Source organism: Mycobacterium venezuelense (assembly GCF_054919535.1).
Map to the genome: position 1 here is coordinate 1 of NZ_JBONDW010000026.1, position 56,505 is coordinate 56,505.

At 65.6% G+C, this 56,505-nt stretch carries 55 protein-coding genes and 1 pseudogene (1 of these 56 only partly in view); 38 read left to right on the plus strand and 18 right to left on the minus strand.

Annotated features, from left to right (window positions below; all coding sequences use genetic code 11):
* Positions 1-211 precede the first annotated feature (211 nt).
* The 6 genes from ACRCUN_RS30240 to ACRCUN_RS30265 all read left to right on the plus strand — a co-directional run bounded on the left by ACRCUN_RS30240 (position 212) and on the right by ACRCUN_RS30265 (position 6,885).
* Positions 212-1,105 carry a hypothetical protein gene (locus tag ACRCUN_RS30240; protein WP_462145309.1) on the plus strand — a complete coding sequence of 298 codons (894 nt, stop codon included), beginning with the start codon at positions 212-214 and terminating at the stop codon, positions 1,103-1,105.
* A gap of 95 nt (positions 1,106-1,200) precedes the next feature.
* On the plus strand, positions 1,201-2,019 hold the full coding sequence (locus ACRCUN_RS30245; protein ID WP_462145310.1) for a cutinase family protein: 819 nt from the start codon (positions 1,201-1,203) through the stop codon (positions 2,017-2,019).
* A gap of 67 nt (positions 2,020-2,086) precedes the next feature.
* A complete protein-coding gene (locus ACRCUN_RS30250; protein ID WP_462145311.1) occupies positions 2,087-2,932 on the plus strand; it encodes an SHOCT domain-containing protein in 846 nt (281 codons plus the stop codon).
* Positions 2,933-3,188: 256 nt separating this feature from the next.
* On the plus strand, positions 3,189-4,709 hold the full coding sequence (locus ACRCUN_RS30255) for a basic amino acid/polyamine antiporter (RefSeq protein WP_462145312.1): 1,521 nt from the start codon (positions 3,189-3,191) through the stop codon (positions 4,707-4,709).
* 14 nt (positions 4,710-4,723) lie between these two features.
* A complete protein-coding gene (locus ACRCUN_RS30260) occupies positions 4,724-5,971 on the plus strand; it encodes an arginine deiminase (protein WP_462145313.1) in 1,248 nt (415 codons plus the stop codon).
* 62 nt (positions 5,972-6,033) lie between these two features.
* Positions 6,034-6,885, plus strand: a complete 852-nt coding sequence (locus ACRCUN_RS30265; RefSeq protein ID WP_462145314.1) for a mycofactocin-coupled SDR family oxidoreductase — start codon at positions 6,034-6,036, stop codon at positions 6,883-6,885.
* A 17-nt stretch (positions 6,886-6,902) separates the two neighbouring features.
* Here the strand turns inward: ACRCUN_RS30265 and ACRCUN_RS30270 are convergent, their stop codons facing one another.
* Genes ACRCUN_RS30270 through ddaH form a run of 4 tightly spaced genes read right to left on the minus strand, consistent with a single transcriptional unit; the run spans position 6,903 to position 11,427 of the window.
* Complete coding sequence (locus tag ACRCUN_RS30270) at positions 6,903-7,784, minus strand: universal stress protein (protein ID WP_462145315.1); 882 nt, start codon at positions 7,782-7,784, stop codon at positions 6,903-6,905.
* On the minus strand, positions 7,781-9,286 hold the full coding sequence (locus tag ACRCUN_RS30275) for an amino acid permease (RefSeq protein ID WP_462145316.1): 1,506 nt from the start codon (positions 9,284-9,286) through the stop codon (positions 7,781-7,783). The genes ACRCUN_RS30270 and ACRCUN_RS30275 overlap by 4 nt, the downstream gene beginning before the upstream one ends.
* A gap of 27 nt (positions 9,287-9,313) precedes the next feature.
* Positions 9,314-10,564, minus strand: coding sequence for an ornithine--oxo-acid transaminase (rocD, locus tag ACRCUN_RS30280; protein WP_462145317.1), 1,251 nt, complete (start codon positions 10,562-10,564; stop codon positions 9,314-9,316).
* Positions 10,561-11,427, minus strand: a complete 867-nt coding sequence (gene ddaH / locus ACRCUN_RS30285) for a dimethylargininase (protein ID WP_462145318.1) — start codon at positions 11,425-11,427, stop codon at positions 10,561-10,563. Before ddaH ends, rocD begins: the two co-directional genes overlap by 4 nt.
* A 112-nt stretch (positions 11,428-11,539) precedes the next feature.
* On the opposite strand from ddaH, the gene ACRCUN_RS30290 reads away from it, so the two are divergent.
* Entirely contained in the window at positions 11,540-11,986 is a 447-nt protein-coding gene (locus tag ACRCUN_RS30290) for an Rv2324 family transcriptional regulator (RefSeq protein WP_462145319.1), read from the plus strand.
* A gap of 70 nt (positions 11,987-12,056) precedes the next feature.
* The gene (locus ACRCUN_RS30295; protein ID WP_462145320.1) at positions 12,057-13,241 is read left to right on the plus strand and encodes an FAD-dependent oxidoreductase; all 1,185 of its coding nucleotides are present in this window, start codon (positions 12,057-12,059) and stop codon (positions 13,239-13,241) included.
* Positions 13,242-13,294: 53 nt separating this feature from the next.
* On the opposite strand, the gene ACRCUN_RS30300 is transcribed toward ACRCUN_RS30295, so the two are convergent.
* The 3 genes from ACRCUN_RS30300 to ACRCUN_RS30310 all read right to left on the minus strand — a co-directional run bounded on the left by ACRCUN_RS30300 (position 13,295) and on the right by ACRCUN_RS30310 (position 16,471).
* The gene (locus ACRCUN_RS30300; protein WP_462145321.1) at positions 13,295-14,602 is read right to left on the minus strand and encodes a VOC family protein; all 1,308 of its coding nucleotides are present in this window, start codon (positions 14,600-14,602) and stop codon (positions 13,295-13,297) included.
* Positions 14,599-15,114: an RNA polymerase sigma factor gene (locus ACRCUN_RS30305; RefSeq protein ID WP_462145322.1), complete on the minus strand. Its 516-nt coding sequence runs from the start codon at positions 15,112-15,114 to the stop codon at positions 14,599-14,601. Before ACRCUN_RS30305 ends, ACRCUN_RS30300 begins: the two co-directional genes overlap by 4 nt.
* A gap of 70 nt (positions 15,115-15,184) precedes the next feature.
* A complete protein-coding gene (locus tag ACRCUN_RS30310) occupies positions 15,185-16,471 on the minus strand; it encodes an MFS transporter (RefSeq protein ID WP_462145375.1) in 1,287 nt (428 codons plus the stop codon).
* A 145-nt stretch (positions 16,472-16,616) separates the two neighbouring features.
* On the opposite strand from ACRCUN_RS30310, the gene ACRCUN_RS30315 reads away from it, so the two are divergent.
* On the plus strand, positions 16,617-17,330 hold the full coding sequence (locus tag ACRCUN_RS30315) for a phytanoyl-CoA dioxygenase family protein (protein WP_462145323.1): 714 nt from the start codon (positions 16,617-16,619) through the stop codon (positions 17,328-17,330).
* Here the strand turns inward: ACRCUN_RS30315 and ACRCUN_RS30320 are convergent, their stop codons facing one another.
* Positions 17,331-18,374, minus strand: a complete 1,044-nt coding sequence (locus tag ACRCUN_RS30320; protein ID WP_462145324.1) for a DUF2332 domain-containing protein — start codon at positions 18,372-18,374, stop codon at positions 17,331-17,333.
* The gene (mftR, locus tag ACRCUN_RS30325; RefSeq protein ID WP_462145376.1) at positions 18,371-18,973 is read right to left on the minus strand and encodes a mycofactocin system transcriptional regulator MftR; all 603 of its coding nucleotides are present in this window, start codon (positions 18,971-18,973) and stop codon (positions 18,371-18,373) included. The genes ACRCUN_RS30320 and mftR overlap by 4 nt, the downstream gene beginning before the upstream one ends.
* Positions 18,974-19,065: 92 nt before the next feature.
* On the opposite strand from mftR, the gene mftA reads away from it, so the two are divergent.
* The 7 genes from mftA to mftG all read left to right on the plus strand — a co-directional run bounded on the left by mftA (position 19,066) and on the right by mftG (position 25,568).
* A complete protein-coding gene (gene mftA / locus ACRCUN_RS30330; protein WP_084356358.1) occupies positions 19,066-19,161 on the plus strand; it encodes a mycofactocin precursor MftA in 96 nt (31 codons plus the stop codon).
* Positions 19,162-19,163: 2 nt separating this feature from the next.
* The gene (mftB, locus tag ACRCUN_RS30335) at positions 19,164-19,478 is read left to right on the plus strand and encodes a mycofactocin biosynthesis chaperone MftB (protein WP_462145325.1); all 315 of its coding nucleotides are present in this window, start codon (positions 19,164-19,166) and stop codon (positions 19,476-19,478) included.
* The gene (gene mftC, locus ACRCUN_RS30340) at positions 19,475-20,665 is read left to right on the plus strand and encodes a mycofactocin radical SAM maturase (RefSeq protein ID WP_462145326.1); all 1,191 of its coding nucleotides are present in this window, start codon (positions 19,475-19,477) and stop codon (positions 20,663-20,665) included. The genes mftB and mftC overlap by 4 nt, the downstream gene beginning before the upstream one ends.
* Before the next feature lie 4 nt (positions 20,666-20,669).
* Positions 20,670-21,863 (plus strand): pre-mycofactocin synthase MftD, encoded by a 1,194-nt coding sequence (gene mftD, locus ACRCUN_RS30345; protein WP_462145327.1) that lies wholly within the window; start codon positions 20,670-20,672, stop codon positions 21,861-21,863.
* A 134-nt stretch (positions 21,864-21,997) separates the two neighbouring features.
* Positions 21,998-22,732 carry a mycofactocin biosynthesis peptidyl-dipeptidase MftE gene (gene mftE, locus ACRCUN_RS30350; RefSeq protein ID WP_462145328.1) on the plus strand — a complete coding sequence of 245 codons (735 nt, stop codon included), beginning with the start codon at positions 21,998-22,000 and terminating at the stop codon, positions 22,730-22,732.
* A complete protein-coding gene (gene mftF / locus ACRCUN_RS30355) occupies positions 22,729-24,141 on the plus strand; it encodes a mycofactocin biosynthesis glycosyltransferase MftF (protein ID WP_462145329.1) in 1,413 nt (470 codons plus the stop codon). The genes mftE and mftF overlap by 4 nt, the downstream gene beginning before the upstream one ends.
* Positions 24,141-25,568 carry a mycofactocin dehydrogenase MftG gene (gene mftG / locus ACRCUN_RS30360; protein WP_462145330.1) on the plus strand — a complete coding sequence of 476 codons (1,428 nt, stop codon included), beginning with the start codon at positions 24,141-24,143 and terminating at the stop codon, positions 25,566-25,568. The genes mftF and mftG overlap by 1 nt, the downstream gene beginning before the upstream one ends.
* Here the strand turns inward: mftG and ACRCUN_RS30365 are convergent.
* Positions 25,555-27,129, minus strand: coding sequence for an MFS transporter (locus tag ACRCUN_RS30365; protein WP_462145331.1), 1,575 nt, complete (start codon positions 27,127-27,129; stop codon positions 25,555-25,557). The genes mftG and ACRCUN_RS30365 overlap by 14 nt on opposite strands.
* A gap of 91 nt (positions 27,130-27,220) precedes the next feature.
* On the opposite strand from ACRCUN_RS30365, the gene ACRCUN_RS30370 reads away from it, so the two are divergent.
* A complete protein-coding gene (locus ACRCUN_RS30370) occupies positions 27,221-27,883 on the plus strand; it encodes a TetR/AcrR family transcriptional regulator (RefSeq protein ID WP_462145332.1) in 663 nt (220 codons plus the stop codon).
* Here the strand turns inward: ACRCUN_RS30370 and ACRCUN_RS30375 are convergent.
* Positions 27,849-29,099, minus strand: coding sequence for a cytochrome P450 (locus tag ACRCUN_RS30375; RefSeq protein WP_462145333.1), 1,251 nt, complete (start codon positions 29,097-29,099; stop codon positions 27,849-27,851). The two genes, ACRCUN_RS30370 and ACRCUN_RS30375, sit on opposite strands and share 35 nt — an antisense overlap.
* Before the next feature lie 116 nt (positions 29,100-29,215).
* Between ACRCUN_RS30375 and ACRCUN_RS30380 the strand changes: the two genes are divergently transcribed.
* Positions 29,216-30,808: a carboxylesterase/lipase family protein gene (locus tag ACRCUN_RS30380; protein ID WP_462145334.1), complete on the plus strand. Its 1,593-nt coding sequence runs from the start codon at positions 29,216-29,218 to the stop codon at positions 30,806-30,808.
* A gap of 4 nt (positions 30,809-30,812) precedes the next feature.
* Positions 30,813-31,166: a nuclear transport factor 2 family protein gene (locus tag ACRCUN_RS30385; protein ID WP_462145335.1), complete on the plus strand. Its 354-nt coding sequence runs from the start codon at positions 30,813-30,815 to the stop codon at positions 31,164-31,166.
* Here the strand turns inward: ACRCUN_RS30385 and ACRCUN_RS30390 are convergent.
* A complete protein-coding gene (locus tag ACRCUN_RS30390) occupies positions 31,163-31,636 on the minus strand; it encodes a hotdog fold domain-containing protein (RefSeq protein WP_462145336.1) in 474 nt (157 codons plus the stop codon). The two genes, ACRCUN_RS30385 and ACRCUN_RS30390, sit on opposite strands and share 4 nt — an antisense overlap.
* Positions 31,637-32,070: 434 nt before the next feature.
* Between ACRCUN_RS30390 and rpsJ the strand changes: the two genes are divergently transcribed.
* From rpsJ to ACRCUN_RS30455, 13 genes and pseudogenes are all read left to right on the plus strand, one after another.
* Positions 32,071-32,376 (plus strand): 30S ribosomal protein S10, encoded by a 306-nt coding sequence (gene rpsJ, locus ACRCUN_RS30395; protein WP_003883485.1) that lies wholly within the window; start codon positions 32,071-32,073, stop codon positions 32,374-32,376.
* A 14-nt stretch (positions 32,377-32,390) separates the two neighbouring features.
* On the plus strand, positions 32,391-33,044 hold the full coding sequence (gene rplC / locus ACRCUN_RS30400) for a 50S ribosomal protein L3 (RefSeq protein ID WP_462145337.1): 654 nt from the start codon (positions 32,391-32,393) through the stop codon (positions 33,042-33,044).
* Complete coding sequence (gene rplD, locus ACRCUN_RS30405) at positions 33,044-33,691, plus strand: 50S ribosomal protein L4 (protein ID WP_462145338.1); 648 nt, start codon at positions 33,044-33,046, stop codon at positions 33,689-33,691. Before rplC ends, rplD begins: the two co-directional genes overlap by 1 nt.
* The gene (gene rplW, locus ACRCUN_RS30410; protein WP_462145339.1) at positions 33,691-33,993 is read left to right on the plus strand and encodes a 50S ribosomal protein L23; all 303 of its coding nucleotides are present in this window, start codon (positions 33,691-33,693) and stop codon (positions 33,991-33,993) included. The genes rplD and rplW overlap by 1 nt, the downstream gene beginning before the upstream one ends.
* Positions 33,994-34,016: 23 nt before the next feature.
* Complete coding sequence (rplB, locus tag ACRCUN_RS30415) at positions 34,017-34,853, plus strand: 50S ribosomal protein L2 (RefSeq protein WP_067842155.1); 837 nt, start codon at positions 34,017-34,019, stop codon at positions 34,851-34,853.
* A 12-nt stretch (positions 34,854-34,865) separates the two neighbouring features.
* Positions 34,866-35,147, plus strand: coding sequence for a 30S ribosomal protein S19 (gene rpsS / locus ACRCUN_RS30420; RefSeq protein ID WP_003892827.1), 282 nt, complete (start codon positions 34,866-34,868; stop codon positions 35,145-35,147).
* Positions 35,144-35,593, plus strand: a pseudogene (gene rplV / locus ACRCUN_RS30425) (50S ribosomal protein L22); the annotation flags it as partial. The gene rpsS and the pseudogene rplV, both read left to right, overlap by 4 nt.
* 14 nt (positions 35,594-35,607) lie before the next feature.
* Entirely contained in the window at positions 35,608-36,471 is an 864-nt protein-coding gene (gene rpsC / locus ACRCUN_RS30430) for a 30S ribosomal protein S3 (protein WP_462145340.1), read from the plus strand.
* A 2-nt stretch (positions 36,472-36,473) separates the two neighbouring features.
* A complete protein-coding gene (rplP, locus tag ACRCUN_RS30435) occupies positions 36,474-36,890 on the plus strand; it encodes a 50S ribosomal protein L16 (RefSeq protein ID WP_067842164.1) in 417 nt (138 codons plus the stop codon).
* A complete protein-coding gene (gene rpmC / locus ACRCUN_RS30440) occupies positions 36,890-37,123 on the plus strand; it encodes a 50S ribosomal protein L29 (RefSeq protein ID WP_067842167.1) in 234 nt (77 codons plus the stop codon). The genes rplP and rpmC overlap by 1 nt, the downstream gene beginning before the upstream one ends.
* A 2-nt stretch (positions 37,124-37,125) precedes the next feature.
* Positions 37,126-37,434 carry a 30S ribosomal protein S17 gene (gene rpsQ, locus ACRCUN_RS30445; RefSeq protein ID WP_462145341.1) on the plus strand — a complete coding sequence of 103 codons (309 nt, stop codon included), beginning with the start codon at positions 37,126-37,128 and terminating at the stop codon, positions 37,432-37,434.
* Between the two features lie 86 nt (positions 37,435-37,520).
* Positions 37,521-38,030 (plus strand): NUDIX hydrolase, encoded by a 510-nt coding sequence (locus ACRCUN_RS30450; protein WP_462145342.1) that lies wholly within the window; start codon positions 37,521-37,523, stop codon positions 38,028-38,030.
* Positions 38,031-38,294: 264 nt separating this feature from the next.
* Entirely contained in the window at positions 38,295-39,803 is a 1,509-nt protein-coding gene (locus ACRCUN_RS30455; protein WP_462145343.1) for a phosphatidylglycerol lysyltransferase domain-containing protein, read from the plus strand.
* A 1-nt stretch (position 39,804) separates the two neighbouring features.
* Here ACRCUN_RS30455 and ACRCUN_RS30460 read toward each other — a convergent pair whose 3' ends face one another.
* From ACRCUN_RS30460 to ACRCUN_RS30475, 4 genes are read right to left on the minus strand one after another with little or no spacing between them, the layout of a single operon-like run.
* Entirely contained in the window at positions 39,805-41,259 is a 1,455-nt protein-coding gene (locus ACRCUN_RS30460) for an anion permease (RefSeq protein WP_462145344.1), read from the minus strand.
* 20 nt (positions 41,260-41,279) lie between these two features.
* Positions 41,280-42,029: a succinate dehydrogenase/fumarate reductase iron-sulfur subunit gene (locus tag ACRCUN_RS30465; protein WP_462145345.1), complete on the minus strand. Its 750-nt coding sequence runs from the start codon at positions 42,027-42,029 to the stop codon at positions 41,280-41,282.
* The gene (locus tag ACRCUN_RS30470; protein ID WP_462145346.1) at positions 42,026-43,978 is read right to left on the minus strand and encodes a fumarate reductase/succinate dehydrogenase flavoprotein subunit; all 1,953 of its coding nucleotides are present in this window, start codon (positions 43,976-43,978) and stop codon (positions 42,026-42,028) included. The genes ACRCUN_RS30465 and ACRCUN_RS30470 overlap by 4 nt, the downstream gene beginning before the upstream one ends.
* Positions 43,975-44,748 carry a succinate dehydrogenase cytochrome b subunit gene (locus tag ACRCUN_RS30475; RefSeq protein ID WP_462145347.1) on the minus strand — a complete coding sequence of 258 codons (774 nt, stop codon included), beginning with the start codon at positions 44,746-44,748 and terminating at the stop codon, positions 43,975-43,977. Before ACRCUN_RS30475 ends, ACRCUN_RS30470 begins: the two co-directional genes overlap by 4 nt.
* Before the next feature lie 238 nt (positions 44,749-44,986).
* Here ACRCUN_RS30475 and ACRCUN_RS30480 point away from each other — a divergent pair, with 238 nt between their 5' ends.
* The 5 genes from ACRCUN_RS30480 to ACRCUN_RS30500 all read left to right on the plus strand — a co-directional run bounded on the left by ACRCUN_RS30480 (position 44,987) and on the right by ACRCUN_RS30500 (position 53,803).
* Positions 44,987-46,909: a hypothetical protein gene (locus ACRCUN_RS30480; protein ID WP_462145348.1), complete on the plus strand. Its 1,923-nt coding sequence runs from the start codon at positions 44,987-44,989 to the stop codon at positions 46,907-46,909.
* A gap of 2 nt (positions 46,910-46,911) precedes the next feature.
* Entirely contained in the window at positions 46,912-48,438 is a 1,527-nt protein-coding gene (locus ACRCUN_RS30485; protein WP_462145349.1) for a hypothetical protein, read from the plus strand.
* On the plus strand, positions 48,435-49,925 hold the full coding sequence (locus tag ACRCUN_RS30490; RefSeq protein WP_462145350.1) for a glycosyltransferase: 1,491 nt from the start codon (positions 48,435-48,437) through the stop codon (positions 49,923-49,925). The genes ACRCUN_RS30485 and ACRCUN_RS30490 overlap by 4 nt, the downstream gene beginning before the upstream one ends.
* Positions 49,925-51,604: an ArnT family glycosyltransferase gene (locus ACRCUN_RS30495; RefSeq protein ID WP_462145351.1), complete on the plus strand. Its 1,680-nt coding sequence runs from the start codon at positions 49,925-49,927 to the stop codon at positions 51,602-51,604. The genes ACRCUN_RS30490 and ACRCUN_RS30495 overlap by 1 nt, the downstream gene beginning before the upstream one ends.
* 99 nt (positions 51,605-51,703) lie before the next feature.
* Positions 51,704-53,803 carry an alkyl/aryl-sulfatase gene (locus ACRCUN_RS30500; RefSeq protein ID WP_462145352.1) on the plus strand — a complete coding sequence of 700 codons (2,100 nt, stop codon included), beginning with the start codon at positions 51,704-51,706 and terminating at the stop codon, positions 53,801-53,803.
* A gap of 103 nt (positions 53,804-53,906) precedes the next feature.
* Here ACRCUN_RS30500 and ACRCUN_RS30505 read toward each other — a convergent pair whose 3' ends face one another.
* Positions 53,907-54,434 (minus strand): fasciclin domain-containing protein, encoded by a 528-nt coding sequence (locus tag ACRCUN_RS30505; protein WP_462145377.1) that lies wholly within the window; start codon positions 54,432-54,434, stop codon positions 53,907-53,909.
* Between the two features lie 248 nt (positions 54,435-54,682).
* Here ACRCUN_RS30505 and ACRCUN_RS30510 point away from each other — a divergent pair, with 248 nt between their 5' ends.
* Complete coding sequence (locus tag ACRCUN_RS30510) at positions 54,683-56,416, plus strand: cytochrome c biogenesis protein DipZ (RefSeq protein WP_462145353.1); 1,734 nt, start codon at positions 54,683-54,685, stop codon at positions 56,414-56,416.
* A 4-nt stretch (positions 56,417-56,420) separates the two neighbouring features.
* On the opposite strand, the gene ACRCUN_RS30515 is transcribed toward ACRCUN_RS30510, so the two are convergent.
* Positions 56,421-56,505: the end of a TetR/AcrR family transcriptional regulator gene (locus ACRCUN_RS30515; RefSeq protein ID WP_462145354.1), read on the minus strand. Its footprint extends 617 nt past the window's final position; only the last 85 of its 702 coding nucleotides appear in the window; the start codon falls outside the window, past its right edge; it ends in the stop codon at positions 56,421-56,423.

The following is a 56,505-nucleotide window of genomic DNA, read 5'->3' on the forward strand; positions in this document are numbered from 1 at the left end:
CCCCATCCCGCCCCCCCCCCGAAGGGGTGGGCGCCGCTTTGTTTTTGGCGATGTAGGTGATTCGCCTCACCTTCAGCCGAGCGACATGGGAATTTTGCGTGCGCAACGACCGCGGAGCCGCCAATTTCGCGTGGCGCGGTGATAGTTTGCCGAGGGAGCGTTGTCGAAAAGTAGTAGCCCGCACAGTTGATCGCTACGAGTCGAGGTATCAGTGGACGTCGATGTAACCGAACCGATCCCGGAGGTGACCACGCTCGCCGAGCGGTTCCAGGGGCAGCTCAGCCCGTCGCGCATCATCGCGGGCATCTCGACAACCGTTGCCGTCGTCGCGGTCGGCGCGCTCATCTGGGTGACCGGACAGCAGCCGGACACCGCGCCAACCGAGAGCCCGAGCCCGGCCGTCGCGTCCGGGCCCGCCGCGCAGGCACAACCGGTGGCCGCACACCCAGCGGCACCGCAAGCCGCGCCGCCCGCACCACCGGCTCCGCCGGCACCGGCGCCAACCCCGTCGGCGGCGCCGGCCACCAGCTCGACGGGCGGAGTCGCCGATCTGTTCAAGCCGCCGGCGGCAGCCGCGCCAGGCTCTCCCTCGACGGCCGAGGCATCCGGCGATTCGCAGGCACCCGCGATCTCCTGGCCTTCGTTCGACACCGGATTCCGCCCACCGGACGCCTCGTGGGCGCCCAATCTGGTCGCGGCGAATGCGGCCCCCAGCGCGGACGCGGTCATCGCCGCTGTGTCGGGCACAGCGGGATGGGTCGGCGGCGGCGCGCTCGACGTGTTGGGCGACATCATCATCGCGTCGAGCAACAGCCGTCAGAATCCCGGCGCGCCCGCACCGACCAGCCTTGCCGCGCTGATGTTGGGGCCTGCCGCGACCGCGGGCACCGGTCTGCCGAGCCTGCCACCGCCACCTGCGGTGGACTGGTCGAAACTGCCTCCGCCGAACGTGGACTGGTCCAAGATCCCGCCGCCGCAGATGCCGCAGGTGGATTGGTCGAAGATCCCGCCGCCTCAGATGCCGCCGCCCCCGCAGATGCCGCGGATCGAGGATCCGTTCGCCAAGCTGCCGAGCATCACGCGCGCGGTCGGCCTGCCGTTCTGACCGGCCGGCGCCTCCGGCCGGCTGCGTGTCCATGTAACGCATGTGACCGTTGAGGCGATGAACCACCCGTACACCACGGGTAGGGGGTTCGGCTGATGTTTCGACGGTTTAGTGCGGTGGTCAGCGCCGCGGCAGTCGCTGGTGCGGCGTTGATCGGTCTGACGACGGCGACGGCATCAGCGGTTCCCGAATGCCCGGACGTGCACTGGATCGGCGTCGCCGGCTCCGGCGAGCGCACCGATCCGGCGGTCAACGGGGGCATGGGCCGCGTGGTCTACCAATCCCTGCAGGACTTCTCGCGCCTGGTGCAGCAAGACGGCCGCACCATGACAGCTGAGGCGGTCGTCTATCCGGCGACCGAGGTGCCCGCCGACGGCGACTTGCTCGGCTGGGGCGGCTTCATGGGCAGCGTGGACACCGGTGTGGCAGCGCTGGGCAGTCAGTACGCGGCATTCACCCAGCGGTGCCCGGCGACATCGGTGGTGCTGGCCGGTTACTCGCAAGGCGCGATGGTGGTTCACCGCAACCTGCATGCCCTGGCAGCAAGCCCCAATCTGGCCGCCGCACTGTTGGTTGCCGACGGCGACCGGTTGCCGACGGACCCCACCATCAACCTGGGCACCGTCACTGGCGTTCCCGGTGCGGGTAAGGGTGTCGCGCAGGACTGGCCGATTCTGGCTCACGCCCCGGCAGCCTTGCCGGTGTCGGTCGGAAGCCGCACGATCAGTGTGTGCAATCTCGGTGACGCCGTGTGCGACTACGACCCGGAGGCCGAAGAGGTGACGGCAGCCGCGATCGCCGTGCATACCAACTATGCCACCGCAGGCGGCGGGCAGCTGCCCTGGACCTGGACGCTGTACCAGCTGGCCTCGCGCTCGGCGATGGGCAGCCAAACGGTGCCGGCCGGCACCTGATACATCCCGCCTGACCGGGCGCTCGACGCTACGCTGATTGCGTCGAGCGCGACGACAGGAGCAGGCGATGTCCACATTGTGGCGGTATGTCCGTATCCAGGCATTCGTTCTGCTGTGCGGGATCGTCGGGCCCATATTCCTGACGATCTACTTCGTGAGCGGCGCTCAGCCCATGATGAAGTGGATGTTCTGGGCGGGGCTGCTGATCACCGCCGTCGATGTGCTGATCGCCCTGGGGATCACGGCCTACGGGTCGAAGGCCGCGGCCAAGAACCAGCAGCTCGAGCAACAGGGCGTGCTCGCGCTCGCGCAGGTCACCGGCATTCAGGAGACCAACACCCGGATCAACGAACAGCCACTGGTGAAGCTCGATCTGCAGATCTCCGGGCCGGGCATTGCGCCGTTCGCAACCCAGGACCGAGTGATCGCATCCGTTACGCGATTGCCGATGATCACCAACCGCCGACTCGTCGCCATCGTCGATCCGACCACGCACGAGTATCGGATCGACTGGGAGAGAAGCAGTTTGATCAGCGGTCTGATGCCCGCGACGTTCACGGTGGCCGAGGACAACGCCACCTATGATCTGACCGGCCAAACCGAGCCCCTGATGGAGATCCTGCAGATTCTCAAGGCGCACAACATCGGAATGAACAACATGATCGATCTGCGCGCCAATCCCGCGGCGCGCGAACAAGTGCAGGCAGTGGTGAGACGCGCGGCCGCCCAGAAGACCGCTGCGCAACCCGCACCGCAGGCCGCGCAGGCCGCTCCGGCGGCCGCGCCCTTCATGGTCCCGCCGGAACCGTCGACCGCGCAACGCCTGCAGGAACTCGAGACGTTGCGTGCCACGGGCGCCGTCACCGAAGCCGAATACACCGCCAAGCGGCAACAGATAATCGCCGATCTGTAGCCGCCGTGCCATCTGGCGGTGGTAACGTCGCCGCGTGTGCGGCTGAATTCAACGCAGGCACACGATAAATGATCGCAACGCCGGCGTCCCGAGCGGTTCCCCCATCGTTGCTGGCTGGTGCACTCGGTCCGGCCGTCAACAGCACTCCGTGGCCAAACACCCTTGTCAACATCGCTTCTGCGCTGCGTGACGTGGTCTACCGTTACACCGGGATCAAGATCGTCAAGCTGCCTACTCACAGAGTTGGAGACGAGCCATGACCGCGACCGAGGAACAGACCGAGAAGGCTGACGGGAAAGTCAGTCTGCCCACGCTGACGGCGATGGTGGTCGGATCGATGATCGGGTCGGGTGTCTTCCTGCTGCCGCGCCGATTCGGAGCCGAGTCCGGTGTCGCGGGCGCGTTGATCGCGTGGACGATCGCCGGTACCGGAATGTTGATGCTTGCCTTCGTCTTTCAGCGACTGGCCAATCGTAAGCCCGATCTGGACGCGGGTGTTTACGCCTACGCCAAGGCCGGCTTCGGTGACTACGTCGGTTTCAACTCGGCGTTCGGATTCTGGGCCTCGGCCTGCGCCGGTAACACGTCGTACTGGGTGCTGATCATGGCGACGGCCAGCGCATTGTTTCCGGCGCTCGGATCCGGGGACACGGTGGTGGCCGTGCTCATCTCGTCGGTCGGGGTGTGGCTGTTCTGCTTTCTGATCCTGCGGGGTGTCAAAGAGGCGGCGATCATCAACCGGATCGCCACGTTCGCCAAAGTCGTCCCCATTCTGGTGTTCATCGTCATCACGGTCATCGCCTTCCAGGCCGATGTGTTCACTGCGAACTTCTGGGGCGGCGACGGGAACTACTCGTGGAACGCGTTGTTCGAACAAGCCAAAGGCACGATGCTCATCACGGTCTTCGTGTTCTTGGGCATTGAGGGCGCCAGCGTTTACTCGCGATTCGCGCGCAAGCGCGAGCACGTCGGGCGCGCGACTGTCATCGGATTCTTGTCTGTGCTCGCGGTGTTCATGCTGGTGACGCTGTGTTCCTACGGCGTGATGCCGCAGGAGGAACTCGGTCAGGTCGACGACCCGCCGATGGCCGCCGTACTGGAATCGGTGGTGGGTCCGTGGGGTTCGGTCTTCATTCGGGTCGGAGTGCTGTTGTCGGTACTTGGCGCGTACCTGGCCTGGACACTGATGGCGGCCGAGATTCTCTATCTCCCGGCGAAGAACGACGACATGCCGAAGTTTCTGACCCGCACCAACTCTCACGGTGCACCCGTCGCGGCCCTGATCATGGCGACCGGTTTGGTTCAACTGCTGCTCGTCCTCGTGCTCTTCACCGCCAATGCACTGGACTTCATGCTGGATCTGACCGCGGCGCTGGCGTTGATTCCCTACCTGCTGGCCGCCGCGTACGCGCTCAAGCTCACGATCACGCGGGAGACGTACGCTGATCGCCGGTCGTTGGTACCGGACATGATCGTGGCGGCGGTGGCCACGGCGTACACGTTGTTCCTGCTCTACGCGGCAGGCCTGGATCATCTGCTGCTGTCGTGTCTGCTCTATGCGCCGGGAGCAGTGCTCTACGCGATAGCGCGGCGGGAGCGCGGACTCCGCATTTTCCGGCCCGCCGAGGCGTTGCTCTGCGGCGCAATCGTGATCGGTGCGATTGTCGCCGTGGTGAGCCTGGCGACTGGCGCGATCACACTCGATCTGCCGAATCCGGTGGAGCCGACAGGACTTGTGCATCTGCCGGACCCGGCAGAGACGACCGGCGTCAAGTGATCGAAAGGACTGAGATGACTAATCCTTCAGATAGCTACGGCGTGCACTCCGAAGTGGGCAAGCTGCGCAAGGTGTTGGTGTGCTCACCCGGGCTGGCCCATGAACGGCTGACGCCCACCAACTGCGACGACCTGTTGTTCGATGATGTGCTGTGGGTGCAGAACGCGCGCCGCGACCACTTCGACTTCATGGACAAGATGCGCGACCGCGACGTCGAGGTGGTCGAGCTGCACAACCTGCTCACCGAGACCATGGATATCCCGGAAGCCAGGGCGTGGTTGCTCGATCGCAAGATCGTCGCGAACGAGGTCGGCCTCGGTCTGGTCGACGACACCCGCGGCTTCCTGAACTCGCTGACGTCACGCCGGCTGTCCGAACTCCTGATCGGTGGCATGTCGATCCGCGATCTGCCGGCCGAGATGCAGTCGGGCTACCGCGCTTTGGCGCGCGAGGCCACTGGTGTCACCGAGTACCTCATGCCTCCGCTGCCCAACACGCTCTACACGCGGGACACCACGTGCTGGATCTACGGCGGGCTGACGCTCAACCCGTTGTTCTGGCCGGCCCGGCACGACGAGACCCTGTTGATGAAGGCGATCTACGAATTTCATCCGGACTACGTCGGTTCGACGGTGTGGTGGGGCGATCCGGAAGAAAGCTGGGGTCTGTCGACGATCGAGGGCGGCGACGTCATGGTGCCCGGCAACGGCGTCGTACTGATCGGCATGAGCGAGCGCACCTCGCGTCAGGCGATCACGCAGGTTGCGGCTGAGCTGTTCGCGGCGGAGGCGGCGGAGAAGGTGATCGTCGCGGGCATGCCGAAACTGCGCTCGGCCATGCACCTCGACACGGTGTTCACATTCGCCGACCGCGATGTCGTGACGATCTATCCGGGCATCGTCGATTCGATCGAGCCGTTCATCCTGCATCCCAGCGACAGCGACCCGGGCGTGGAGGTCGAGGAGGCCACCAAGCCCTTCGTCGAGACCGTCGCCGATTCGCTGGGGTTGGGCAGTCTGCGCGTCGTCGAAACAGGTGGCACCGCCTACGACTCGGAGCGCCAGCAGTGGGACAGCGGTAACAACCTCGTCGCCGTCGAACCGGGGGTCGTCTTCGCCTATGACCGCAACACCCACACCAACTCGCTGTTGCGCAAGGCCGGGGTCGAGGTGATCACCATCGTCGGTGCCGAGCTCGGCCGTGGACGCGGCGGCGGGCACTGCATGACCTGCCCGATCATCCGCGATCCACTCGATTGGTAGGGATCTGGAACACGTTCTACTTTGGCTGTTAGCCTGGGCCGGGGATCACGAAAGGACCGGTGATGGCGGCAGACAGTGGATCGCTCGAAGGGCGCGTGGCATTCATAACCGGGGCTGCCCGGGGGCAGGGTCGTGCGCATGCGATCAGGCTGGCCAACGAGGGTGCCGACATCATCGCGATCGACGTGTGCGCCGCGGTCGACGACACCATCACCTACCCGCCTGCGACGTCGCAGGAGCTCGCCGAGACGGTCAGCGCGGTCGAGGCGACGGGCCGTAAAGTGCTGGCGCGCGAGGTCGACATCCGCGACCTGGCGGCCCAACAGCAGGTGGTGGCCGACGGTATCGAGCAGTTCGGCCGGCTCGACATCGTGGTGGCCAATGCCGGTGTCCTCAGCTGGGGCAGGCTGTTCGAGATGTCTCCCGAGCAGTTCGACACCGTCATCGACGTGAATCTCAACGGCACCTGGCGGACCATCCGGGCCGCGGTGCCCGCGATGATCGAAGCGGGCAACGGCGGATCCATCATCATCGTGAGCTCGTCAGCCGGTCTCAAGGCGACCCCGGGCAACGGTCACTACGCAGCGTCCAAGCACGGGTTGGTCGCGTTGACCAACGCATTGGCGTTGGAGGTGGGGGAGTACGGCATCCGGGTCAACTCCATCCACCCGTACTCGATCAACACCCCGATGATCGAGCCCGAGGCGATGGCCCAGGTGTTCGCGAAGTACCCGAGCTACCTGCACAGCTTCGCCCCGATGCCGTTGCAGCCGGTAGGGCAGTCCGACGGGGGACGCGCGACCTTCATGACTCCGGAAGAGGTGTCGGACGTGGTCGCGTGGTTGGCCGGTGACGGCTCGGCGACACTGTCGGGCAGTCAGATCGCCGTCGACCGCGGCGTGATGAAGTACTGATTTCCTAGGCTCGCAGCCTAACCGGGCAGCACGAGCACCGGAACGGGGCTGTGCCGCAGGATCTTCGATGCGCGCTCACCGAGGAACACCCGGGCCACCACACCGGCGGGCGTGGTGCCGATGGCCAAAATCTCACCCTCGAGCCAGTCGACGGCGTCGAGTGCCTCGTCCCAGCCGTCGCCGGTGACGACCTCCAGTTCGACGTCGTCGGGGACGATCTTGTCGGTTTTCAACTGCTGCAACGATTCCCGCGCCTGACCGGCCCACTCCTGGAGCAGGGTGTCTTCGGTTTGCAGCCCCACGAGCGGCGGATACATGCTGCGACCGCGAACGGCGAACGTCACCACCCGCATCGAGGTGTCCAACCGTTCGGTGAGGGATGCGATTCGCCGCACCACACCGACGGACTCGCGGGTTCCCGGGTATGCACACGTTATCCGGGACAGCGCACCGCTTTTCGGCCTGCGGTATCCGCGCGGGCTGATCGCCAGCGGAACCGGGCAGGAGTGCAGCAGCCGATCGGCGGTCGAACCGACCACCACCTGCCCGAGCTTGCCGTCCGCAGCCGAACCCAGCACCAACGCGTCCGCGTCCAGCGACGCGACGGCCTCCAGCAGACCGTCCGAAACCGACCGGTGCGCGAACTTGTGGAAGCTGACCTCCAATTTGTCGTCGAGGGCGGTGATGCGCTCGCGAGCCTGTTCCGCCGACGAGGCCGCCAGTTGTGCTGCGTACTGGGCGAATTCGGCGTCGATGCGCGCCGGCGACGGCGTCATCCACGGCCGCGGTACGACGGTTGCCACGGCCAACGACGTTTCGAGAGTCCGGGCCGCGCCGACGGCCAGGTGCAGGGCCGATGACCCGCCCTTGCCCGCCAGATAGCCGACCAGAACCGTCATGCGCGATCCTCGGGCCGCGTCGTCATCACATCGTCCTCGCCGGCGGCCGCGCCGGGGATGTAACCGTCGCCGCCGTCGTTCAGCGCGCTGTGGTGACGGCTCCACACCAGGTAGAACACCAACACCGCGCTGACCCACAAGCCGAACCACAGCCACGTGATAGCGGGCAGTCCGTACAACACGAACAGACAGGCCGCGACCGACAGGATCGGCGTCACGGGATATCCGGGAACCTCGAACGAGCGGGGCAGGTCCGGTTCGCGGATTCGCAGGATGATCACGCCGAGCGACACCACGATGAACGCGATCAGTGTGCCGATCGACACCAGGTCCCACAGGTAGTCGAGAGGCACGAACCCCGCCAGCGTGCCGGTGACAACGGCCACGATGATGGTGTTGTTCACCGGGGTCATACTGCGGGGATTCACTTTCGCGAAAAGCGGTGGCAGCAGGCCGTCGCGGCCCATGGCGAACAGGATGCGCGTCTGGCCGTACATCACCACGAGGGTCACCGAGAAAATCGAGATGACCGCTCCCGCAGCCAGAATCGTGCTGGCCCAGGTCTGGCCGTGCAAGATGTTCGTCAGCATCACCGACAAACCGGCTTCGGCTTGTTCGTCAGATCCGAACTCATCGGCGGACTGGGTGCCCAGGCCGGCGAATGCCACAAGCACGTAGACGCTCGTGACGACGATCAATGCCCCGATGATCGCTCGCGGCATGGTTCTCTGTGGGTCCTTCACCTCGTCGCCTGCCGTTGACACGGCGTCGAGGCCGATGAAGGTGAAGAAGATCGTGCTGGCGGCCGCGGTGATGCCGACGAATCCCTTGTCCCAGAAGCCCGCGAAGTGATCGGTCGTGAAAGCGGTGAACGCCACCGCGATGAACAGGCCGAGCACAGCGAGTTTGAGGATCACCATGATGGTGTTGACCAGTGCCGATTCGCTTGCCCCACGGATCAGCAGCAGCGCGCACATGAAGATCAGAAGCGTGGCGGGCAGGTTCATGATGCCCGGCGCCTCACCCCATGGCGCGGCGGTCAGCGCGTGCGGCAGCCGGAATCCGAACAGGTTGTCGAGCAGCTGGTTCAGGTACCCGCCCCAGCCGATCGCGGTCGCCGACATCGAAACGCCGTATTCCAGTAGTAGACAGGCCGCAACGCCCATGGCCACGAATTCGCCCATCGTGGTGTACGCGTACGAATAGGTGGAGCCGGAAACCGGTACGGCGGAGGCCATTTCCGCGTAGCAGATGGCCGATAGGCCGGCCGCGACACCGGCGAGCACGAACGACACGATGACGGCCGGGCCTGCCTCGGGGACGGCCTGCTGCAGCACGATGAATATGCCGGTGCCGACGGTCGCGCCGACTCCGAACAGGGTCAGCTGGAATGTGCCGAGACTTCGTTTCAGGTGGTCGGAGGCGCCGTGGGCGACCGGGGCCCCGATGACGGGCCTTCGGCGCAGCATCTGTCCCGTCAGGCTGGTGGCTGGGGCTGACATCGTGCCTCCTAGGTGCCGGTCAGGCGATTATGGGCGCGCCTGCCTCAGCGTGTCGGCAAATTGGTCAACGGCCCAGTCGATTTCCTCGGCCGTGACGACCAGCGGCGGAGCGAACCGCAGCGTGGAGCCGTGGGTGTCCTTGACCAGCACGCCTCGATCGGCCAGGCCCATACTGAGCTGCTTGCCGGTGCCGAGCGCGGGGTCGATGTCGACACCCGCCCACAGTCCGAGCCCGCGCACCGCGAGCACACCGTGACCGATGAGCCCGCTGAGTCGCTCGTGCAGACGCGCGCCCAGTTCGGCTGACTTGACCTGAAATTCGCCGCGTTGCAGCATCGCGACCACGGTGCTGCCGATCGCCGCCGCCAACGGATTGCCGCCGAACGTCGACCCGTGCTCGCCGGGATGCAGCACGCCGAGCACGTCACGGTCGGCGACAACCGCCGACAACGGCACGACACCGCCGCCGAGCGCCTTGCCGAGCAGATACACGTCGGGCACCACACCCCAGTGGTCACAGGCGAAGGTGCGGCCGGTGCGGGCCAGCCCGGACTGGATCTCGTCGGCGATCATCAAAACGGTGCGCTGCGTGCAGATTTTGCGCACACGGGGCAGGAAGTCGTCGGGCGGAACGATGATGCCCGCTTCGCCTTGGATCGGTTCGATCAGAACGGCGACGGTGTTCTCGTCGATCGCGTCGGCCAGTGCGGCCGGATCGCCGAACGGCACCGAGCGGAATCCCGGTGTGTACGGGCCGAAGCCGCGACGTGCGGACTCGTCGTCGGAGAAGCTGATGATCGTGGTGGTGCGGCCGTGGAAGTTGTTGCGGGCCACCACGATATTGCTCTGTCCGGCTGGAACGTTCTTGACGTCGGTGCCCCATTTGCGGGCGACCTTGATGCCGCTCTCGACGGCTTCGGCGCCGCTGTTCATCGGCAGCACCATGTCCTTGCCGCACATCTCGGCCAGCGCTTCGGCGAACGGGCCCAGCCGGTCCGAGTGGAATGCGCGACTCACCAACGTCAGTCGATCCAACTGTGCGTGTGCGGTCGCGATGATCTCCGGATTACGGTGGCCGAAGTTCACCGCCGAATACGCGGCCAGGCAGTCGAGATACCGTCGACCGGTGACATCGGTGATCCAGGCCCCTTCGGCGCTCGCGGCCACCACCGGCAGTGGCGAGTAGTTGTGCGCGACATGGCGATCGTCGAGTTCGATCGCCGCCGCTGTGGCGGTGGCTGAGGTGGCCTCGTTGCCCACGCTGTCCAGGATGGTCATGAATGAAGCTCCAAGGTGCAGCATTTGACGGATCCGCCGCCTTTGAGAAGTTCGGTCAGGTCGACACCGATCGGCTCGAACCCGGCCTGGCGAAGTTGGTCGGCGAATCCCGTGGCCGCGGCGGGTAGTACGACATGCCTTCCGTCGGACACGACATTGAGGCCGAGCACATAGGCGTCGGCGGTCGCGACTTCGATCGCATCACTGAACAGTTGCCGCAGGCGTTCGCGGGAGGCGTCGCTGAAGGCAGGCGGGTAGTAGGCGACAGTCGTGTCGTCGAGCACGGCGAGGGCGGTGTCGAGGTGGTAGAAGCGCGGATCGACGAGCTCGAGGCTCTCGACCGGCAGCCCGGTCAGTGCGGCGATCTCGTCGTGGGCTCGACGGTCGGTCCGAAATCCCCAGCCAGCCAACACGGTTGACCCGACGAGCAACAGGTCGCCCTGGCCTTCGTTGATGTGCTGGGTGGTCAGCGGCTCGAACCCGCGCTGGGTCATCCACTCCGCATAGGCGTCGGCCTCGGCTGCGCGTTGCGGATAGGCGAATCGCGCGACGACGGCGGTGCGCCCGACGAGAAATCCGCCGTTCGCCGCATAGACCATGTCCGGTAGGCCCGCGCGCGGCGTCACGAGGTCGACGCTGTGGCCGAGGTCGGCGTAGATGCCGCGCAACTCGTGCCACTGCGCCAGCGCGCGTTCGGTGTCGACGGGTGTGGACGTGTCCATCCACGGGTTGATGGCGTATTCGACGGTGAAGTGCTCGGGTGCCGTCATGGCGTAGTGACGGGTGCTGGATTTGCGTGCATGGGGCGGTGCGGCGACGTCAGTGGGCATGACAGCGGGCATGACATCGTCGGAAATCGTCATGAATCGACGATATGAAGCCATGATCACGCAATCAATCACTGCTTGTTGCTTATGATCCATCAATACGTTGCATAAATCTGAGGATCGCGGCAATTTGTTGCGTGGAGGCGACATGGACCGGTTGGACGAGACCGACGAGCGGATTCTGGCCGAGCTCGCCGAGCACGCGAGAGCCACGTACGCCGAGATCGGCCAGCGGGTGAACCTCTCGGCGCCTGCGGTCAAACGACGCGTGGACCGCATGGTGACCGACGGCGTGATCCGCGGCTTCACCACCGTGGTCGACCGCAACGTGCTCGGCTGGCGCACCGAGGCCTACGTACAGGTGTTCTGCCACGGCACAATTGCGCCCGATCAGCTGCGCGCGGCGTGGGTGGACATACCCGAGATCGTGAGCGCGGCGACCGTGACCGGCACCGCCGACGCCATCCTGCATGTGCTGGCACGGGACATGCGACACCTCGAGGAGGCGCTCGAACGCATCCGCTCGTCGGCCGACATCGAGCGCAGCGAGAGCATCGTGGTGCTGTCGAACATCATCGAACGGGCGCATGGGTGAAGCAGCTCATTGACCGGCGCAAATGTAGGGTGGCGCACAACGCTCCTGGCCCATCGTGTAAAAACCCCACGTGACTTCATCTTCGCAATCCGGGGGCGTTGTGATCGTCGGCGGCGGTCTGGCAGCGGCCCGGACTGCCGAGCAACTGCGCCGTTCGGAGTACGCCGGGGCCATCACGATCGTCAGCGACGAGGACCATCTGCCGTACGACCGGCCGCCGCTGTCGAAAGAGGTGCTGCGCGCCGAGACCGACGACGTCACGCTCAAGCCGGCCGAGTTCTACGCCGAGAACGACATCACGCTGCGGCTGGGTTCGGCGGCGCAGTCGGTGGACACCACCGCCAAGACCGTGAAGCTGGCCGACGGTAGCGAATTGGGCTACGACGAGCTCGTCATCGCGACCGGCCTCGTGCCGAAGCGGATTCGCTCATTCCCGGACCTGCCCGGCATCCGGGTATTGCGCTCCTACGACGAGAGCTTGGCCTTGCGCCAGGACGCCGGTAAGGCTCGGCGCGCGGTGGTGGTGGGTGCCGGGTTCATCGGCTGTGAGGTGGCGGCGAGCCTGCGCAAGCTCGGTGTCGACGTGGTTCTGGTGGAACCGCAGCCGACGCCGTTGGCTTCGGTGCTCGGCGAGACGATCGGGGCCCTGGTGACGCGGCTGCACGAGGCTGAGGGCGTGGACGTGCGGTGCGGTGTCGGAGTGACCGAGGTGCGCGGCTCGGAGCAGGTGGAGCAGGTGGTGCTTGGCGACGGCACCGAACTCGACGCCGATCTGGTGGTCGTGGGCATCGGCTCGCATCCGGCTGTCGACTGGCTCGAAGGCAGCGGTATCGAACTCGACAACGGCGTGGTGTGCGACGAAGTCGGGAGGGCCAGTGCGCCGCACGTGTGGGCGATCGGCGATGTCGCGTCATGGCGCGACCACGTGGGAGATCAAGCGCGGGTTGAACATTGGAGCAACGTCGCCGACCAGGCGCGGGCGCTCGTGCCTGCGCTGCTCGGCCGGGAATCCTCAGCCGTGGTGTCGGTGCCGTACTTCTGGAGCGACCAGTACGACGTCAAGATCCAATGCCTTGGCGAGCCTGAGGCCGACGATGTCGTACATGTCGTCGAGGATGACGGCCGCAAGTTCCTCGCTTACTACGAGCGCGGTGGCGTGCTGGTCGGCGTCGTCGGCGGTGGTATGCCCGGCAAGGTCATGAAGGCCCGCGGCAAGATCGCTGCCGGCGCGCCCATCTCCGACGTTATTTCCTAGCGATTTGTGCACGTTCAGCGGCGGTGAGCGCCGCTGAACGTGCACAAATCGCTTCAGAACTGGCCTAGATAGAACCGGCTGCCCTGGTCGTCGGCGCACATGGCCGTGAATCCGTACGGTTGCTGGGCGGGTTCCTGCAGCACGGTGCCCCCGGCCTCACGTACCCGATCCACCGCGGCTTCGACGTCGGCGACGGTCCACATCGGCACGGTCGTCGCAGCGGCGCTGCCGCCGGCCATGCCCGACATCGGCTGGCTGCCCTGCACGCCCCAGCCGTCGTCGACACGACCGGGTTCGAACGTCCAGAACAGCACACGGCTGTAGAACGCCTTGAACGCCGTCGAGTCGGGGACTTCGTAGGTGATGTACGAAAGTTCGCCTGGCCCTGCACCGTTCATCTCGGGCCTAGGGGTGCCCGGAGCCGGCGCGAACACCGCGAACGGTGTCCCGGCCGGATCGGTGGCGTCCAGCACGGTGCCGAAGCCGAACTCCCGAACCTGGCCGGGTTGACCGCCGCCTGCGGTGATCGCCTGGCGCGCGCCGTCCAGGTCGGTCACGGCGTAGCAGCAGAACATCGTGGGCCTCCCCGCGACGCTGAAGATGCCGATGTGCTGCTTGGTGTTGGTGACCTGACCGGTGGCGGCGTCGTACGTCCAGCCGAGCACGTGTCCGTAGAACGCGGCAGCGCGGGCGGCGTCCGGTACCCACACCGACACATAGCCGACGTCGCCATGCTGGATCGGCGTGGCCGACCCCGTCGTGGGCCCCGACAGCATCCAGCGATGACCGGACGGATCGATGATCGCCGCGCTGCGGGCGCCGTAGTTCTCATACGGTTCGCGCTGCACGTGCGCACCCAGGGTGCGAGCCCGTTCCAGCGCGGCATCGGTGTCCGGTACATGCAGCATGAGGCTCACCGAGTTGGCTTGTGGCGCAGGAGCTCTGAGCCCGATCTCGGGGTATTCGTCGGCCAGGTACAGTACCCCACCGCCGAGCGAGAGCTCGGCGTGGCCGATGCGGCCGTCGTCCATCACGATGGGTTCACCGACTTGGACCGCGCCCAAAGCCTCGATATACCAGGCGATTGCGGCGCGGGCGTCGGGCACGGTGAGGTACGGAACCGCGGCGGGCGGCGTGGTGGATGTGGCGGCGGGCCGCGGCGGCGCTGAGGCGGTGGTCGTGGGCTCGTTGAGCTCAGCGATGGCGGTGTCGGTGCCGGTCATGACTACTCCTTCGGTTCGATTGGGCAGCGTGAGCGCCGATTCCAAACGCCCGCGCAACCGGGCGGCGAACTCTGGATCCGGGGCAACCGGAAGCTCGCCGTCACTCAGCACGGTCAGCGGATCGTGGCTGTTTCTCATGACGTCCCTCCCTCCGGTTGCGGGTATTGCGCTCGGAATGCTCGGCGGGCCCGCACCAGTAGGGCCTCGGTGGCGTGCACGGTGCGGCCGATCAACTCAGCGCATTCGGGCACCGTGCAGTCGTCCATGTAGCGCAGTGCCAGCACGGTGCGATGTTGTTCGGGCAGTCTTGCCAGAACACTTTCGGCCACGATGCGATCGAGTTCGGCATCCCAGTCGTCGGCCGGATCCACCGGTTCGGGCAGTTCGGCCACCGGGATGTTGAACCGGTCGTGTCGCCGCCGGTAGTGATCGGCGAGCTTGTGGCGTGCCACGCCGATCAGCCAGGGCACCGATAGCGGCGGCGGTGACGGCTTGCGGGCGGCATCCATCGCCGCCAGGAAGGTCTCCGACGTCAGATCCTCGGCAGTTCCGCGGTCACCGCAACGCCGGATGAAGTACCCGTACACGACCGGCAGGGCTTCGTCGTAAAGCGTCAGCAGTGCTCGCGGAGCGTCAGTCTCGGCGCTCACATCCCTATCGTCGCCGCGGGCGCCCAAACTCCGACGGGTTCGGCCGAAGTTTTTTCGTGACTTCGAGGAGTCAGCCGGCTGGCACCGTATCGAGCGTGACGGCTTTCGTTTCGCGCATCGCGAGTTGCGCGACGACCGTGAGGATCAGCATCGCGATCAGGTACATGCCGACATGGGCGACGCCGTAGTGGGCGGTCAACCAGGTGGCCACGAACGGTGCCACCGCCGCGCCGAGAATGCCTGCCAGGTTGAACGACACTCCCGAACCCGTATAGCGCACGTTGGTCGGGAACAGTTCGGGCAGTACGGCGCCCAGTGGGCCGTAAGCCAGCCCGGTCAGCGTCATCCCGATCACCAGGAACGCCAAAACGCTTATGCGCGTGGCGTGCCCGGGACTCAGGAACAGTGCGAAGGTCGCCCCGTAGACGATGATGGCCAACGATGTCAGCAGCAGGACGGGCCGACGACCGAAACGGTCGATGAGACGGCCGGCAAGCGGAATCGTCGCGGCGAAGAACAACACCGCGATCAGTTGCAGCTGCAGGAAATCGACGTAGCCGAAACCCAGGCCGGCACCCTTGGGGGCGACTGGAGCGGTGCCGTAGCTCAGCGTCCAGGTGGTGACGACGTAGAACAACGAGAAGATGCCGACGACCGCGAACGTGCCGACCGCGACTTCCCGCCAGTTGTGTCGAAAGAGCTGAGCCAGTGGAGCTTTCACGCGCTCTCCGCGGTCGGCGGCTCGTGCGAACACGGGTGTCTCGGTGAGTCGCAACCGCACGTAGAGGCCGAAGGCCACCATGACGGCGCTGAGCAGGAACGGGATGCGCCAACCCCACGTGTAGAACGCACCTCCCGGCCCGCCGAGCGTCGACAGGAGCACCAGGAAAATGCCGTTCGCGAGCAAAAATCCGATCGGTGCACCCAACTGCGGCCACATGGCCGCCCAACCGCGACGGCTTGACTGCGCGGATTCCGTGGCCAGCAGGGCCGCGCCGCTCCATTCCCCGCCGAGTGCCAGGCCCTGGGTGAACCGCATCAGCGCCAGCAGTGCCGGTGCCAGCAGCCCGACCTGATGGTAGGTGGGCAGGACACCGATCGCGAAGGTCGCGAAGCCCATCACCAACAGCGAGGCCACCAACGTGGTCTTGCGCCCGAGCCGATCGCCGAAGTGGCCGAACAGGATTGAGCCGAGGGGGCGGGCCGCGAATGCCAGGCCGAATGTTGCCAGCGAGGCGAGCAGCGCCGTGGTGGCATTGCCCTTCGGGAAGAACAGTTGCGGAAAGACCAGAACGGCAGCGGTCGCGTAGCTGTAGAAGTCGTAGAACTCGATCGTGGTGCCGATCATCGATGCCATGGCGATTCGGGCCCGGCTTGTTGGTGCCTCCGGCTGAAGCGTTGTCACGTCCCGAACGTATCAACGTCAGCTGTGAACTAGATATTAGCGAGACGCTGCGGAAAATCGTTCGCTTGCCCAACCTGGATAGGCCAATGTGGTGAAAGTGATCGACGTCAACGAATTCACCCGCGACGGATTTGTCAAGGTCGAGCAGGCAGCTCCGGCCGAGACCGCCGACGCGGCAAGAGATCTCCTGTGGAAGCAGATCGGGTTGTCGCCGGATGAACCCGCAGCCTGGACCCAGCCTGTGGTGTGGGCGGCCGATCTGACCGGTCAGGGGCCCTTCGGTCGGCTCGCCGGCAGCCCGGTGCTAACGGCTGCTCTCGATCGAATTTGCGGGCCGGGCGGCTGGGTGCCACGGCGTGCGCTCGGCAACATCCCGATCCGGTTCCCGGTCTCGCCGCCTGCCGAAGACCGGGGCTGGCACATCGACCTCAACACACCGGTTACTCCCGAGCATTGGGTCATCAGCGGCAGGCCGCACACGATGCTGCTGTTGACGCTGTTGTCGGAGGTGGGACCCGACGACGCGCCGACGCGCGTCAGGGTGGGTTCGCACCGAGACGTCGCCGCTGTACTCGGCGAGGAGCGGGTCGAGTTCGCCGACTCCGGCAAGTTGGTGGACGACGCGAGTGCCGCCCGGCCGGTCGCCCTTGTCACGGGCCGCCCTGGCGACATGTATCTCGTGCACCCGTTCACGGTGCACGCGGCCGACGAGCACCGCGGTGACACACCACGTTTCATGGCGCAGGCGCCGATCATGCTGACCGAGCCGCTGAGTCCGACGACTCCGTCGGCGCTGGCTTGTGCGTGGTAGTCATTCCCAATGCACGGGCGGGCCGTGCGGTGCGCAGGCACCCAGGATCCTCTCGGTGCCGTCCGGCCAGTACCGCGCGCGGATCAAGAACTCGTGCGCTGCTCCCGGTGCTCGGCGCTGCGGTTCGAGCGTGAGCCTCGCGAACGGGGTGTCTGCCGTGGCGGCCGACCCGAGGACGTTCAGGCGAGTTTCGACGGCTTGCTGTTCGGCTGCGCTGAGGTATTGCCAGGTGACGGAGTGCCACAGCACGGTCAATGTCCCGCGAGCCGGCCGTAGCCGCGAGACCGCCTGCACCGCGGGCATGCGGTCGATGCCGGCCGGAACCCTTCGGGCGATGTCGATGGCGCCGATGAGCCGATGCAGCCTCGCGGTCATATCCGGCCAGACGTAGCTGAGCAGGGTGATTCTGCCGTCCTCGGTGCGTGCGTCGACGGGTGCGATATCGAAGCCGTGGCGTTGCGTGATCAGCAGCGGTGCCGGTGGCGGCAGGGCACCGCGCCACGCATCGTCGATGACGACCCGCGAATCGGCGGGGCCCCATTGGCCGCCGGGGTAGCGGTAGAAGAAGTGATCGGCGCGCAGGTTGAGGCCCGCGCTCGAGCCGATCTCGAAAAGCCGTACCGGAAGCGGGAATCGGTCCACGAGGTGCAGCAGCCCGCCGATCAGCGCGGCCGATCTGCCGACATCGTTGGTCTGGGGCGGCTGGTCGAGCATCGTGCGCAGATATCGGGTGTGGCGCCGCGTCGTCGCGAGGATCTCGGGCCACGCTGCGGTGGCGTCCCAAGTGCCCCCGACGCTGGGGTACCACGCCGCGAGTGTGGGCGCGCGTCCGTCGAGCACCAGATGGTGCAGCCCGCCGAGCAGGCGTAGGGCCAGGCCCGACGGTCCGGGGTCGTCCTCGTGTCCGGCCAGCACCTCGGCGAAGATCCCTGACGATCGGATGTCGTCGAGCACGAGCTCCAGCAACTCGGCGTACATCGGTGAACCCAGGGCTGCGCACGCGCGTGCCTGCACGTCGAACGAACTGATCAGTCGATCGCTCACGGATTGTCCAGCGCATCCAGGCCCGGCCGCGCGATCTCGAAGGCTTGCGCGATGGCGTCGGTCAACGAGACCGAATCGTCGGCGAGCCACTGTTCGTAGGCCGACAAGGCGACTCCGAGCATCAGCCACGCAACGGTCTGCGGCAGAAGATCGCTGCCTTCGGCACCGATGCGATGCGCCACGTAGCTGGCGATCACAGCGCGCCAGCCGGCATACATCGTCATCGAATAGGCTTGCAGTGCTTCGGTTTCCAGGATTACTCGCATGCGCTGGCGGTGTTCTGCCATCTCGTGCTCGGCGTAGGTGTTGAATGCGAGCAGGGCTTCGCGCAGTGCCTCGCCCAGTGATATCTGCGGGCTCAGGGTGGCCAGTAGTTCGCGCAGGTGTTGCAGATGGGCGTCGAAGTCGCCCCACGGTATGGCGCTCTTGGAGGCGTAGTACCGGAACAGCGTGCGCCGCGATATGCCCGCCGCGGTCGCCACGTCGTCGACGCTGACGTCGTCGAACCCGCGTGCCGCGAACAGTTCGATGGCCACGCCGGCGATGTGGTCCTGAGTCGTGGAGCGGCGCCGTCCCACTCGGGGCCCGGATCCCTGCATCAGATCCACCTCTTCCATTCTGGCACTCGATGCCATATCCTTGCGATCTCGATCACAATTGTCGAGACCCTACGCGACGAAAGGGAGCGTTTATGGAAACGAATCAGCACGCCGAGACCGAGACCGAGCTCGTCACCGAGACTCTCGTCGAAGAGGTTTCGATCGACGGTATGTGCGGGGTTTACTGACCGTGGCTGCACAGGTCGTCGACACGGCTGATCAAACGGGCGTCGTGTTCGACCCGGATGCCAGCTGGCGGTTGCACCCCCAGGTGGCGGTGCGGCCCGAGCCGTTCGGCGCCCTGCTGTACCACTTCGGAACTCGCAAGCTGTCGTTCCTGAAGAACCGGACGGTCGTCGAGGTGGTCAATTCGCTTGCCGACCACCCCGACGCCCGCTCGGCCTGCCGGGCCGCCGGAATCGACGATGCCAACCAAGCCCCCTACCTGCACGCGCTGAGCGTGCTGGTCTCCTCGAAGATGCTCATACCCGGGAAAAGCCAATGACTTCTGTTCAGCCCGTGCCGCGGCTCGTAGAGCAGTTCGAGCGTGGTCTCGACGCGCCGATCTGCCTGACGTGGGAACTCACCTATGCATGCAACCTCGCTTGCGTGCACTGCCTGTCCTCGTCTGGAAAGCGCGACCCGCGTGAACTTTCGACGCAGCAGTGCAAGGACATCATCGACGAACTCGAACGCATGCAGGTGTTCTACGTGAACATCGGCGGCGGGGAACCCACTGTGCGCCCGGACTTCTGGGAGCTCGTCGACTACGCCACCGCACACCATGTCGGGGTCAAGTTCTCCACCAACGGCGTCCGTATCACCCCCGAGGTAGCCGCGAAGCTGGCCGCGAGTGACTACGTCGACGTCCAGATCTCGCTCGACGGCGCGAACGCAGAAGTCAACGACGCCGTTCGCGGCAAAGGCTCGTTCGACATGGCGGTACGCGCGCTGGAGAACCTGAGCAACGCGGGGTTCAAGGACGCCAAGATTTCGGTGGTCGTCACGCGCCACAACGTCGACCAACTCGACGAATTCGCCGCGCTGGCAGCGCGTTACGGTGCCACGCTGCGCATCACGCGGCTGCGGCCGTCCGGCCGTGGCGCCGATACCTGGGACGAACTTCACCCGACCGCCGATCAGCAGCGTCAGCTGTATGACTGGCTGGTCGCCAAAGGCGACGGGGTGCTCACGGGCGACTCGTTCTTCCATCTGTCGGGCCTGGGTGCGCCGGGCGCACTCGCCGGGCTGAACCTGTGTGGTGCCGGGCGCGTGGTCTGTCTCATCGACCCCGTCGGTGATGTCTATGCGTGCCCGTTCGCCATCCACGACAAGTTCCTCGCCGGAAACATACTGCAGGACAGTGGCTTCGGCTCCGGGTTCGCGAGTGTATGGAAGTACTCGCCACTGTTCCGCGAACTCCGTGAGCCGCAGTCGGCCGGTGCCTGCAGTAGCTGCGCGCACTACGACAGCTGCCGTGGCGGGTGCATGGCGGCCAAGTTCTTCACCGGTTTGCCACTGGACGGCCCCGACCCCGAGTGCGTCGAGGGCTGGGGTGCGCCTGCGCTCGCACAGGAGCGGGTGAAGCCCAAGCCCAGCGGCGACCATTCCCGGGGTACCAAACAGGGTCCGGTGGCGCTGAAGCTGCTGACCAAACCCCCGGCCCGATTCTGTAACGAAAGTCCGGTGTAGACCCATGGCACGAGATACCTGGTTCGAGACCGTCGCGATCGCGCAGCAACGCGCACGCAAGCGGTTGCCCAAGTCGGCCTACTCCGCGCTGCTCGCGGCCAGTGAGAAGGGCATCACGGTCTCCGACAATGTCGAGTCGTTCGCCGAACTCGGCTTCGCGCCGCACGTCATCGGTGCTCCGGAGAAGCGGGACATGGCCACCACCGTGATGGGCCAACAGATTTCGATGCCGGTGATCATCTCGCCGACGGGCGTGCAGGCCGTGCATCCCGACGGCGAGGTCGCGGTTGCCAGGGCGGCCGCGGCCCGCGGCACGGCGATGGGTCTTTCATCGTTTGCCAGCAAGCCGATCGAAGACGTCGTGGCAGTCAACGACAAGATCTTCTTCCAGATCTACTGGCTCGGAGATCGCGACGCGATCGCGGCCCGCGCCGAGCGGGCGCGCGCCGCGGGAGCGGTCGGGCTGATCGTTACGACCGACTGGAGCTTCTCGCACGGCCGGGACTGGGGCAGCCCGAAGATCCCCGAGAAGATGGATCTGCCGACCATGATCAAGATGATGCCCGAGGCGGTGACCAAGCCGCGGTGGCTCTGGCAATGGGGCAAGACCTTGCGTCCGCCGAATCTGCGGGTGCCCAACCAGGCCGCGCGCGGTGAGGCGGGTCCGCCGTTCTTCAACGCCTACGGCGAGTGGATGGGCACCCCGCCGCCCACCTGGGAAGATATCGCCTGGCTGCGCGAGCTGTGGGGCGGGCAGTTCATGCTCAAGGGCGTGATGCGCGTCGACGATGCCAAACGTGCTGTTGACGCTGGTGTTTCGGCGATCTCCGTATCGAACCACGGCGGTAACAACCTCGACGGCACCCCGGCATCGATCCGTGCTCTGCCCGCGATCGCCGACGCGGTCGGCGACCAGATCGAGGTGTTGCTCGACGGCGGTATCCGGCGCGGCAGTGACGTGGTCAAGGCCGTGGCGCTGGGTGCGAGGGCGGTCATGATCGGCCGGGCGTACCTGTGGGGCCTGGCCGCCGAGGGGCAGGCCGGGGTTGAGAATGTGCTCGACATCCTGCGCGGCGGGATCGACTCGGCACTCATGGGCCTGGGCCGTTCGTCGATCCATGATCTGGTGGCCGAGGACATCCTCGTGCCGGAGGGATTCACCCGTACGCTGGGTGTGCCACCCGCGTCGGGCTCCTGATCGGAACCGCCCGGCACATTTCGCCCCGCGTGACAGGGGTGGCGGAAGGGACACACGTGGTGGTGCCGGGCGGTCCCAGGAGAAATTCCGGAAAATCAATTGCTGCCCATGCTCCAACAATTGGCGCACACCAGATGAATTCGTCTTACCATCGGCACGTGGCTTTCCCCAGCGGACTCGGGAACTCGACGTCGAGGCAGCTACGAAGCCTGTCGCCAATGTTGGTCATCCCGGTTGGTTCTACCGAACAGCACGGTCCGCACTTGCCGCTGGACACCGACACACGGATCGCCACCGCGGTCAGCAGCGGCGTCGTCGAGCGGCTTGCCGGTGGCGAATGGATCGTGGCACCTGCGGTCAGTTACGGGGCCAGCGGCGAGCACCAGGGTTTTCCCGGCACGGTGTCCATCGGAACCGCTGCACTCCGGCTTTTGCTGGTGGAGTACGGCCGGTCGGCGTCGAACTGGGCGTCGCGGCTGGTCTTCCTCAACGGTCACGGCGGAAACGTGGAGGCATTGGCGGCTGCGGTCGCCCTGCTTCGATACGAGGGGCGCGACGTCGGCTGGACGTCGTGCAGCGCGCTCGACGCCGATGCACATGCGGGGCATACCGAAACATCTGTATTGCTACATATTTCACCCGGTGATGTATGGACCGATGAGCTCGTCCAGGGGAACACCGCTCCATTGCCCGAGCTCATGCCGCGTCTCCGCAGCGGCGGAATCGCGGCCGTCAGCGAACTCGGCGTGCTGGGCGATCCGACGACTGCCACGGCGGCCGAGGGGGAGCGTATCTTCGCTGAGATGGTCAACGGCTGCGCCGACCGGATCATGCGGTGGCAGCCCGACCGGAACGGGATGCTGATATGACCGGACCGAGACTGCCCGACGGTTTTGCCGTGCAGGTGGATCGCCGAGTCAAGGTGCTCGGGGAGGGCGCGGCGTTGCTCGGAGGGTCCCCGACGCGCTTGCTGAGGCTCGCGCCGACGGCGCAGAACATGCTCAACGGCGGTCGCCTCGAAGTGCACGACGCGCTCAGCGCACAGCTCGCGCGGACCTTGCTCGACGCCACCGTCGCCCACCCCCGGCCGGCCAGTGGACCGTCGCACCGCGACGTCACGGTTGTTATCCCGGTGCGCGACAACGTATCCGGGCTGCACCGATTGATCGGAGCCTTGCGCGGGTTGCGTGTGATCGTGGTCGACGACGGGTCGGCGATACCGGTGTCACCCGCCGACTTCACCGGTATGCACTGCGACGTGCAGGTGCTGCGACACAGCCGCAGCAACGGGCCCGCGGCCGCCCGCAACACCGGCCTGGCGGCATGCGAGACCGATTTCGTGGCATTTCTCGACTCCGACGTGGTGCCGAAACGAGGGTGGCTCGAGGCGCTGCTCGGTCACTTCTGCGACCCTGCCGTGGCGCTCGTCGCGCCCCGCATCGTCGGCCTGCACAACGCCGACAACCTGGTCGCCCGGTACGAGGCCGTGCGCTCCTCCTTGGACCTGGGCATGCGCGAGGCGCCCGTGGTGCCGTACGGGACCGTGTCGTATGTGCCGAGCGCGGCCATCATCTGCCGTAGGTCTGCCCTCGTGGCGGTCGGCGGGTTCGACGAGACGATGCACTCGGGTGAGGACGTGGACCTGTGCTGGCGATTCGTCGAATCGGGCGCCCGTCTGCGATACGAACCGATCGCTCTCGTCGCCCACGACCACCGAACCGATCTGCGAAAGTGGTTCACCCGCAAGGCATTTTACGGTTCGTCGGCGGCTCCGCTGACGGTGCGCCACCCGGGTAAGACGGCACCTTTGGTGATCTCCAGCTGGACACTGATGGTGTGGCTGCTGCTGGCCATGGGGTCCTGCGTGGGCTACTTCGCGTCCCTCGTGGTGGCCGTCGTCACCGGCAGGCGCATCGCCCGCTCGCTCAGCGCGATCGAAACCGAGCCGAAGGAAGTCGCGGTGGTCGCCGCTCATGGGCTGTGGTCGTCGGCGCTCCAGCTGTGTTCGGCGATCTGCAGGCACTACTGGCCGATCGCCCTGATCGCCGCACTGATCTTCCGGCGGGCCCGCCACGCGGTGCTGCTGGCGGCAGTGATCGATGGAGTGGTGGACTGGGCCACCCGGCGCGGCAACGCAGACGACGACACCAAACCGGTCGGCCTGCTCACCCACGTTCTGCTCAAGCGGCTCGACGACATCGCATACGGGACCGGCCTGTGGACCGGGGTGGTACGCGAACGCCATCTCGGCGCGCTCAAACCGCAACTGCGGAGCTAATGCCCCCGTTGCCGAGTGACATATTGATCGTCGGCGCCGGAAGCGCCGGATCGGTTTTGGCCGAACGCCTTTCGGCGGATCCAGGCTGCCGTGTCACCGTCGTCGAAGCCGGTCCGGCGCCGGCGGACCCGCGGGTGGCAGCTCAGATCAGCGACGGGGTGCGGCTTCCGATCGGTGCCGCGAGTTCGGTGGTACGACACTATCCCTCCATACTGACCGAGCAGCCACGTCGGCACACCGAACTGATCCGCGGGTCGGTCGTCGGCGGCTCGGGAGCGGTCAACGGCGGCTACTTCTGCCGCGGGTTACCGACCGACTTCGATGCGTGGGCTGTCGCCGGGTGGAGTTGGGACGATGTGCTGCCGCATTTCCGCGCGATCGAAACGGACTTGGACTTCGACACGGCCCTGCACGGTACCGAGGGGCCGATCAAGGTTCGCCGGGTGCGTGAGTTCGACGGTTGCACAGCATCTTTCGTTGATGCTGCCGCGGCCGCGGGGTTTGAGTGGATCGATGACCTCAACGGTTCGGACGCGGCGGCGACGCTGCCAGCGGGGGTAGGTGCGGTACCGCTCAACATCAACGGCGGTACGCGACTGGGCCCGGGTGGGGCGTATCTGCAGCCGGCGCTGCATCGCTCCAACCTCGTGCTGCTGACCGATACGCGGGTGCACCGGGTGCTGATCGCAGGCGGACAGGCGGTCGGTGTCGAATGCGCTGACGGCGAGATTCTGAGTGCCGGGCGAATTGTGTTGTGCGCCGGCGCGATCGGATCGGCACAGTTATTGATGTTGTCGGGCGTCGGCCCGCCTGGCGAAATCGAGCAGCTCGGCATACCCGTCGTCGCCGGGTTGCCAGTCGGTATGGCGACCGTGGACCATCCGGAGTGGGTGCTGCCGGTCGCCTGGACGCCTACGCATGACCTCCCGCCGTTGGAGGCCGTGCTCACGACGGCAGATGGTGTGGAGATCAGGCCCTACACCGCGGGATTTTCGGCGCTGGTACACGGCCCGGAGCATGACCCCGCCGAGGTGCCACACCTCGGGGTCGCCCTCATGCGGCCGTCTTCGCGCGGCCGGGTCCGGCTGGCCTCGGCCGACCCGATGGCGCTGCCCATCATCGAGCACCGCTATGACACGGCGCCCGAAGATGTGGCCGCGCTGGGGGCCGGATCGGAGCTGGCTCGCGAATTGGTGAGCCACACAGTGGAAGTCGGTCGGATGTCGTGGTCGACTTCGCAGCACCTGGCCGGCACGGCCCCGATGGGCACCGGGCCAGGTGCCGTGGTCGACCCGACGTGTCGCGTGCACGGGATCGACGGGCTGTGGGTGGTTGACGGGTCGATCATGCCGTCCATCACGAGCCGGGGTCCGCATGCCACGATCGCGATGATCGGTCACCGGGCGGCTGAGTTCATCGCGAGCTGATCCGGCGAAGCCATCGCAGTTGTCGCCCGTCGCGGCCGGGGGCCCAGATGCCGACGAGGGTTGCCGCGACGACCAGCACCACTGCCATGACCAACAGCGCAGAGTTCGTCGCGTCCAGGAACGCGGCGCGTGCCAGATCGGCAAGGTGTACGCCCTGCGCGCCCAGGTGCTCGGACACCGTGAGGGCTTCGGCGAGTGAGTTCAGCGCGGGGCCGCGCACGGCTTCGGGCGCTGACGTCAGCGCGGGCCTCAGTACGTGCTGGTATTGCGCGGCCAAAATAGACCCGGCGACGGCGATGCCCAACGCCGCGCCGACCTCACGGGTGGTGTCGTTGACTGCGGAAGCCACTCCCTGTTTCTCGTCGGGTACCGCGCCCATGATCGCCGAAGTCGTTGGTGCGGTGCACAATCCGATGCCGGTACTGACGATCAGCAGCGGCCACGCGAAATCGAAGTAGGACGAGTCGAGTTCGAGCAGCCGCATGCACAGCAGACCCACCGCGATCAGCAGCAACCCCACCGAAGCCGTCAGCCGCAGCCCAAGCAGCGGAAGGTACAGGTGTGTGGTGGCGCCCAGAACCAGAACCGGAACTGCCAAGGGGCACAACGCAAAAGCCGTTTGAAGCGGGCTGTAACCCATCACGAGCTGGATGTACTGCATGCTCACGAAGAAGAAGCCGAAACTGGCGAAGAACAGGAACGTCACCCCTGCCGAACCGGTCGCGAAATCCGGCTTGCCGAACAGGCGCACATCCAACAGTGGATGCTCATGCCGTAACTGGACGATCGTGAAGACAGCGGCCAGCGCTATCCCGCAGGCCATGCACCCCCACACCATCGGGTGGGCCCAGCCTCGCGCCGGAGCCTCGACCACACCGAAGACAAAGATCGCGACCGCTGCTCCGATGAGCAGGGCGCCCATCCAGTCCAGGGGCGCGGCGCCGTCGTCACGTGAAGAGGGCACCGTGCACGTGAGGACGAACATCGCCACGCCCACGATCGTGAATGTCACGAAGATGGATTGCCACGCCCAGACGTGCAGCAGACCGCCGGTGGCGAGGAATCCGACGATCGCGCCCGACCCGACGACCCCGGCCCAGATGCCAACCGCCTTGTTGCGCTCGGATTTTGGGAACGCCGCGGTGAGCAGCGACAGGGTTGCGGGCATGATGAAGGCGGCACCCGCGCCGGCGATCGCGCGGGCCACGATCAATTGGACGGGGCTGTCGAGGATCAGCGGTGCCGCAGATGCGAGGGTAAAGACCACGAGCCCGGTCAGCAGCGCGCCGCGGCGGCCGTAGCGGTCGCCTATCGCACCGGCCGGTAGCAGCAGACACGCGAGCGCGAGGGTGTAACCGTCGATCACCCATGTGAGTTGTGCCTGTGTGGCTGACGTCTGGCGCGCGATGTCGGGAAGCGCGGCATTGAGCGCCACCATCGAGGAGATGACGATCGAGACATCCATGCAGGCAACGGCCAGCAACCAGTACCGCTGTCGTACCGACAGTTCGGCCATGCCCGGATCTATATCCTGGGCTGACTCGACGAGAGCGTCGGCCATGCTGTGCGCTCCTTCGTCAGGCGATAGTTTTGAGACTAACAGTCTCTTTCCGAGACGGTAAGTCTTGTTTCTTTGGCGGAGGTGGTGGACGATGACCCCGGGCAGCACTGACCCACGTCCGGCCCGCTCGCGGGCGCGGCTGTTGGAAGCGGCGACAGCCCTGTTGCGGTCGGGCGGCCCCAGTGCGGTCACCGTCGATGCGGTCACCCGGGCGGCCAACGTGGCCAGAGCCACCCTGTATCGGCACTTTCCGAGTGGAAATGACTTGCTGGCGGCGGCATTTCGATCGCTCATCCCCGCGGCGCCGATGCCTCCGGAGGACGGCACGCTGCGCGATCGGCTGATCGCGATGGTTCAGGCGCAGGCCGAGCTGATCGCCGAGGCGCCCATCACCATCACCGCGATGTCCTGGCTCGCGCTGGGCGGCGACATGGAGCAGTTGCCGTGGCGCGCGTCCGACAGCCAAGAGGTGCGGACGTTGCGCGAGCGGGTCGCCGAGCAGTACGCGGTGCCGTTCGAGGCGATATTCGACAGCCCGGACGCGCAAGCCGAACTGGGGCCGGTGGACCGCACGCAGGCCGCCGCCCTATTGCTCGGCCCCATCGTGCTCGGCAAGCTCAGCACGCTGCCGGAGTTCGACTACTCCGCGTGTGTGCGGTCGGCGGTGGATGGTTTCCTGGCTACCCACCGCCGGGCCGAGCCGCCGGAAGCGCAAGCGGTCAGCGAAGCGAATAACGAATCGGCAGGTGTTTGAGTCCGCCGACGAACGTTGTCGCCGAAAGCTCAGGGGTGCCGGCCAATTCGATACTCTCCAACCGCGACAGCAATTCGGTGAACAGACTGTTCATCTCCATGCGGGCCAGTGCCGCACCGAGGCAGAAATGCACGCCGTATCCGAACGCGAGGTGCTTGTTGGGGTCGCGGCCGACATCGAACCGGAACGGATCTGTGAAGACCTCTTCGTCGCGGTTGCCGGAAACGTAAGCGAGGTAGACGGATTCACCCTCGGCGATCGGCACGCCGCGCACGGTGGTGTCGGCGGTGGCGGTCCGCATGAACTCCTTGACCGGAGTGGTCCACCGGATCATCTCCTCCACGGCGGTGCCCATCAACTCCGGTTGAGAGCGGAGCTGCGCCAGCTCGCCGGGGTTCTCGATGAGGGCGTGCAACCCGCCGGAGATCGCATCCTTGGTGGTGTCGTGGCCGGCGCTGGCGACGATGACGTAGTACGACGCGGTATCGACGTCGGACAACGGCTCGCCGTCGATACGGCCGTTGGCGATCGCCGAGGCCAGATCGTCGGTCGGGTTGGCCCGGCGCGACGCGGTGAGCGTCGAGAAGTAGGCAAAGAAGTCGAGCAGCACCGCCAGCCCGTCCTCAAGTGACTTGCCCCGTTGGTATTCCTCGTCGTCGCCGCCGAACATCTCCTGGGTCAGCATGTGCATGCGGGCGTAGTCCTCCTCGGGCAGGCCCAGCAGCGACATGATCACGTAAAGCGGAAAGTGGACGGCGATCTCGGTGACGAAGTCGCATTCCGGTCCGATCTCGCGCATGCGGTCGACGTACCGCTTGGCGAGTTCGTCGACCCGGATCTTGAGATCACGCATGGCCTTGGGGCGGAACCAGTCCGCGCCGATCGCGCGGACCTTGCGATGGTGCGGGTCATCCATGTGGATCAGCGTCCGCAGGCCCATGCCGGCTTCCAACTGCTCTTTGGCCATGTCGTCGGCGGCCGCGGTCGCCAAAAGGGGGCGGGGCTCGCTGACGAACAGATTGTTGTCCCGCTCGATGGCCATGATGTCGGCGTGTTTCGTGATCGCCCAGAACGGCCGGTAGGGCGGGTTGTCGACCCACGCGACCGGATTGTCGGCGCGAAGCTGGGTCAACGCCGCATGTAGTCGCACGTCATCGGCGTACGCCTTCGGGTCGGCCAGGACTTTTGCGGCGTCCACCATCGTTCGCGCGCTCATCGGACTCCTCCCGCTGCGGGGCTGTTTACTTGACGGGTGTCAAAAATTCACCCTATGTGACGGCCGCCACTTGCGAAAGGGGAATGCCTGATCTGTTGCCAGTAGGCTCATGCCTCATGCGCACGGGGCGTTGGATCATCGCGTGGCTGGCAACGCTGACGCTGATCCTGGCCGGCTGTGGCACCGGCGGGGGCGAGACCGTGTCGGCGCCCCCGGTGAGCGAGGACCCGGCGATCGTTCACACCGCGGCGGGAATCTTGCGCGGAACCGTGGCCGCAGATCACCGACTGTTCGCCGGAATCCCGTACGCCGCACCACCCGTCGGACCGCGCCGGTTCGTCGCGCCTGCCCCGGCCCCCGGCTGGCCCGGGGAGCGCGACGCCACCAGGATCGGTCCGCGGTGCATCCAGGACCCGGGCGGCGATCCCGAACAGGGAAAGAACTCCGACGAGGATTGCCTCACGCTCAACGTGTGGACGCCGCCGGCATCCGCTGAGCGGCGCCCGGTCATGGTGTGGATCCACGGCGGCGCATTCGTCAACGGCAGCAGCGGGATATACGACGCGCGGTGGCTGGCCGCGCGCGGTGACATCATCGTCGTCACGGTCAACTACCGTCTCGGCACCCTGGGCTTTCTGGCTCATCCCGCGCTCGGCCCGAACGGGGATGTCGGCAATTACGGTCTGGCCGACCAGCAGGCGGCGCTGCGGTGGGTGCGCGACAACATCGCCGCATTCGGCGGTGACCCGGAGAAAGTGACTCTGGCAGGCGAATCCGCGGGCGGCATGTCGGTATGCGATCACCTGGTGGCGCCCGGTTCGGCCGGCCTGTTCCGAGCCGCGATCCTGATGAGCGCACCGTGCCAGGCTCAAGCGGATCTCGCCACAGCGACGCGCCGCAGCATCGACTACGCGGCCGAGGCCGGATGCCCCGATCCGGCGGCCGCGGCGGCCTGCTTGCGTGCGCTGCCGGTGGACAGGCTGCGAAAACCGGTGTGGTACTTCAATATCGGAAGTGACGAGCTGACCGGTCCGGTCACCGGAACCGCAGTGCTGCCGTCGGCCCCGCTCGGCGCGTTCGCAGACGGGCGGGCCGCGCGGGTACCCATCCTCATCGGCACCAACCGCGACGAGTTCACGCTCTTCGTGGCATTGCGGTACCTGCGCGAGGGGCAGCGGTTCACGCCCGAGGAGTACCCGGGGCTGCTGGCCGAGACTTTCGGGCCCGCGGCGGGCGCCGTCGGCGTGCACTATCCGGCGGATCGCTACGGCGGTGTGGCCGAGGCGTATTCGGCGGCCGTCACCGACGGCGAGTTCTCGTGCGTGGCCGACCGGATGGCCGACGAGCTGACCCGCTCGGGCACCGTCTACGCATACGAATTCAACGACCGCGGGGCCCCTGCCCCGGAAGCCATGCGCAACTTGCCGTTCCCCGTCGGCGCAAGCCACTCGCTTGAGTTGCGCTATCTGTTCGACGTCGGTGGGGCACCGCCGCTCGACCCGGCCCAGCGGGTTCTTTCGCAGCAGATGATCGACTACTGGGCTGCTTTCGTGCGCAACACCAATCCGGCGGTCGACGGGCAACCGGCGTGGCCCGCCGTCGACGGCGCAGGCGCGCGGATGTCGCTGCGCCCCGACGGCAGTCAGGTGATGGACGGATTCGAAGCCGAGCACCAATGCCCGTTCTGGGCCGGACTGAAGGAGAGGTGAGCTGATGCCGACACCGGAGCCGTCGACGTTCGCCGACGACTGGGTGCGTGCGTGGAATGCCCACGATGTCGATGCCGTCCTCGCGCACTTCCACGACGACGTGCTGTTCAGCTCACCGGTGGCGGCCCGGGTGCTCCCGGACAGCGGCGGGGTCGTACGGGGCAAGGACGCGCTGCGGCATTACTGGACCACTGCGCTCGCCGGTATGCCCGATCTGCACTTCGAGGTGCTCGACGTCTACCGCGGCGAATCGGTTCTGGTGATCCACTACCGCAACCAGCGTGGCGGACTGGTCAACGAGGTCCTGATCTTCGACGGGGGCCTCGTGCGCGAGGGTCACGGAACCTATCTGGGCTAGGCAGGAGTGACCCAGGTGGTGATGTCGGCATGCACCACTTCGACTCCGTGGCTGTCGGTGATGCTGACGGGTACGACGATGTCGGTGCCTTCGGTGATCGAGCTGAAGTCGGGCGCGGTCAAGGTGGCGGTGGCCCGCAGCGACGTGGTGGCCTTGGCGAGATAGGAGACGCTCATCGCCTTGGGGATCCAGCGGTGGGTCGTGGGCACCGTGGCCTCCATGAGCATCCCCATCGCCATCTCGGCGGCATTGCACGACGCGATCGCGTGCACGGTGTGCAGATGGTTGTAGATGAAGAACCACTTGGGCACCTTCACCTCGGCAAGCCCGGGTTCCATGCGGACCACGTGCGGCACGATCGAGGCGAAATAGGGCACGCGGGCCATGGCCGCTGCCGAGAACACGCGGGTACCCAGTGGCTTGCCGGACAACCGCTGCCAGGCGCGGTAAGTGCTGCTCTGCTGCGTCACGGCCCCGACCTTACTCGTCAGTAAGATAAGCGCGAACGCCGAGCGTGGGGACTCTGTACGCTGGACAGCGGTTTTGCGTGCACAGTGCCCATGTTCGGCCCGTTCGTCGAGGCTCGATCAGGGATTTGGAGCACGCCAGGATCTAGGGCATACTATTCGGGTTGCCTTGCGCCGGGTGCACACCTGGCTGGGCATACGACCGGCGCCCAAACGGGCGCATCCGGTTCCAACACCGATCGTGACGGATTTTCCGACGCGGACGAGTGTGCGTGAGGGCGACACGCCCGACCGCGGGGATCGGTGGACCACAGACAGGTAAACAGCGGCGGCAATTCTCGGCGCAAACCGCGCCGGGCACCAGGCCCGAATGGGTTTCCCATGGGAATCCGTGCAAGGCCGGCCGATGTACGAAGCAGGAGCGAGGTAGGAGAAGCGTGGCGGGACAGAAGATCCGCATCAGGCTCAAGGCCTACGACCATGAGGCCATTGACGCCTCGGCGCGCAAGATCGTCGAAACGGTCACCCGTACCGGTGCCAGTGTGGTGGGCCCTGTGCCGCTGCCGACCGAGAAGAACGTGTACTGCGTTATCCGGTCCCCGCACAAGTACAAGGATTCGCGGGAGCACTTCGAGATGCGCACCCACAAGCGGCTGATCGACATCCTCGACCCGACGCCCAAGACCGTTGACGCTCTCATGCGCATCGATCTGCCGGCCAGTGTCGACGTCAACATCCAGTAGGAGACCCGAGAAAAATGGCTAGAAAAGGCATTTTGGGCACCAAGCTGGGCATGACGCAGGTGTTCGACGAGAACAACAAAGTCGTCCCGGTGACGGTCGTCAAGGCCGGCCCCAACGTGGTGACCCGTATCCGTACCACCGAGCGCGACGGCTACAGCGCCGTGCAGCTCGCCTATGGCGAGATCAGCCCGCGCAAGGTCAACAAGCCCGTCGCCGGCCAGTACGCCGCCGCGGGCGTCAACCCCCGCAGGCACCTCGCCGAGCTGCGGCTTGCCGACGAAGCAGAAGCGGCCGACTACGAAATCGGCCAGGAGCTGACCGCCGAGATCTTCGCCGACGGTGCCTACGTCGACGTGACCGGCACCAGCAAGGGCAAGGGCTTCGCCGGCACCATGAAGCGTCACGGCTTCCGTGGCCAGGGTGCTGCGCACGGTGCCCAGGCCGTGCACCGCCGTCCCGGCTCGATCGGTGGCTGTGCCACTCCGGGCCGCGTGTTCAAGGGCACCCGCATGTCGGGCCGTATGGGCAACGACAAGGTGACCACGCAGAACCTGAAGGTGCACAAGGTCGATGCCGAGAACGGCGTGCTGTTGATCAAGGGCGCCATCCCCGGACGCAACGGTGGTCTGGTGGTTGTCCGCAGCGCAATCAAGCGAGGCGAGAAGTAATGACTCTCAAAATTGACGTGAAGACGCCGGCCGGCAAGAAGGACGGCTCTGTCGAGCTGCCCGCCGAGCTGTTCGACGTCGAACCCAACATCGCGCTGATGCACCAGGTCGTCACCGCGCAGCTGGCCGCCAAGCGGCAGGGCACGCATGCGACCAAGACCCGCGGTGAGGTTTCCGGCGGCGGCAAGAAGCCGTACCGGCAGAAGGGCACCGGCCGCGCCCGCCAGGGCTCGACCCGCGCGCCGCAGTTCACCGGTGGTGGCACCGTGCACGGGCCGCAGCCGCGCGACTACAGCCAGCGGACCCCGAAGAAGATGATCGCCGCCGCACTGCGCGGTGCGCTCTCGGACCGGGCCCGCAACGAGCGGATCCACGCGGTCACCGAGCTGATCGAGGGGCAGACCCCGTCGACCAAGAGCGCGAAGACGTTCCTTGGCAGCTTGACCGACAACAAGAAGGTCCTCGTGGTCATCGGTCGCACCGACGAGGTGGGCGCCAAGAGCGTGCGCAACCTGCCCGGCGTGCACGTGATCTCGCCGGATCAACTGAACACGTACGACGTGCTCAACGCCGACGACGTGGTGTTCTCGGTCGAGGCCCTGAACGCCTACATCAGCGCGAATACGAAAGAAGGAGCGTCGGTCTGATGGCAACGGTTACAGACCCCCGCGACATCATCCTGGCTCCGGTCATCTCGGAGAAGTCGTACGGGCTGATCGAAGACAACGTGTACACGTTCGTGGTGCACCCGGACTCGAACAAGACGCAGATCAAGATCGCGATCGAGAAGATCTTCGGCGTCAAGGTCGATTCGGTGAACACCGCCAACCGTCAGGGCAAGCGCAAGCGCACCCGCTCCGGCTTCGGCACGCGCAAGAGCACCAAGCGCGCGATCGTCACGCTGGCCGCAGGCAGCAAGCCCATCGACCTGTTCGGAGCGCCGGCCTAGCCGGCAGAGAGACCTAGAGAATCATGGCAATTCGCAAGTACAAGCCGACGACCCCGGGTCGTCGCGGTGCCAGCGTCTCCGATTTCGCCGAGATCACTCGTTCGACTCCGGAGAAGTCGCTGGTTCGCCCGCTGCACGGCAAGGGCGGTCGTAACGCTCACGGCCGCATCACCACTCGCCACAAGGGTGGTGGCCACAAGCGCGCCTACCGCGTCATCGACTTCCGTCGCCACGACAAGGACGGCGTCAACGCCAAGGTCGCGCACATCGAGTACGACCCCAACCGCACGGCCAACATCGCGCTGCTGCACTACCTGGACGGCGAGAAGCGCTACATCATCGCGCCGCAGGGCCTCAAGCAGGGCGACGTGATCGAGCAGGGCGCCAACGCCGACATCAAGCCCGGCAACAACCTGCCGCTGCGCAACATCCCCGCGGGCACCGTGATCCACGCCGTGGAGTTGCGTCCCGGCGGCGGTGCCAAGCTGGCCCGTTCGGCCGGTGTGAGCATCCAGTTGCTGGGTAAGGAAGGCACCTACGCCTCGCTGCGTATGCCGTCGGGTGAGATCCGCCGCGTCGACGTGCGCTGCCGCGCCACCGTCGGCGAGGTCGGCAACGCCGAGCAGGCCAACATCAACTGGGGCAAGGCCGGCCGCATGCGGTGGAAGGGCAAGCGCCCCACCGTGCGTGGTGTCGTGATGAACCCGGTCGACCACCCGCACGGCGGTGGTGAGGGTAAGACCTCCGGTGGTCGTCATCCGGTGAGCCCGTGGGGCAAGCCCGAGGGCCGCACCCGCAAGCCCAAGAAGCCGAGCGACAAGCTCATCGTCCGTCGCCGGCGCACCGGCAAGAAGCGCTAGGAGTAGATAGCGATGCCACGCAGCCTGAAGAAGGGTCCGTTCGTCGACGACCATCTGCTCAAGAAGGTCGACGTACAGAACGAGAAGAACACCAAGCAGGTCATCAAGACCTGGTCGCGTCGGTCCACCATCATCCCGGACTTCATCGGGCACACCTTTGCGGTGCATGACGGCCGCAAGCATGTCCCGGTGTTCGTCACCGAGGCGATGGTCGGGCACAAGCTGGGCGAGTTCGCCCCGACGCGCACGTTCAAGGGTCACATCAAGGACGACCGGAAGAGCAAGCGGCGATGACAACCACGATTGAATATCCGTCAGCGACGGCGAAGGCGCGCTTCGTGCGCATCTCGGCCAGCAAGGCCCGCCGCGTCATCGACCTGGTCCGCGGCAAGAGCGTCGAGGAAGCCCTCGACATCCTGCGGTGGGCGCCGCAGGCCGCCAGCGAGCCGGTCGCCAAGGTGATCGCGAGCGCTGCCGCCAACGCGCAGAACAACGAGGGCCTGGATCCGTCCACCCTGGTGGTTGCCACCGTCTACGCCGATGAGGGCCCGACCGCCAAGCGCATCCGTCCGCGCGCCCAGGGGCGTGCGTTCCGGATCCGCAAGCGCACGAGCCACATCACCGTGATCGTGGAGAGCCGGCCGCCCAAACAGAAGGGTGCGTCAGCCCAGTCGGCTCGCAGCCGTCGTGCTCAGGGCAGCAAGGCAGCCGCGAAGAAGACCACCACGCCCGAGACGAAGGGAGGCTCGGAGTAGTGGGCCAGAAGATCAATCCCCACGGCTTCCGGCTCGGTATCACCACCGACTGGAAGTCCCGGTGGTACGCCGACAAGCAGTACAAGGACTACGTCAAGGAAGACGTCGCCATCCGTCGCCTCCTGGCCACCGGCCTGGAGCGGGCCGGCATCGCCGATGTGGAGATCGAGCGGACCCGTGACCGGGTTCGCGTTGACATCCACACCGCGCGTCCCGGCATCGTCATCGGCCGCCGTGGCACGGAGGCCGACCGGATCCGCGCCGACCTGGAGAAGCTGACCGGCAAGCAGGTGCAGCTCAACATCCTCGAGGTGAAGAACCCTGAGTCGCAGGCTCAGCTGGTCGCCCAGGGTGTTGCCGAGCAGCTGTCCAACCGTGTCGCGTTCCGTCGCGCCATGCGCAAGGCGATCCAGTCGGCCATGCGCCAGCCCAACGTGAAGGGCATCCGGGTGCAGTGCTCGGGCCGCCTCGGCGGTGCTGAGATGAGCCGCTCGGAGTTCTACCGCGAGGGTCGGGTTCCGCTGCACACGCTGCGTGCGGACATCGACTACGGCCTCTACGAGGCGAAGACCACCTTCGGCCGGATCGGCGTGAAGGTGTGGATCTACAAGGGCGACATCGTCGGTGGCAAGCGCGAGCTCGCCGCTGTCGCGCCGGCAGCCGATCGTCCGCGTCGTGAGCGTCCGTCGGGCACCCGTCCGCGCCGCAGCGGTTCGTCGGGTACCACCGCGACGAGCACCGAGGCCGGGCGTGCCGCCACCGAAGAGGCGCCGGCAGCACCTGCCATCGCAGAAGCGACGGGTGGGACCGAAGCAGCAGCCGGAACTGCTGCCGAGACCACCACAGAAAATTCGGAGAGCTAGTCATGCTGATTCCCCGCAAGGTCAAGCACCGCAAACAGCATCACCCCCAGCAGCGTGGCATCGCCAGCGGCGGCACGCAGGTGAGCTTCGGTGACTACGGCATCCAGGCCCTTGGCCATGCCTACATCACCAACCGGCAGATCGAGTCCGCTCGTATCGCCATCAACCGGCACATCAAGCGTGGCGGCAAGGTGTGGATCAACATCTTCCCGGACCGCCCGCTGACCAAGAAGCCCGCCGAGACCCGTATGGGTTCCGGTAAGGGTTCGCCGGAGTGGTGGGTCGCGAACGTGAAGCCCGGACGCATCCTGTTCGAGCTGAGCTACCCCGACGAGAAGATCGCCAGGGACGCACTGACCCGCGCGATCCACAAGTTGCCGATCAAGGCACGCATCGTGACCCGAGAGGAGCAGTTCTGATGGCAGTGGGAACTACGCCTGGCGAACTGCGCGAACTGACCGACGACGAGTTGAAGGACAAGCTGCGCGAGTCCAAGGAAGAGCTGTTCAACCTGCGCTTCCAGATGGCGACCGGCCAGCTTTCCAACAATCGTCGGCTGCGCACTGTGCGCCAGGAGATTGCACGGGTTTACACCGTGCTGCGTGAACGTGAGTTGGGTCTGGCATCCGGGCCCGTTGGTGAGGAAGCGTAAAAATGGCAGAGAAGACTGCTAAAGAGGCAGGCCCCAAGCACACTCCGCGGACGGAGAAGCCGCGCGGTCGCCGCAAGACCGCCATCGGCTACGTCGTCAGCGACAAGATGCAGAAGACGATCGTCGTCGAGCTGGAGGATCGTAAGAGCCATCCGCTGTACGGCAAGATCATCCGCACCACCAAGAAGGTGAAGGCGCACGACGAGAACGGCGATGCCGGCATCGGCGATCGCGTCTCGCTCATGGAGACCCGTCCGCTGTCCGCCACCAAGCGGTGGCGCCTGGTCGAGGTGCTCGAGCGCGCGAAGTAACCTTCGCGCCCACATGTGCAAACCCCCACCCGCCGTACGGCGGTGTCGGGGGTTTGTGCTTTTCCGGGGCGGGCGATGATGTGGTGATGGACGAGACGGTCGCGGTGTATGACGCAGGCGGCAATGTGGTTGGTGCGGCGCCGCGTTCGCGGGTCTATGCCGACGGGTTGTGGCATGCGAGCGCCGGGGTGCTGGTCCGCTCGTCCGATGGCCGGCGGCTCCATGTGCATCGGCGTTCGGACACCAAGACGGTGTTCGCGGGCATGCATGACTGTCTGGCGGGCGGCGTCGTCGACCCCGGGGAGACCCCGCTGCAGGCCGCGACCCGCGAACTCGCCGAGGAACTGGGCATCACCGGGCTGAATCCCGTCCCGCTCGCCTCGGCTGCCTGGGACGGGGAGTGGGCGGGAAGTCCGATGCGCTGTCATCTGTTCGCGTACCAGGTGACCTACGACGGGCCGATCCGTCATCAGGAGTCCGAGATCGCCGACGGTTGGTGGTGGACCGACGATGAACTCGCCGGCCGGCTTGCCGATCCGGACTGGCCGTTCGTGCCCGACACTCGCGTTCTCATCGCGAATTTATTGCGCCGATAGCCGATTTTCGCCATCGCGGCGGCTGACGGGAACAACCCGACCGCAAGCTGCGAATCGCCGGTAACGTGCCTTTGCTGAATCCGACGGGCCTGCGCCGAATCTCGCATCGGCAACGATTCCTGATTTGCTCCTCGCCTGCGTTCCCATAACATCGCGCACATGAGGGTGGGGATATGGCGTGGAATTCGCGCGGATTGTGGGTCGTCGCATCCGAGCCGAATATTAACTGTGGTGTCAACACCGAGTACTCGCGCCTGACTTGAGATGACTGCGACGTCCACGCCGGCCCGGTCACGATCCGCGGCGTTCCTGGCGTGGTACTACGAGCTGCACCCCACCTATCGCCTGGTGATCCGGTGGGCACTCATCGCAGGCTCGACGGCGTTCGCCTTCCGGGACAGCTTCGCCAGCCTGGTGACGACGACGCGCGAGGGCGGCATCGGCGGATACGTGTGGACCGTGCCGTTGGTCGCCGCGCTGGTCGCGATCGGCGTGGCCAGGCGCAACCGCGCCGAACTCCCGATCCACGATCGCCAGACCGACATCATCGTCGGCACCATGGGTCTGGGCCTGGCATTGATGATCCAGGCTGCGCTGCTGGATCGGTACGCGTTGTACTTTCATCTGCTGCGCCTCGACCTGGTCGCCGCATGGTTGTTCGTAGTCTGCTGCTCCATCATTCTTTTCGGTCTTCGGCCGGTGATTCGCTTCGCTTGGGTGTGGGCCCTGTTCTCGCTCGCGTTCTCGCTGCCCTACTACCTCACAGTGGTTCTGCTGGGCGGTGGAAAGTTCGCCGCCGGGGCGGCGACCCTCCTCATCGCCGCGATCGGTACCGGTACCGCCGTCGGCCGGACGTTCCGGCGCGGCGTGCTGGGTTCGTTGGGGTCGTGGGTGGTCGGGTTCACTGTGCTCATCGCGATCGGGGTGTTCTTCCCCGATACCCCGTTGCTGGTTTACCAGCAGGTGCCGGCACTGGCCGCGATCTGCGTCGTCGGCATCACGATGTATCTGACGTCCCGTCGGGGCGTGCCGAAGCGGATACTGGACCGCAAAGTCGAACCGCTTGCGGCCAAACAGGTTTGGGCGGGCGTGCCGCTGGTGGTCGCAGCGGCGGTGGCACTGTCGCTGTGCGCCCTGCCCACGCAGACGACCACCGCCCCGATCAGCAGGCCCAGTCCCGTTGCGCTGTCGCTGGACCAGCCGTTGGTCACACCGGCCGGATGGTCGACCACTGAGCGCGAGGACTTTCGGCAGGTCCATCGTTTCTACGGCGATGACGCCGTGCTGGTGCGGCAGTACATGCGAGCCGATGATGGAAATCCGAGCTGGGACAAGTTGTCTCGGCCTAGAACGGTTGTCGTCGACAGCATCGTCAGTCAGCGCCCGTTCACGTTCGGTGTCTATCCCGCGCGTGTGCTCTACGGGCTCACCGGTGCGCGGCTGAGCGCACAGCGTCCGGTCGACCTCGGCATGGGTGTACACGGCTTGATGTTGTCAGTCGTGGACGACGATCTGCTGGTGACCTGGAACTCACTCCAATTCGCCTGGGGAGATAGCGATCTCGCGCAACGTGTGACCATCTTCGCCGTCGACAACCACGAACCGGACGCGCCGTTTCCCAGCCCGTCCGGCAGCGTGGTGTCGAATCTCCGCACGCTGATCACCTTGCTGTTCCGGGGCAACGCCGTGCTCGACGAGCGCACACCGGTGTTCAAGGACGCAGAATTGCTCACCCTATTCGGGCGTGCTCTGGTAGCCGCACAGTTTCCGTGATTCACCAGATTCCGATGAGTTTCATCCAGGCGCCGCCGATGATCGTCCAGATCAGGATGATCACGACGCTCATGATGAAGCCGATCCGGAAGAACTCCGCGGTCTTGATGTAGCCGGAGCCGTAGATGACGCCGGCGGGGCCTGACGAGTAGTGCGCCAGGCCGCCGAACAGGTTGCCGATGAACCCGAACACCAGGGCCGAGAATAACGCGGGCGCGCCGGTGGCAATCGCCGCGCCGACGAACACCGCGTACATCGCCACGATATGGGCGGTGTTGGAGGCGAACAGGTAATGCGAATAGAAGTAGACCAGGGTCAGGATCGCGAACGCCATGACCCACGGCAGTGAATTCACCGATCCGGCAACAGAATCGCCGATCCAGTCGATCACCCCGAGCTCGTTCAGTTCGTTGGCCATGCCGACCAGCACGCCGAAGAACACCAGCGTGCTCCATGCGGATGTGTTCTCGGCGAGGTTCTTCCACGACAACACCCCGGTGATCAACAGGATTGCGATTCCTGTGAACGCCGCGGTCGTGGCGTCAACGCCCAGCACGTCACTGAGACACCACAGCACCAGCAGCAGGACGAACGTGCCCGCCATGACCCACTCCTTGCGCGACATCGGGCCGGCTTCGCGCAATTGGTCGCGGGCATGCTGTGGAGCTTCAGGCGTTTTGGTGACCGTGGGCGGGTAGACCTTCGACATCACCCACGGCACCGCGACGAGACTCACGAGACCGGGTACGACCGCGGCGACCGCCCACTTCGCCCAAGAAACCTCCACGCCGAGCTTGCCTGCGGCCTCCTGAGCGACGGGATTGCCTGCCATGGCGGTGATGAACATCGCCGAGGTGACTACGTTGACCTGTAATGCGGTGAGAGTCAGGTAGGCACCCAACCGCTTTCGCGATTCCTCTGGCTCTGGATACGAGTCTTCGAGGTGGCTGAGGGAGGCCACGATCGGGAATACGACACCGCCGCAGCGCGCGGTGTTCGACGGTGTCGCCGGCGCGAGGATCAGGTCGGTGAGAGCCATTCCGTACGACAGCCCCAATGTCGAACGGCCGAGCCGCGTCACGAACACCAACGCGATCCGCCGGCCCAATCCGGTGAGCAAGAAACCCTCGGCGATGAAGAACGCCGCCACGATCAGCCACACCGTGGTGTTGGCGAAGCCGGACAGCGCGCGCGCCGCGGTTTCGGTCTTGGTGAGCATGGCGGCGGTCATGCCGATCAGCGCCACGGCGCCCGTCGGCAAGGGTTGCAGGATCAGCGCGAGGATGGTTCCGAGGAAGATGCCGAGCATTCGCATGCCTGTCGGCTCTACGCCGCCGGGCACCGGAAGGAAATAGACCACCGCCGCGACCAGGATCGGGATACCGGCTTTCCAGAGATAGGGCACCCACGGCGGGGTACGGCGCTCCGTGGTCTCGGCGGGTGTGGCTGCCGCCATGTGCCATCCCTTCGTAGGGGTCAGTTCTTCGGCCCGCGCAGTCGGGCCCGCACCACCTCGCGATTGACCGCGGCGACCGCAGTCAGCGGAATGCTCTCGGGACACACCTCTGAGCATTCGCCGTAGCTGGAACACGGCCCGAAGTCCCGCTCCATCTGATCGACCAGACTTCGCGCGCGTCGTGACCGTTCCTGCCTGCCGCGGGGAACGGTGGCCAGGTGCAGCAGCTTGGCGCCGGCGAACAAGTGCCCGGCGCCGTTCGGGCACGCCGCCACACAGGCGCCGCATCCGATGCATGCCGCGAAATCCAGTGCGTACTCCGCGTCGTCGTGGGGGAGCGGTTCGGCGTCGGCATCGGCCGCCGTGCCGGCATCGACGGTGATGTGCCCGCCGGCCGAGATCATCCGGTCGAGTGCGGACCGATCCACCACAAGATCCCGCACCACCGGGTACGCCGCCGACCGGAACGGTTCGATGCGCACGCGTGCACCGTCGTCGAAGGAGCGTACGTGTTGCCGGCACGACGGAGTGTTCGGCGCGGGACCGTGTGGGCGGCCGTCGACGGTGATCCCGCACGAGCCACAAATACCTTCGCGGCAATCGGAGTCGAACGCCACCGGATCCCGTCCTTCGGAGACCAGCATGTCGTTGAGCCGGTCGAGCAACTCGAGCAGCGACATCTCCGGTGTGGCGTCATCGACGACGTAGTCCTCATAGCGGCCCGAATCGCGGTTGTCGGTTTGGCGCCAGATCTGCAACGTGAGCCTCATACGTAGTTCCTCGTCTGCAGCGGTACGGCAGAGAACGTCAGCGCCTCGCTGTGGCGGATCGGCGGGCCGTCGGAGCGGTGTTCCCACGCCGAGACGAAACACCAGTTGTCGTCGTCTCGCCGAGCCTCACCATCGGGCGTCTGGTGCTCGACCCGGAAGTGGGCACCGCAGGACTCGTCGCGGTCGAGTGCGTCGATACACATCAGCCGCGCAAGGCCGAGGAAATCGGCTATTCGGCCGGCCTTTTCGAGCTCCTGGTTGAACTGCGCGCCCGTGCCCGCAACGCGCAAGTCCGACCAGAATTCGGCGGTCAACTCGTCGATCGCGGTGATCGTGTCGGTCAGGCCTTGCGCTGACCGGGAGACGCCACACCCCGCGTAGAGCAGGTCGCCGAGCTTGCGGTGAAACCGGTCCGGCCCTTGGCTGCCACCGACGGAGAGCAAGGTATCGATGCGTCCGGTGACGTCGGTCAGGGTGCCGGCCACCGCTGGATCATCTTCTGCTGGTGGATCGGTCCCGAGCAGGCCGGCCAGATAGTTCGGTACTGCGTAAGGCAGGGTGAACCACCCGTCGACACATGCCGACAGTAGGGAGTTCGCGCCGAGCCGATTGGCGCCGTGGTAGCCCCAGCCGGCCTCGCCTGCGACGAAAAGCCCCGGTACGGAGGTCATCTGGTCGAAATCGCTCCACAGGCCGCCCATCGAGAAATGCGCACCTGGCGCGATCCGCATCGGGGTTCGGTAGGGGTCTTCCCCGGTGGCGTCGTGGTACATCGAGAACAGGTTGCCGTAGCGCTCGGCTACCTTGTCCTTTCCCAGCCGGGACAAGGCGTCCCGGAAGTCAAGGTAGACGCTGTTTTTCAGCGGTCCCACGCCGCGACCGGAATCGATTTGCGATTTCGCGGCCCGCGAGGAGACATCGCGCGGAGAGAGATTTCCGTACGACGGATACATGCGCTCGAGGTAGTAGTCGCGATCATTCTCGGGGATGTCATTGGGATCGCGATCATCGCCACTGCGCTTGGGAACCCAGATTCTGCCGTCGTTGCGTAACGATTCGCTCATCAGAATGGTTTTGGATTGCCAGTCGGAATTCACCGGCAGCGCTGTCGGATGGAACTGGATGAATGCCGGCGAGGCGAACAAGGCGCCGCGCAGGTGTGCCCGCCACGTCGCCGTGGCGTTCGAATTGCGCGCCAGCGTCGAACGGAAGAAGACGTTGCCGTAACCGCCCGTCGCGAGTACCACCGCATGTCCGGTCGTCGCGGTGATCACACCGGTGACCAGATTGCGGGTGACGATGCCGCAAGCTCGGCCGTCGGCCACGATGACGTCGAGCATCTCACTGCGGGTGTGCAGGTTGACGGCGCCGGCACGCACCTGGCGCAGCAGGGCCTGGCTGGATGCGATCTGCAGTTGCTGGCCGGTTTGCCCTCGGGTGTAGTAAGTGCGGGAGACCTGTACGCCGCCGAACGAGCGGGTGGCCAGGCTGCCGCCGTACTCGCGAGCGAACGGGGCGCCGATGGCGTTCATGTGGTCGATCACGCGCGCGGATTCCCGTGCCAGCCGAAAACAGTCGGCCTCCCTGGCGCGAAAGTCGCCGCCCTTCACGGTGTCCTTGACGAACCGCGCGACACTGTCGTTGTCGACCTTGCGCGCCCGCGCGGCATTGATGCCGCCTTGCGCGGCGACGCTGTGTGCTCGGCGCGGCGCATCGTGGAACGTGAAGCACTCGACGTGGTATCCGAGTTCTCCCAGCGCGGCGGCGCAGCCGGCGCCCGCCAGACCGGTCCCGACGACGATGACGGTGAACTTGCGCCGGTTCAGCGGGCTGACCAGTCGGTAGTCGAGAGTGCGGCGCTGCCAGGCGTCCGCGGGATCGCCGCCGGGGACGCTGCCCGTGATGGGTGTGCCCACCCTGCGCAGTCCTGCGAGAAGGTCGGCTGTCATGACACCAGCCCGGTCCACACCGCGATCGGAATGGTCATGTTGCCGACCATCACCACCAGCGCGAGCGTTCCACCGACAGCCACGCCGACCTGGCGGGCCCGCTGGCCGGTCACCCCCAGGTCGTTGACGACGGTCCACAATCCGTGCAGGAGATGTGTGCCGAGCAGCACCATGGCCACGAGGTAGAACGCTGCGACGCCGGGCCGACTGAAGCTGGCGACCAGGTTGTCGTACGCGTGGCTGGCGCTCTCGGTGGTTCCGGCGAAGGAATCACTCGCGACGGGCCGGGCGCCGACCGTCAGGTCAAGGATGTGGAAGACGATGAACAGCAACAGAACCAGCCCGCTGACCAACATCGTGCGCGCGGTGAAAGACCGCACGCCCAGCCCCGTCCGCCGGAAGCGGCCGCGCGCCGCGTGGGCTCGTCGGGTCAGCAGCACCGCGCATCCGACGTGGGCCATGAGGCAGGCGACGAGCACAACGCGGAAGATCCACAGTGCGCCCTCATACGGCAGCAACGGCTCGAGCAGGGTGCGCAGCCAATGCGCATAATCATCGAAATGCTCGGCGCCCGTGTAGACCTTGAGGTTTCCTATCATGTGAACGAAAACAAACAGTGCAAACACGATTCCGGTGCAGGCCATCACCAGCTTGAGCGTCACCGACGACGGCTTGACACGCCATGCCCACTGCGGGAACGCAACGGCGGGTCCCCGTGCCACTTCATGCCCTGCATCGGCGGTTTCGACGTTCTCGGCTGTAGACGTCATCGCGTTCCACCTCCTGCGCAAAAGAACGTACCGCGTGCCGCGGTGGTGCGCAGTGGGTTTGCCGTCCGGGAAAATGGATGGTTGCTGCTAAGCGAACGAATTGCCAACGGCTACGGGTTGTCTCGGCACGGAATTGCAACGTGTTTCAGAATGGGTCGGTTGGTCGAAGCAGTAAGGTTCGCATAACGATTTCCGTGAATACAGGCGCGTGAGCAATGCCCGGCCTAGGCTTTTTCGAGTGACTGCACGGATGATGCCGCTGTTTGCCGCCGCGATTGTCGTTGCTGGAACTGCGTTGCCCGGTGTCGCGCATGCCGAGCCAGATGATCCTTCGCTGGCCAGTTCGCCGACACTGAACCTGCGCACACTCGGCGCTGACCCGACGATCGCCCTCTACGGAGTGCAGGGCGCGCAGACCCTGACAATCCCGGTGCCACCTGGGCTGGTGCCCGCCGAACTGACCGCTACCGTGCAGATGCCGGTCAACGCCCGCGGCGGAACGCTGGAGGTCACGCAGCAGGACCGCACGATCTCGCGCGTGCCGCTGCCGCCCGATCAGGCGCCGATCACGGTTCCGCTCGCAGGCGCCAGGATCGTCGACAACGCCGTCACGGTTTTGCTGACCGATTATCTGACCCTGCCCGACGGGTACTGCGTGTACGACCCGACCAATCCGCTGCGGCTCGTCGACACCAATGTGCGCTACACCGGCCTGGAACGCCCGCCGACGGCGATCGCCGATTTCGTGCCGCCGGTGCTGCGCAAGCTCACATTGTTCGTCCCGTCGAAACCGTCGAAGCCCGAGGCGGACGCCGCCGTACGCCTGGCGACCGCAACGGTGGCGCAGTACGGACTGCAACGCCCAGATGTCGACGTTGTCGCCACCGACGGAGGTGCTCTGCCGCCGCCACAGCCGCTGGAACGCCAGATCGTCATACGCGAGGGCGATGCGCCCGGCCTGAGCCTGCAGGGTCCCAATGCCGTTCCAGCCCTGATGATCTCGGGTTCGGCCGGTGAGCTGACCAACCAGGCACGCCTGCTGTCCAGTGACATCTCGAAATTGGCCGTGCGGTCGAAAGCCGTTGTGGGGCCGCTTTCGAAGACACCCCAGCTTCCCGGTGACCTCACGACGATCCGCCAGCTCGGCCAGCCCGGTGTCAATGCCACCTCGCTGGTCAATCCGCGCGTGACGATTCCCCTCGACCAGACCAGGCTGGGGCGCTCGGTCCACGGCGTGCGCGTACACCTGCAGGGGTCGTACACGCCCCTGCCCGCGAGCGTCGCCGGCCAGGTCGTTGTCAGTATCGGCGGGCAGACCATCGCTCGATGGGCTACCGAGGCGAGTGGAACGATCGACCGTTGGATCGACATTCCTGACCGGCTGCTCGAGCGCTACACGAATCTGGATGTGGAGGTCAACGCGGCGGGAAACACCGGACGCTGCGGTGAATTCCAACCGATCACGCTCACGATCGACGGTGAGACGCCCGTGCAGAGCAAACTGGCCAAGCCGCCGGTTCCACTCGGCTTCCAGTCGCTGCCGCAGGCGTTGATGCCGCGCGTCGAGGTGGGTATCGACGACGGACTCGACAACCTGCGACGAGCGGTGCTGATCCTCACCGGCCTGCAGCGGTTGAGTGCACGGCCGTTCGACACCGCGGTCGTATCGCGTGAGGATGCGATCGGGTCGCCGAATCCCGCGGTGATCGTGAGCGCCGACGAGTGGAGCGACGAGCGGGTCACGCTGCCGGTGGCCGAGAGCGCCGATGGAGTCATCAGCGTCGAAAATGTCGACGGCAGTGGGAATTCGAGCACCTTGACACTGGACCCGAGGATCGGCTTCGGCTCACTGCAGACCGTCTACAGCGGTGGTCGTACCGTGCTGGTCGCGACCTCGACCGATGCCCCTCAGGAGCTCGACCGGTTACTGGGGTGGCTGGATTCCGACATCGGGCGGTGGGCAGGTTTGACCGGCAATGCGCTGGTGGCGATACCCGGTCGCGACCCGGTTGAACTGACCACGCAGGCGGCGATCGAACCGCAGGCGACCGCCACGGGTGATCGCAAGGCGTTGTTCCTCGGTATCAGCGCCGGTGTCGTGGCACTGACGGTGCTGGTCGGGGCGCTGATCGCCTTGCGTGGCCGGCGGTCTCGAGGCTAGCCGTGGCATCGACGGTCCAGACCGCCCCCGGCGCATGGGATCGGCTGGGGGAGTGGTGGTACGGGCTCAACCCCACGGTGCGCCTCTTACTGCGTTGGGCACTCATCGCAGTGCTGACACTCGTGGCGTTCCGGAACAGCCTGCGGAATCTCATCGAGACCACGTTGGCGGGCGGACTCATTGGATACGTCTGGATGGTTCCGATCGCCGCGTTGCTGGCGGCGTTGGGAGTGAACTACCGGCGGCGCACCGAACTTCCTATCCATGACCGCCAGACCGACGTCATCGTCGGCGTCATCGGGCTCGGCCTGGCACTGATGGTCCAGGGTGTGCTGCTCAAGCGGTACTCGGAGTTCTTCCACCTGATGCGGCTGGATCTCTTGGCGATGTGGCTTTTTGTGCTCAGCTGCAGCTTCGTGCTGTTCGGTCTGCGTCCGGTGGCCCGCTTCGGTTGGGTATGGGTGCTGCTGTCACTGGTTTCGGCATTGCCCTACCAGGTCGTCGTGATCACGTTGGGCGGCGGAAACTTCGCGGCGGGGATCGGGACGCTGTTGATCGCGGCGGCAGCCGCGGCGATCGCGGTGGGCCGCACCCGCAAACGCGCGGCGATCGGCGCGCTCTTGTCCTTCGTCATCGGCTTCGTCGTGCTGTTCGTCCTCGACAAGGTGAGGCCGGATGCGCCGGTGATCGCCTACCAGATGATCCCATCGCTCTTGTCGATCCTCGTTGTGGGTTTCGCAGCCTTCCTGTACACGCGCCGCGGGCAACCGAAACACCTGTGGGACCGCAAGATCGAACCTCTTGCCGCCAAACACATCTGGTCCGCCGTTCCACTGGTTGTCGCGGTCGCGGCCGCACTGGCCGTCATGCCGCTGCCGAAGCAGCTGAGCGCCACGACGATCAGTCGCGCCGCCCCGTACGAGCTGGATCCGGGCCGGCGGCTGGCCGAGCCGCCGGGCTGGTCGGTCACCGGCGAGCAGGTCTACACCGGGGTGGCGCGATATTACGGCGACGAGGCCGTACTCGTTCGGCAGCGGATGACCGCCGATGTCGGCGACCCGCGATTCGACAAATTGGCCGCGCCGCGAACGCTCATGGTGGACAGCATCGTCAGCGAATTGCCGTTCTCGTTCGACGCTTACCCCGGTCAGGTTCTCTACGACACCACGGGTACCCGGCTCAGCGCGCCGCGGCACGTCGATCTCGGTCATGGCGTGACCGGCCAGATCTTCTCCGCGATCGATGACCGGCTGCTTGTGACGTGGGATGTACTGCGATTCGCTTGGGGCGACCAGCAACAGGATCAGGTCGTCGACGTCTTCGCGGTCGACAACCATCTGCCCGACGCGCCGTTCCCGAATCCGCAACGCGGCCTGATCTCGACCCTGCGCAACCTGCTGACCGTGCTGTTCCGGGGTAACTCGGTGTTAATCCAGCGCCAGCCGGTCTACAAGGATGCCGAGCTCCTCACCGAATTCGGCCGCGCGCTGGTGGCTGAGCAGTTCGAGCAGACGAGGACCGGACAGTGACGATCCGCGAGACATTCGATGCCGACACCGTGACCGCGGAACAACGTGACTACGCGCTGCACCGGGCGATCAACGGCCTGCGCGAAGACGATCCGCTGCATTCGGCGTCGAAGCCGTTGATGGGTTGGCAGAAACCGGTGTTGCTGGGGCTGCTGGCGCTCGTGATCGCGTTCGGCATATGGCGGCCGATGCAGACCGCCGTCGTTCTCATCGGACTGTGCACGCTGGCATACCTGTTGACGCTGGGCGACCGGGTGTTGATCTTCAAGCGTGGCCTGGCGTCGCGGCCCATCGTCATCGGCGATGAGGCGGCGCGCGCGATTCCCGACGAGGAGTTGCCGCCGTACACGATTCTGGTCCCGGCGTACAACGAACCCGAGGTGGTGGCCGACCTCATCGGCGCGATGGATTCGCTTGAGTACCCGCGGGATCGACTTCAGGTGCTGCTTTTACTCGAGGCCGACGATCAGGTGACCATCGACGCCGCGCGGGCCTGCGGTGAATCCGACGTCATCACCATTCTGCTGGTGCCGCCCGCGGACCCGCGGACCAAACCCAAGGCGTGCAACTACGGCCTGCATTTCGCGACCGGCGACATCGTTACGATCTTCGACGCCGAAGATCTGCCCGAGCCGCTGCAGTTGCGCCGCGTGGTGGCGGCCTTTCGTCAGCTTCCCGACGACGTGGCGTGTGTGCAGGCAAAGCTGGTATACCACAACGGCCATCAGAATCTGCTGACCGCCTGGTTCACCGCCGAGTACGCACTGTGGTTCGGCTATCTGCTGCCGGGCATGATGGTGAGCACGTCGCCGATTCCCCTGGGCGGCACGTCCAATCACCTGCGTCGTGACATGCTGCAGCAGATCGGCGCGTGGGATCCGTTCAACGTCACCGAAGATGCCGACCTCGGCTTGCGGATCGCCGCACACGGTTATCACACCGCCGTCATCGACTCCTACACGCTCGAAGAGGCCAACAGCGATGTGATCAACTGGATCCGTCAGCGATCCCGTTGGTACAAGGGCTATCTGCAGACCTGGTTGGTGCACATCCGGCAGCCCGTGAAGTTGTACCGCACGCTCGGCTTACGCAGCTTCATCCGCTTCACCCTGGTACTGGCGGGCACACCGGTCATCGCGGTGCTGAACCTCCTGTTCTGGTTCATCACGGTGCTGTGGTTCCTCGGCCAGCCGGCCGTCGTCGGTGAGGTGTTCCCGGCCCTCATCTATTTCCCGGCGCTCATCGCGATGATCATCGGCAACTTCACCGTCATGTACATGAACATGATTGCGCTGCGCGAAGACGACCGGTCCGATTTGTTGTTCGCCGCGCTCAGCGTTCCGCTGTTCTGGCTCATGATGAGCATCGCTGCGGCCAAGGGCTGCTACCAGATGATCCGCCAACCGTCGTTCTGGGAGAAGACGTTTCACGGCCTTGCCGAACGACCCGAGGACACGGCCGCGCACGAGCAGATGGCGTCGACGTGATGGCTGCGGCGCGCGCACGGCCGGATTTCGGGCTGAAGGCGACGATCTTCTTCGCCTTCCTGGTCGTCTACCTCGTGGTGGGGTATTGGTTGCAGGTTCAGCACGCGTTCATCATGGGCGATACGCTGTCGCGCGTCGCAGCCACGCAGTCGGTGTTGTTCAGCCGCGATCCGCACCTTGCGGCGTTGGGCTTCATCTTCACTCCGGTCGCGGCCATGGTGCAGATACCGGCGATCGCGTTCAGCTCGGTGTGGCCCCACATCGCCACCTATGCCTACTCGGGCACGATCATGTCGGCGGCGTTCATGGCGGGTGCCGCGGTGCAGATCTTGAGCATGGGCGTCGATCGGGGCCTGCCGCGGGCATATTCGGTGACCATCACCCTGCTGTTCGCGCTCAACCCGATGATCATCTTCTATGGCTCCAATGGGATGAGCGAGGCGCCGTTCATCTTCTTCATGGCCTGGGCGGTGCGCCGGCTCATCATGTGGATGGTCGACGACGATGTACATCACCTCGTCGCGGCCGGCGGTATCGCGATGGGGCTGGCGTATCTGACTCGCTATGACGCGGCCGCCTGCATCGGCGCCGCCGGATTGCTGGTCGGCATCACCACTTACCTGCGGGCCAAACCGCCGCCCCGCTTGCGTCGCGCATTCCTGGATCTGTTGATCGTGAGCGGTCCGGGCTTCCTGGCGTTCCTCGGGTGGGCTGCTGCCGGATGGCTGATCACCGGTGAGGCGTTCGCGCAGTTCACGTCGCAATACGGCAACACCGCGATACTGGAGCAATCCGGCCAGACCGCGCCGAATTTCGCCGAAGGGCTCGAGTTCGCGCTCATCTGCATAATGCTGCTCGCGCCGACGCTGATCCCGCTCGCGCTGTGGGTCACCATGCAGCGGTGGGGCAAACCGAACTGGCAAGTGCTGATCGTGCCGTTGGCGATGTTCGGCGCGGTGCTGGCGTTCCAGGCCTACAGCTACGCGGCCGGGTCGACGTTTCCATTCCTGCGGTTCTTCATCATTGCGATACCGATGACGGCGTGCCTGGCGATGCTCGCGGTGCCGGACGGCGTGTTCGTGACGCCTACACGCCGGGGCAAGTACGCGCCGCTTGTGGCTGCCGAATCGCCCCGGCGCCATGCCGCGGCTCGGTACGTGACAGTCGCCGCGACTGTCGCGATCGGTATTCCGGTGACGGTGGTCGGGATGGCGCAACCAGACTACGCGCCACAGGAATACGGCTTGGGTGCCGTGCTCTCACCCGATCCGGACAATGTCACCGAACGCAAAGCCACCGAGCATCGAATCGCACGGACGTTCGGCACGGAACGAAAGATCGCCGAGTACCTCGACACGCTCAATCTGCCGGACAGCTCGGTGATCACCGATACCGTTTACGGTTTCGGCATTCTCGCGGCATCGAGCCGGCCGCGAATGTTCATCATCCCGTCCGACCCGGATTTCACCGAGTTGCTCAACGACCCAAGTGGCAACGGGATCAAATACCTGCTGTCCGTTCCGCCGATCGGTCGCGGCACGTCCGATGCGCTCAATCTCCGCTATCCGACGCTTTACGACACCGGCGCCGAGGTCGCGACCCTGGAGTTGGAGATACCCAATGACGGTGATGGCCAGCCGGATTGGCGGTTGTATCGCGTGAACGAACCGATTGGCTGACGGCGGAGGCGGCTTTCTGCGCGCGATGAGATAACAATTGGACCGGCAATATGCCATTGTCGTCAAAATTCTGCATTCAAATTGGCATACTCCGCTTGTATGGAACCTGTCTCAGATACGAATCGAAATCAGGTCATCGACGCGGGCCGGGAACACGGGCTGCTACCCAGACGAAAAGCACTGAGCAGCTTGGCCGTTCTCGGTGTGGGCACCGCGGTGGTATCGAGTGCGCTGGCTGCGTGTGACAGCAACGGCGCCGATGACGGAGGTGCCGATGGCGGCGGCGCGTTGACGACCGACAACAAGCCCAAGGCTGCAACTGAGGCGACGAAAGCAGCGAACCAGAAGGTGCTCGACACCCTGCCGTTCAACGACAAAGCTGATTTCGACGATGCGAAGCGCGATCTGATTGCCCGCCCAGACACCTTGACGATCAAGAACGCCAATGGTGACGTGGTCTGGGATCTGGAGGAATACAAGAAGTACATCGCCGACGACAAGCCCGCCCCCGAGACCGTCAACCCGAGTCTGTGGCGCAACGCGCAGCTCTGCATGCAGTACGGCCTGTTCAAGGTGGCCGACCGGATCTACCAGGTGCGCGGCTACGACCTGTCCAACGTCACTTTCGTCCAGGGCGACACCGGCTGGATCGTGATCGACACGGCGATCTCGCCCGAAACAGCCAAGGCCGCACTCGATCTGGCCAACCAGCATCTCGGCAACCGGCCCGTTCTAGCGGTGGTTCACAGTCATTCGCACGTCGACCATTACGGCGGTGTGCGCGGCATCGTGTCACAGCAGGACGTCGACTCCGGCAGGGTCAAGGTCTTTGCGCCGCAGGCGTTCGTCGAGGACGCGGTGAGCGAGAACGTGATCGCAGGCAATGCGATGGGCCGTCGGGCGGTGTACATGTACGGGGCACTGCTGCCGCGCAATGCGCAGGGCGGGGTGAACGGTGGCCTGGGAATGACGGTTTCGACGGGACAACCGACGTTGATCATTCCGACCGACATCATCAGCACCACAGGCACAAAGGTCACCGTCGACGGCGTCGACATGGAATTCCAGATGACGCCGGGCACCGAGGCGCCGACCGAGATGAACACGTTCTTCCCGCAGTTCAAGGCCATGTGGATGGCGGAGAACACCACCAACACCATGCACAACCTGCTGACACTCCGCGGGGCGCAGGTACGTGACGCGCTGAAATGGTCGAGTTTCCTCGACGAGACCATTCGCCTGTACGGGCCGAACACCGAGGTGAAGTTCCAGAGCCACCACTGGCCGATGTGGGGCAACGCCAAGATCATCGACTACTGGAAGCGTCAGCGTGACATGTACAAGTACATGCACGACCAGTCGGTCCGGCTGATGAACCAGGGGCTTGTCGGCTCGGAGATCGCCGAGGAGATCCAGCTGCCGCCCGAGCTCAACAACTTCTGGCCCGATCGCGGCTATTACGGCACGCTCAAACACAACTCTCGTGCGGTCTATCAGCGCTACATGGGCTGGTATGACGGCAATCCGTCCGATCTCGACGATCTGCCGCCTGCCGAGGCGGCCAAGAAGTACGTCGAATACATGGGCGGTGAGGAAGCCGTTCTGGAGAAGGCCAAGAACGACTTCGACAACGGCAACTACCGCTGGACGGCGATGGTGCTCAAGCAGGTCGTCTTCGCCAACCCGGACAGCGTGCACGGCAAGAATCTGTTGGCCGACAGCTACGAGCAGCTCGGCTATCAGGCCGAGTCCGGGCCGTGGCGCTCGGTGTATCTCCAGGGCGCTTACGAACTCCGCAACGGCGTCCCGACAGCGGGCGGCACGGACACCGCAAGCCCCGACACCATCAAGGCGATGCCGCCCGAGATGTTGTTCGATTATCTCGGGGTACGGCTCAACGGGCCGAACGCCGCGGGCAAGAACATCACGCTCAACGTCGACTTCACCGATCTCAACAAGGAATTCGGCCTCACGGTCGAGAACGCGGTCCTGCACTACGCGCCCACACCGGTGCCCAACGCCAACGCGACGATCAGGCTCGACAAGGCCACGCTCGACGATATTCAGCTCGGTAACACCACGATCGACGACGCCATCTCGGCCAACAAGGTCACGATCGACGGCAACCGGGATTCCTTCAACGAGTTCATGGGTCTGCTCGACACGCCGCCGTTCTGGTTCAACATCGTGACGCCCTGACGGCCGCGAGCTTACCGGCCGATCAGAGGTGACCGTCGAGTTCTGCACCAGGGCTGTGTATTTCGAGAAACCACAGCCCTGGTGCAGAAATCGTGGCGGCTGCCTATGCCGGCGGCATCAGCACGGTGTCGATCAGGTACACGGTCGCGTTGGCGGTGCGCACACCACCGCACACCACACCCGCGTCGTTGACCTTGAGCGCATCACCCGAGCCGGTGACGTTCACGGTCGCACCCTGCACGGTCGGATGGGTGCCGACCACCTTCGCCGGGCTGGCCTGGCCGGGTACGACGTGATAGGTCAGGATCTTCGACAATGTGGCGGAATCGGTCTTGAGCGATTCGATCGTCGCCGGATCGATCTTCGCGAATGCGTCGTCGGTCGGCGCGAATACCGTGAACTCACCGCCGTTGAGGGTGTCGACCAGGTTCACGTTGGGGTTGAGTTTGCCCGAAACAGCCGAGGTCAGGGTCGTGAGCAGCGGGTTGTTCGACGCCGCGACGGTCACCGGGTCCTGGGCCATGCCGGTCACCGAACCCGGTCCCGACGGCACCTGTTCGGCGTAGCCTGCGCACCCGGGTCCGACGAGGTCGGCAGCCGGGTCGACCGGGGCGGCCGGCTCGTTCGACATCGGCGCGACCGCACTCGAGCTCGACTCCACCTGTGGCGCCGAGCTGGCGGTCTCACTCGACGAGCATGCTGACAGGCCCAGCGCGGTTGCCGCGGCGAGCCCGGCCAGCACACCAGCGGATTTCTGAATATTTCGCATTTCCACTCCCTGTGTTGGCGACAGCGGTTGCCGTCGTCTACCGGGTATTCGGAGTGGTCTGCGTCATGGATGGGTGCAATCCGTGAGCGGAACGGTTCCGAATACGGAGCATGTACACATTGGTGCTCATCGGATTCCTCGGCGGCCTCATCACCGGCATATCACCATGCATTCTGCCCGTGCTGCCGGTCATCTTCTTCTCGGGCGCGCAAAGTGCCCGTGTCTCCGGCGATGACGGTACGACCATCGTCGAAGCGAAACCGTCACTCGCGCAGACCTTGCGCCCGTACTTCGTGATCGCCGGACTGGTGGTCAGTTTCAGCGCGGTGACGCTCGTGGGCTCGGCGGCGCTGCAGCTGCTGAACCTGCCGCAGGACGCGATCCGGTGGGCCGGGCTGATCGCCTTGTTGCTGATCGGCATCGGGCTGATCTTTCCGCGCGTCGAGCAGCTGCTGGAGAAGCCGTTCTCCCGCCTCCCGCAGAAGCAATTCGGCAGCGGGCGCAGCGGTTTCGGACTCGGCCTCGCGTTAGGGGTGCTGTATGTGCCGTGCGCGGGACCGGTGCTCGCCGCGATCGTGGTCGCGGGTGCGACGGGCTCGATAGGGCTGAACACGGTGGCTCTGACGCTGTCGTTCGCGGTTGGCGCCGCGCTGCCGTTGCTCGTGTTCGCACTCGCAGGCCGGCGGGTCGCGGAGCGGGTCAACGCGTTTCGGCGGCGCCAACGCCAGATCAGGGTCGCCGGAGGCGTCGTGATGATCGTGTTCGCGATCGCGCTCGCGATCAATCTGCCCGCGACGCTGCAGCGCGCGATCCCGGATTACACCACGGCACTACAGGACAAGGTCGCCTCGACGACCGAACTGCAGGACCAGCTCAACCTCGGCGGCATCGTCAACGACCAGAACGCGCAGTTGTCCAACTGCACCAACGGCGCCGAACAACTCGAAAGTTGCGGCCCCGCGCCCGAGATCACCGGCATCAACGGCTGGCTCAACACGCCCGGCGGGGCGCCGGTGGACATGAAGGCGCTGCGCGGCAAGGTGGTACTCGTCGACTTCTGGGCCTACTCGTGCATCAATTGCCAACGCGCCGTGCCACATATCGTCGACTGGTACGACAAGTACCGGGATCTCGGATTCACCGTGATCGGCGTGCACACTCCGGAGTACGCGTTCGAACGCGTGCGGACCAACGTCGAGAGCGGCGCGGCCGACCTGGGCATCACCTACCCGGTGGCGCTCGACAACGCCTACTCGACGTGGACGAACTACCGCAACCGGTACTGGCCGGCCAAGTACCTGATCGACGCGAACGGCACCGTGCGCCACATCAAGTTCGGTGAAGGCGACTATGCGACGACCGAGCGCTTGATCCGCGAATTGCTGGTCGACGCCAATCCGGACGTCGAGCTTCCGGATCCCACTGACGCAGTCGACACGACACCGGAATCCGACCGCACGCCGGAGACATACCTGGGGGTCGGCAAGGAGATCAATTACGCCGGCGGCGGCATCTATGACGAGGGTGAGGCCACCTTCGCCTATCCGCCGAGCTTGCCCGAGGATTCGTTCGCGCTGCGTGGCCCGTGGCAACTGGACTATCAGGGCGCAACAGCGGGTGCCGACACGTCGAGCATCGAGCTGAACTTCTACGCCAAGGACGTCTATCTCGTGGTGGGCGGTAGCGGCACGGTGACCGTGATCCGCGATGGCGAGACGACGACCGTGCCGGTAAGCGGCCCACCCACGTTGCGGCAGATCGTGGCGGAAGACAAAGTGCAGCGTGGCGAGCTCGAGGTACGGCTGAGCCAAGGGCTACAGGCTTTTTCGTTCACCTACGGGTAGCGCGTCAGGTGACCCGCGACGCGATGCCGTCGAGAAGCTGGGTCAGGCCGGACTGGAAATCGGCCACGTGGTCGTCATCCTCGCCGAAC

Bases quoted from the DNA above. Each gene is read 5' to 3' on its own strand.
- ACRCUN_RS30245 (WP_462145310.1), top strand. From the start codon at position 1,201: ATGTTTCGACGGTTTAGTGCGGTGGTCAGCGCCGCGGCAGTCGCTGGT.
- ACRCUN_RS30250 (WP_462145311.1), top strand. From the start codon at position 2,087: ATGTCCACATTGTGGCGGTATGTCCGTATCCAGGCATTCGTTCTGCTG.
- ACRCUN_RS30255 (WP_462145312.1), top strand. From the start codon at position 3,189: ATGACCGCGACCGAGGAACAGACCGAGAAGGCTGACGGGAAAGTCAGT.
- ACRCUN_RS30260 (WP_462145313.1), top strand. From the start codon at position 4,724: ATGACTAATCCTTCAGATAGCTACGGCGTGCACTCCGAAGTGGGCAAG.
- ACRCUN_RS30265 (WP_462145314.1), top strand. From the start codon at position 6,034: ATGGCGGCAGACAGTGGATCGCTCGAAGGGCGCGTGGCATTCATAACC.
- ACRCUN_RS30270 (WP_462145315.1), bottom strand. From the start codon at position 7,784: ATGACGGTTCTGGTCGGCTATCTGGCGGGCAAGGGCGGGTCATCGGCC.
- ACRCUN_RS30275 (WP_462145316.1), bottom strand. From the start codon at position 9,286: ATGTCAGCCCCAGCCACCAGCCTGACGGGACAGATGCTGCGCCGAAGG.
- rocD (WP_462145317.1), bottom strand. From the start codon at position 10,564: ATGACCATCCTGGACAGCGTGGGCAACGAGGCCACCTCAGCCACCGCC.
- ddaH (WP_462145318.1), bottom strand. From the start codon at position 11,427: ATGACGATTTCCGACGATGTCATGCCCGCTGTCATGCCCACTGACGTC.
- ACRCUN_RS30290 (WP_462145319.1), top strand. From the start codon at position 11,540: ATGGACCGGTTGGACGAGACCGACGAGCGGATTCTGGCCGAGCTCGCC.
- ACRCUN_RS30300 (WP_462145321.1), bottom strand. From the start codon at position 14,602: ATGAGAAACAGCCACGATCCGCTGACCGTGCTGAGTGACGGCGAGCTT.
- ACRCUN_RS30310 (WP_462145375.1), bottom strand. From the start codon at position 16,471: ATGGCATCGATGATCGGCACCACGATCGAGTTCTACGACTTCTACAGC.
- mftR (WP_462145376.1), bottom strand. From the start codon at position 18,973: ATGCAGGGATCCGGGCCCCGAGTGGGACGGCGCCGCTCCACGACTCAG.
- mftA (WP_084356358.1), top strand. From the start codon at position 19,066: ATGGAAACGAATCAGCACGCCGAGACCGAGACCGAGCTCGTCACCGAG.
- mftC (WP_462145326.1), top strand. From the start codon at position 19,475: ATGACTTCTGTTCAGCCCGTGCCGCGGCTCGTAGAGCAGTTCGAGCGT.
- mftD (WP_462145327.1), top strand. From the start codon at position 20,670: ATGGCACGAGATACCTGGTTCGAGACCGTCGCGATCGCGCAGCAACGC.
- mftE (WP_462145328.1), top strand. From the start codon at position 21,998: ATGAATTCGTCTTACCATCGGCACGTGGCTTTCCCCAGCGGACTCGGG.
- mftF (WP_462145329.1), top strand. From the start codon at position 22,729: ATGACCGGACCGAGACTGCCCGACGGTTTTGCCGTGCAGGTGGATCGC.
- mftG (WP_462145330.1), top strand. From the start codon at position 24,141: ATGCCCCCGTTGCCGAGTGACATATTGATCGTCGGCGCCGGAAGCGCC.
- ACRCUN_RS30365 (WP_462145331.1), bottom strand. From the start codon at position 27,129: ATGGCCGACGCTCTCGTCGAGTCAGCCCAGGATATAGATCCGGGCATG.
- ACRCUN_RS30370 (WP_462145332.1), top strand. From the start codon at position 27,221: ATGACCCCGGGCAGCACTGACCCACGTCCGGCCCGCTCGCGGGCGCGG.
- ACRCUN_RS30375 (WP_462145333.1), bottom strand. From the start codon at position 29,099: ATGAGCGCGCGAACGATGGTGGACGCCGCAAAAGTCCTGGCCGACCCG.
- ACRCUN_RS30380 (WP_462145334.1), top strand. From the start codon at position 29,216: ATGCGCACGGGGCGTTGGATCATCGCGTGGCTGGCAACGCTGACGCTG.
- ACRCUN_RS30385 (WP_462145335.1), top strand. From the start codon at position 30,813: ATGCCGACACCGGAGCCGTCGACGTTCGCCGACGACTGGGTGCGTGCG.
- rplC (WP_462145337.1), top strand. From the start codon at position 32,391: ATGGCTAGAAAAGGCATTTTGGGCACCAAGCTGGGCATGACGCAGGTG.
- rplD (WP_462145338.1), top strand. From the start codon at position 33,044: ATGACTCTCAAAATTGACGTGAAGACGCCGGCCGGCAAGAAGGACGGC.
- rplW (WP_462145339.1), top strand. From the start codon at position 33,691: ATGGCAACGGTTACAGACCCCCGCGACATCATCCTGGCTCCGGTCATC.
- rplB (WP_067842155.1), top strand. From the start codon at position 34,017: ATGGCAATTCGCAAGTACAAGCCGACGACCCCGGGTCGTCGCGGTGCC.
- rpsS (WP_003892827.1), top strand. From the start codon at position 34,866: ATGCCACGCAGCCTGAAGAAGGGTCCGTTCGTCGACGACCATCTGCTC.
- rplP (WP_067842164.1), top strand. From the start codon at position 36,474: ATGCTGATTCCCCGCAAGGTCAAGCACCGCAAACAGCATCACCCCCAG.
- rpmC (WP_067842167.1), top strand. From the start codon at position 36,890: ATGGCAGTGGGAACTACGCCTGGCGAACTGCGCGAACTGACCGACGAC.
- rpsQ (WP_462145341.1), top strand. From the start codon at position 37,126: ATGGCAGAGAAGACTGCTAAAGAGGCAGGCCCCAAGCACACTCCGCGG.
- ACRCUN_RS30450 (WP_462145342.1), top strand. From the start codon at position 37,521: ATGGACGAGACGGTCGCGGTGTATGACGCAGGCGGCAATGTGGTTGGT.
- ACRCUN_RS30455 (WP_462145343.1), top strand. From the start codon at position 38,295: ATGACTGCGACGTCCACGCCGGCCCGGTCACGATCCGCGGCGTTCCTG.
- ACRCUN_RS30460 (WP_462145344.1), bottom strand. From the start codon at position 41,259: ATGGCGGCAGCCACACCCGCCGAGACCACGGAGCGCCGTACCCCGCCG.
- ACRCUN_RS30465 (WP_462145345.1), bottom strand. From the start codon at position 42,029: ATGAGGCTCACGTTGCAGATCTGGCGCCAAACCGACAACCGCGATTCG.
- ACRCUN_RS30470 (WP_462145346.1), bottom strand. From the start codon at position 43,978: ATGACAGCCGACCTTCTCGCAGGACTGCGCAGGGTGGGCACACCCATC.
- ACRCUN_RS30475 (WP_462145347.1), bottom strand. From the start codon at position 44,748: ATGACGTCTACAGCCGAGAACGTCGAAACCGCCGATGCAGGGCATGAA.
- ACRCUN_RS30495 (WP_462145351.1), top strand. From the start codon at position 49,925: ATGGCTGCGGCGCGCGCACGGCCGGATTTCGGGCTGAAGGCGACGATC.
- ACRCUN_RS30500 (WP_462145352.1), top strand. From the start codon at position 51,704: ATGGAACCTGTCTCAGATACGAATCGAAATCAGGTCATCGACGCGGGC.
- ACRCUN_RS30505 (WP_462145377.1), bottom strand. From the start codon at position 54,434: ATGTCGAACGAGCCGGCCGCCCCGGTCGACCCGGCTGCCGACCTCGTC.
- ACRCUN_RS30510 (WP_462145353.1), top strand. From the start codon at position 54,683: ATGTACACATTGGTGCTCATCGGATTCCTCGGCGGCCTCATCACCGGC.